This window comes from Mizugakiibacter sp. (assembly GCF_039680435.1).
GTDB lineage: Bacteria > Pseudomonadota > Gammaproteobacteria > Xanthomonadales > Rhodanobacteraceae > Mizugakiibacter.
Map to the genome: position 1 here is coordinate 1 of NZ_JBDKSX010000141.1, position 56,453 is coordinate 56,453.

The 56,453-nt window shown below is 71.5% G+C and carries 51 protein-coding genes and 1 tRNA gene (1 of these 52 running past the window's edge); 25 read left to right on the forward strand and 27 right to left on the reverse strand.

The genetic code is table 11. The annotated features are described in order from the left end of the window. From ABFC67_RS14855 to ABFC67_RS14865, 3 genes are all read right to left on the reverse strand, one after another. Positions 1–685 (reverse strand): AAA family ATPase (locus ABFC67_RS14855; protein WP_346738812.1); only part of this gene is annotated, 685 nt, incomplete at its 3' end. A 157-nt stretch (positions 686–842) separates the two neighbouring features. Then, positions 843–1,433, reverse strand: a complete 591-nt coding sequence (locus ABFC67_RS14860) for a Maf family nucleotide pyrophosphatase (RefSeq protein WP_346738813.1) — start codon at positions 1,431–1,433, stop codon at positions 843–845. Further along, a complete protein-coding gene (locus ABFC67_RS14865; RefSeq protein WP_346738814.1) occupies positions 1,430–1,885 on the reverse strand; it encodes a hypothetical protein in 456 nt (151 codons plus the stop codon). The genes ABFC67_RS14860 and ABFC67_RS14865 overlap by 4 nt, the downstream gene beginning before the upstream one ends. Before the next feature lie 106 nt (positions 1,886–1,991). On the opposite strand from ABFC67_RS14865, the gene ABFC67_RS14870 reads away from it, so the two are divergent. The 16 genes from ABFC67_RS14870 to ABFC67_RS14945 all read left to right on the forward strand — a co-directional run bounded on the left by ABFC67_RS14870 (position 1,992) and on the right by ABFC67_RS14945 (position 16,756). Beyond that, complete coding sequence (locus ABFC67_RS14870) at positions 1,992–2,504, forward strand: YceD family protein (RefSeq protein WP_346738815.1); 513 nt, start codon at positions 1,992–1,994, stop codon at positions 2,502–2,504. Between the two features lie 22 nt (positions 2,505–2,526). Beyond that, positions 2,527–2,721, forward strand: a complete 195-nt coding sequence (gene rpmF / locus ABFC67_RS14875) for a 50S ribosomal protein L32 (RefSeq protein WP_062534259.1) — start codon at positions 2,527–2,529, stop codon at positions 2,719–2,721. A gap of 128 nt (positions 2,722–2,849) precedes the next feature. Next, positions 2,850–3,821, forward strand: a complete 972-nt coding sequence (locus ABFC67_RS14880; protein ID WP_346738902.1) for a beta-ketoacyl-ACP synthase III — start codon at positions 2,850–2,852, stop codon at positions 3,819–3,821. 115 nt (positions 3,822–3,936) lie between these two features. Further along, the gene (fabD, locus tag ABFC67_RS14885) at positions 3,937–4,911 is read left to right on the forward strand and encodes an ACP S-malonyltransferase (protein WP_346738816.1); all 975 of its coding nucleotides are present in this window, start codon (positions 3,937–3,939) and stop codon (positions 4,909–4,911) included. Between the two features lie 102 nt (positions 4,912–5,013). Continuing rightward, complete coding sequence (gene fabG / locus ABFC67_RS14890) at positions 5,014–5,757, forward strand: 3-oxoacyl-ACP reductase FabG (RefSeq protein ID WP_346738817.1); 744 nt, start codon at positions 5,014–5,016, stop codon at positions 5,755–5,757. Positions 5,758–6,015: 258 nt separating this feature from the next. After that, positions 6,016–6,255, forward strand: a complete 240-nt coding sequence (acpP, locus tag ABFC67_RS14895) for an acyl carrier protein (protein ID WP_346738818.1) — start codon at positions 6,016–6,018, stop codon at positions 6,253–6,255. Between the two features lie 154 nt (positions 6,256–6,409). Next, positions 6,410–7,648: a beta-ketoacyl-ACP synthase II gene (fabF, locus tag ABFC67_RS14900; RefSeq protein WP_346738819.1), complete on the forward strand. Its 1,239-nt coding sequence runs from the start codon at positions 6,410–6,412 to the stop codon at positions 7,646–7,648. 16 nt (positions 7,649–7,664) lie between these two features. Next, positions 7,665–9,116, forward strand: coding sequence for an aminodeoxychorismate synthase component I (locus ABFC67_RS14905; protein WP_346738820.1), 1,452 nt, complete (start codon positions 7,665–7,667; stop codon positions 9,114–9,116). Then, positions 9,113–9,940 (forward strand): aminodeoxychorismate lyase, encoded by an 828-nt coding sequence (pabC, locus tag ABFC67_RS14910; protein WP_346738821.1) that lies wholly within the window; start codon positions 9,113–9,115, stop codon positions 9,938–9,940. Before ABFC67_RS14905 ends, pabC begins: the two co-directional genes overlap by 4 nt. Then, a complete protein-coding gene (mltG, locus tag ABFC67_RS14915) occupies positions 9,937–10,977 on the forward strand; it encodes an endolytic transglycosylase MltG (protein ID WP_346738822.1) in 1,041 nt (346 codons plus the stop codon). The genes pabC and mltG overlap by 4 nt, the downstream gene beginning before the upstream one ends. Beyond that, positions 10,974–11,606 carry a dTMP kinase gene (tmk, locus tag ABFC67_RS14920; RefSeq protein WP_346738823.1) on the forward strand — a complete coding sequence of 211 codons (633 nt, stop codon included), beginning with the start codon at positions 10,974–10,976 and terminating at the stop codon, positions 11,604–11,606. The genes mltG and tmk overlap by 4 nt, the downstream gene beginning before the upstream one ends. Beyond that, a complete protein-coding gene (gene holB / locus ABFC67_RS14925) occupies positions 11,603–12,544 on the forward strand; it encodes a DNA polymerase III subunit delta' (protein WP_346738824.1) in 942 nt (313 codons plus the stop codon). Before tmk ends, holB begins: the two co-directional genes overlap by 4 nt. 77 nt (positions 12,545–12,621) lie before the next feature. Next, positions 12,622–13,218 (forward strand): glycosyltransferase family 39 protein, encoded by a 597-nt coding sequence (locus ABFC67_RS14930; RefSeq protein WP_346738825.1) that lies wholly within the window; start codon positions 12,622–12,624, stop codon positions 13,216–13,218. Positions 13,219–14,260: 1,042 nt separating this feature from the next. Beyond that, on the forward strand, positions 14,261–15,217 hold the full coding sequence (locus ABFC67_RS14935) for a PIG-L family deacetylase (RefSeq protein ID WP_346738826.1): 957 nt from the start codon (positions 14,261–14,263) through the stop codon (positions 15,215–15,217). Between the two features lie 204 nt (positions 15,218–15,421). Next, a complete protein-coding gene (locus tag ABFC67_RS14940) occupies positions 15,422–15,787 on the forward strand; it encodes a PilZ domain-containing protein (RefSeq protein ID WP_346738827.1) in 366 nt (121 codons plus the stop codon). Positions 15,788–15,835: 48 nt separating this feature from the next. Continuing rightward, positions 15,836–16,756 (forward strand): ketopantoate reductase family protein, encoded by a 921-nt coding sequence (locus ABFC67_RS14945; protein WP_346738903.1) that lies wholly within the window; start codon positions 15,836–15,838, stop codon positions 16,754–16,756. Between the two features lie 58 nt (positions 16,757–16,814). Here ABFC67_RS14945 and ABFC67_RS14950 read toward each other — a convergent pair. Beyond that, positions 16,815–16,891 (reverse strand) — tRNA-Pro (locus ABFC67_RS14950). 150 nt (positions 16,892–17,041) lie between these two features. Here ABFC67_RS14950 and hisS point away from each other — a divergent pair. From hisS to ABFC67_RS14965, 3 genes are all read left to right on the forward strand, one after another. Beyond that, positions 17,042–18,415: a histidine--tRNA ligase gene (hisS, locus tag ABFC67_RS14955; RefSeq protein ID WP_346738828.1), complete on the forward strand. Its 1,374-nt coding sequence runs from the start codon at positions 17,042–17,044 to the stop codon at positions 18,413–18,415. Positions 18,416–18,548: 133 nt separating this feature from the next. Beyond that, positions 18,549–20,447: an aromatic amino acid lyase gene (locus tag ABFC67_RS14960; RefSeq protein ID WP_346738829.1), complete on the forward strand. Its 1,899-nt coding sequence runs from the start codon at positions 18,549–18,551 to the stop codon at positions 20,445–20,447. 96 nt (positions 20,448–20,543) lie between these two features. Then, positions 20,544–21,467: a glycerophosphodiester phosphodiesterase family protein gene (locus ABFC67_RS14965; RefSeq protein ID WP_346738830.1), complete on the forward strand. Its 924-nt coding sequence runs from the start codon at positions 20,544–20,546 to the stop codon at positions 21,465–21,467. A 13-nt stretch (positions 21,468–21,480) separates the two neighbouring features. Here the strand turns inward: ABFC67_RS14965 and ABFC67_RS14970 are convergent, their stop codons facing one another. From ABFC67_RS14970 to ABFC67_RS14985, 4 genes are all read right to left on the reverse strand, one after another. Further along, positions 21,481–22,446 (reverse strand): C13 family peptidase, encoded by a 966-nt coding sequence (locus tag ABFC67_RS14970; protein WP_346738831.1) that lies wholly within the window; start codon positions 22,444–22,446, stop codon positions 21,481–21,483. Between the two features lie 2 nt (positions 22,447–22,448). Continuing rightward, the gene (gene mtnC / locus ABFC67_RS14975; protein WP_346738832.1) at positions 22,449–23,135 is read right to left on the reverse strand and encodes an acireductone synthase; all 687 of its coding nucleotides are present in this window, start codon (positions 23,133–23,135) and stop codon (positions 22,449–22,451) included. A gap of 88 nt (positions 23,136–23,223) precedes the next feature. Continuing rightward, positions 23,224–23,766: an acireductone dioxygenase gene (locus tag ABFC67_RS14980; RefSeq protein WP_346738833.1), complete on the reverse strand. Its 543-nt coding sequence runs from the start codon at positions 23,764–23,766 to the stop codon at positions 23,224–23,226. Beyond that, entirely contained in the window at positions 23,763–24,404 is a 642-nt protein-coding gene (locus ABFC67_RS14985) for a methylthioribulose 1-phosphate dehydratase (protein ID WP_346738834.1), read from the reverse strand. The genes ABFC67_RS14980 and ABFC67_RS14985 overlap by 4 nt, the downstream gene beginning before the upstream one ends. 179 nt (positions 24,405–24,583) lie before the next feature. Here ABFC67_RS14985 and ABFC67_RS14990 point away from each other — a divergent pair, with 179 nt between their 5' ends. Then, positions 24,584–24,925 (forward strand): high-potential iron-sulfur protein, encoded by a 342-nt coding sequence (locus tag ABFC67_RS14990; RefSeq protein WP_346738835.1) that lies wholly within the window; start codon positions 24,584–24,586, stop codon positions 24,923–24,925. 422 nt (positions 24,926–25,347) lie between these two features. On the opposite strand, the gene ABFC67_RS14995 is transcribed toward ABFC67_RS14990, so the two are convergent. Together ABFC67_RS14995 and ABFC67_RS15000 are read right to left on the reverse strand one after the other, a co-directional pair. Further along, on the reverse strand, positions 25,348–26,784 hold the full coding sequence (locus ABFC67_RS14995) for an amino acid permease (protein ID WP_346738836.1): 1,437 nt from the start codon (positions 26,782–26,784) through the stop codon (positions 25,348–25,350). Between the two features lie 81 nt (positions 26,785–26,865). Further along, entirely contained in the window at positions 26,866–28,308 is a 1,443-nt protein-coding gene (locus tag ABFC67_RS15000; protein ID WP_346738837.1) for an amino acid permease, read from the reverse strand. A 225-nt stretch (positions 28,309–28,533) separates the two neighbouring features. Between ABFC67_RS15000 and ABFC67_RS15005 the strand changes: the two genes are divergently transcribed. Further along, complete coding sequence (locus ABFC67_RS15005; protein ID WP_346738838.1) at positions 28,534–29,076, forward strand: NUDIX hydrolase; 543 nt, start codon at positions 28,534–28,536, stop codon at positions 29,074–29,076. Between the two features lie 114 nt (positions 29,077–29,190). Here the strand turns inward: ABFC67_RS15005 and yeiP are convergent, their stop codons facing one another. The 9 genes from yeiP to ABFC67_RS15050 all read right to left on the reverse strand — a co-directional run bounded on the left by yeiP (position 29,191) and on the right by ABFC67_RS15050 (position 39,959). Beyond that, complete coding sequence (gene yeiP / locus ABFC67_RS15010; RefSeq protein WP_346738839.1) at positions 29,191–29,754, reverse strand: elongation factor P-like protein YeiP; 564 nt, start codon at positions 29,752–29,754, stop codon at positions 29,191–29,193. Between the two features lie 122 nt (positions 29,755–29,876). Beyond that, positions 29,877–30,644, reverse strand: coding sequence for an SDR family NAD(P)-dependent oxidoreductase (locus tag ABFC67_RS15015; protein ID WP_346738840.1), 768 nt, complete (start codon positions 30,642–30,644; stop codon positions 29,877–29,879). A 96-nt stretch (positions 30,645–30,740) separates the two neighbouring features. Further along, on the reverse strand, positions 30,741–31,994 hold the full coding sequence (locus ABFC67_RS15020) for a hypothetical protein (protein ID WP_346738841.1): 1,254 nt from the start codon (positions 31,992–31,994) through the stop codon (positions 30,741–30,743). A 318-nt stretch (positions 31,995–32,312) separates the two neighbouring features. Then, positions 32,313–32,813 (reverse strand): GNAT family N-acetyltransferase, encoded by a 501-nt coding sequence (locus ABFC67_RS15025; protein WP_346738842.1) that lies wholly within the window; start codon positions 32,811–32,813, stop codon positions 32,313–32,315. 74 nt (positions 32,814–32,887) lie between these two features. Then, a complete protein-coding gene (locus tag ABFC67_RS15030) occupies positions 32,888–35,518 on the reverse strand; it encodes an EAL domain-containing protein (RefSeq protein ID WP_346738843.1) in 2,631 nt (876 codons plus the stop codon). 163 nt (positions 35,519–35,681) lie between these two features. Continuing rightward, a complete protein-coding gene (locus ABFC67_RS15035; RefSeq protein WP_346738844.1) occupies positions 35,682–36,581 on the reverse strand; it encodes a hydroxymethylglutaryl-CoA lyase in 900 nt (299 codons plus the stop codon). Between the two features lie 31 nt (positions 36,582–36,612). Next, positions 36,613–38,619, reverse strand: coding sequence for a biotin carboxylase N-terminal domain-containing protein (locus ABFC67_RS15040; protein WP_346738845.1), 2,007 nt, complete (start codon positions 38,617–38,619; stop codon positions 36,613–36,615). Next, positions 38,620–39,144 carry a cupin domain-containing protein gene (locus ABFC67_RS15045; protein ID WP_346738846.1) on the reverse strand — a complete coding sequence of 175 codons (525 nt, stop codon included), beginning with the start codon at positions 39,142–39,144 and terminating at the stop codon, positions 38,620–38,622. Positions 39,145–39,167: 23 nt separating this feature from the next. Further along, positions 39,168–39,959: an enoyl-CoA hydratase-related protein gene (locus tag ABFC67_RS15050; RefSeq protein ID WP_346738847.1), complete on the reverse strand. Its 792-nt coding sequence runs from the start codon at positions 39,957–39,959 to the stop codon at positions 39,168–39,170. Between the two features lie 116 nt (positions 39,960–40,075). Between ABFC67_RS15050 and ABFC67_RS15055 the strand changes: the two genes are divergently transcribed. From ABFC67_RS15055 to ABFC67_RS15065, 3 genes are all read left to right on the forward strand, one after another. Further along, positions 40,076–40,402 (forward strand): cupredoxin domain-containing protein, encoded by a 327-nt coding sequence (locus ABFC67_RS15055; protein WP_346738848.1) that lies wholly within the window; start codon positions 40,076–40,078, stop codon positions 40,400–40,402. Positions 40,403–40,408: 6 nt separating this feature from the next. Further along, positions 40,409–41,260 (forward strand): FTR1 family protein, encoded by an 852-nt coding sequence (locus ABFC67_RS15060; RefSeq protein ID WP_346738849.1) that lies wholly within the window; start codon positions 40,409–40,411, stop codon positions 41,258–41,260. A 197-nt stretch (positions 41,261–41,457) separates the two neighbouring features. After that, positions 41,458–42,174, forward strand: coding sequence for a hypothetical protein (locus ABFC67_RS15065; protein ID WP_346738850.1), 717 nt, complete (start codon positions 41,458–41,460; stop codon positions 42,172–42,174). A gap of 107 nt (positions 42,175–42,281) precedes the next feature. Here the strand turns inward: ABFC67_RS15065 and ABFC67_RS15070 are convergent, their stop codons facing one another. The 5 genes from ABFC67_RS15070 to ABFC67_RS15090 form a co-directional block, all read right to left on the reverse strand. Further along, positions 42,282–43,889 (reverse strand): carboxyl transferase domain-containing protein, encoded by a 1,608-nt coding sequence (locus ABFC67_RS15070; protein WP_346738851.1) that lies wholly within the window; start codon positions 43,887–43,889, stop codon positions 42,282–42,284. Positions 43,890–43,987: 98 nt separating this feature from the next. Further along, positions 43,988–46,075 (reverse strand): FAD-dependent oxidoreductase, encoded by a 2,088-nt coding sequence (locus ABFC67_RS15075; protein WP_346738852.1) that lies wholly within the window; start codon positions 46,073–46,075, stop codon positions 43,988–43,990. A gap of 5 nt (positions 46,076–46,080) precedes the next feature. Next, entirely contained in the window at positions 46,081–47,394 is a 1,314-nt protein-coding gene (locus ABFC67_RS15080) for an amino acid permease (protein WP_346738853.1), read from the reverse strand. 253 nt (positions 47,395–47,647) lie between these two features. Continuing rightward, positions 47,648–48,952 (reverse strand): amidohydrolase family protein, encoded by a 1,305-nt coding sequence (locus ABFC67_RS15085; protein WP_346738854.1) that lies wholly within the window; start codon positions 48,950–48,952, stop codon positions 47,648–47,650. After that, positions 48,949–50,019 carry an SRPBCC family protein gene (locus ABFC67_RS15090; protein ID WP_346738855.1) on the reverse strand — a complete coding sequence of 357 codons (1,071 nt, stop codon included), beginning with the start codon at positions 50,017–50,019 and terminating at the stop codon, positions 48,949–48,951. The genes ABFC67_RS15085 and ABFC67_RS15090 overlap by 4 nt, the downstream gene beginning before the upstream one ends. Before the next feature lie 58 nt (positions 50,020–50,077). On the opposite strand from ABFC67_RS15090, the gene ABFC67_RS15095 reads away from it, so the two are divergent. Beyond that, positions 50,078–51,235 carry a P1 family peptidase gene (locus ABFC67_RS15095; protein ID WP_346738856.1) on the forward strand — a complete coding sequence of 386 codons (1,158 nt, stop codon included), beginning with the start codon at positions 50,078–50,080 and terminating at the stop codon, positions 51,233–51,235. 11 nt (positions 51,236–51,246) lie between these two features. Here the strand turns inward: ABFC67_RS15095 and ABFC67_RS15100 are convergent, their stop codons facing one another. The 3 genes in view from ABFC67_RS15100 to ABFC67_RS15110 are tightly spaced (at most 4 nt apart) and all read right to left on the reverse strand, a layout consistent with a single transcriptional unit that may run on beyond the window. Continuing rightward, positions 51,247–53,292, reverse strand: coding sequence for a S9 family peptidase (locus ABFC67_RS15100; protein ID WP_346738857.1), 2,046 nt, complete (start codon positions 53,290–53,292; stop codon positions 51,247–51,249). Then, positions 53,289–55,835, reverse strand: a complete 2,547-nt coding sequence (locus ABFC67_RS15105) for a CehA/McbA family metallohydrolase (RefSeq protein WP_346738858.1) — start codon at positions 55,833–55,835, stop codon at positions 53,289–53,291. The genes ABFC67_RS15100 and ABFC67_RS15105 overlap by 4 nt, the downstream gene beginning before the upstream one ends. A gap of 4 nt (positions 55,836–55,839) precedes the next feature. Further along, on the reverse strand, positions 55,840–56,453 hold the 3' end of the coding sequence (locus tag ABFC67_RS15110) for an acetyl ornithine aminotransferase family protein (RefSeq protein WP_346738859.1). Its footprint extends 733 nt past the window's final position; the window shows 614 of its 1,347 coding nt (coding positions 734–1,347); its start codon lies off the right edge, out of view — the gene reads right to left on this strand; it ends in the stop codon at positions 55,840–55,842.

The following is a 56,453-nucleotide window of genomic DNA, read 5'->3' on the forward strand; positions in this document are numbered from 1 at the left end:
GGGGGGGGCGGCCCCCCCCCCCCCGCGACTGCTGGCGCAGCGCCTCGGCGTCGGCCGCGGCGAGGCACGGTTTCAGGCGCACGATCAGGTCGCGGCGGTCGTCGCCGGTCAGCAGCGCGCGCTCGGCCTCGGCGCCGGGATAGTCCAGCGACAGCCGCAGCATGAAGCGGTCGAGCTGCGAGTCCGGCAGCGGGAAGGTGCCGGCGAGGTCGAGCGGGTTCTGCGTCGCCACGACGAAGAACGGCTGCGGCAGCGGATGCGTCTGGCCGTCCACCGTCACCTGGTATTCCGCCATCGCTTCCAGCAGCGCGCTCTGCGTCTTCGGCGTGGCGCGGTTGATCTCGTCGGCCAGCAGCAGCTGCGCGAAGATCGGGCCGGGGTGGAAGCGGAAGCTGCCGGCCTCGCGCTCGAACACGCTGACGCCGATGATGTCGGAGGGCAGCAGGTCGCTGGTGAACTGGATGCGCTGGAAGCTGAGGTCGAAGGTGGCCGCGAGCGCGTGCGCCAGCGTGGTCTTGCCGACGCCGGGCACGTCCTCCAGCAGCAGGTGGCCGCCGGCGACCAGGCAGGCGAACGCCAGCTTCACCTGGCGCTGCTTGCCGAGCAGGATGCCGTTGACCTGCGCCAATGCGGCGTCGAGGCGTTGGCGCAGCGCGTCGTCGTGCGCGCGGACGGGGTCGGCCATGAGGTGCGAGGTCTCGAAGGGGCGATGCGGCGAGCGTACCGCAGCCGCGGCGAAGACGGCGTGCGCCGCATCGCCATGCCGCAGGAGCGGCCGGGAACGCGACCGAAACGCCGCGGGTCGCGGCCAGGCCGTTCCTGCAAGCGAAGCCTGGCAGGGATCAGGGCAGCGCGAGGCCGGCCTTGCGCAGGATGCGGCACAGCGCGATCAGCGGCAGGCCGATCAGCGCGGTGGGGTCCTCGCTGTCGATGCGCTCGAACAGGGCGATGCCGAGGCCCTCGCACTTGAAGCTGCCGGCGGCATCCAGCGGCTGCTCGCGGGCCACGTAGCGGGCGATCTCGTCGGCGCCCAGCGCGCGGAAGCGCACGCGGGTGAGGTCGAGCGCCGCGTGCTCGCGAGCCTGCGCGCCGCGCGTGTCGATCACGCACAGCGCGGTGTGGAAGCGCACCTCGCGGCCGGCGCAGGCGGCGAGCTGCGCGCGCGCGTTGGCCTCGCTGCCGGGCTTGCCGAGCGCGGCGCCGTCCAGCTCCGCGACCTGGTCGGAACCGATCACCAGCGCGTCCGCGCAGCGCGCCGCCACCGCGCGCGCCTTGGCGGCGGCGAGCCGTGCCGCGCAGGCCTGCGGCGCCTCGCCGGGCTGGGCGGCCTCCTCGACCCCGGGCGCCCGTTGTTCGAAATCCGGCAGCACGCGCCGCAGCAGTCCGGCGCGATAGCGCGAGGTCGAGGCCAGCACGATTTCCGGCGCGCTCACGCCGTCGGTTCCTGGCCGAGGTGTTCGCGCATGGCGTCGTCCAGCTCGTGCTGCGCGGTGCCGAGCACGATGAGCTGCTTCTGCAACTGCGCGCGCGCCTGCGCCAGCGCGGCGACGGCGCGGTTCAGCTCGGCCTGGCTGGCGGCGGGGGCGCGGTCGCGGATCCACAGGCGGTGCGCCAGCAGCTCGCGCAGCGCGGCATCGACCGCGGCGTGCGCGTCGGCGCGCTGCGGGGCGGGCAGGCTGGGCATCACGGTGACGCTGGCGTGGGCGCGGTCCAGGCGGGTGCGGCACTCCTTCAGGTCCTGCTCCATCCGGTCGGCGTCGTCGAGCAGACGGCGCAGCGCCTGCTCGCGCCGGCTTGCGCGGCGGCTGCGCAGCACGGCGATCGCCGCGATCAGCGCGGCGACCATGGCCAAGCCCAGGCCGGCCAGGGTGATATCGAACTTCACGTCGCTGGATCCCCTTGCAATGCGAACAGTCTGCCGGACCGTACGGCCCGGGTAAACCCGCACCGCGGTTGACTTTGCGCTATGCAGCACCTACCATCGCCCGGCTATGTCCGCGCCCCTGCCAGAGACCGTGGACGCTTGGCGCATGGTCACGGCGCGGCGTACGTTCCACGGAGCGCTTCCGCTCGCCGACCTCAAGCGCCTGGCGCCCAGCCTCGCCGGCGCCGAAGGCTCGGTGGCCTACGATCTGGAGTTCGGGACGGACAAGCTCGGCGTGCCCTTTCTCGCCGTGCGTGTCGATGCGGTCTTGCCGCTCACCTGCCAGCGTACGCTCGAGACCTTCGAGCAGCCTGTGCGGATCGACATGCGCCTGGGACTGTTGGCCGACGAGCGCGACGAGGCGGCGTTGCCGCCGGGTTACGAGCCGCTGCTGGTCGGCCACGAGGCGATGAGCCTCGCCGCGGTGATCGAGGACGAACTGATCCTCGCTTTGCCGCTGGTGCCGACCAAGCCGGGCACGGAGGGGCCGCACGACGCGTGGAGCACCGCGCCGGCGGCAGAACAGGAGCCGGCGCGGGAAAACCCGTTTGCCGCGCTGCAAGCATTGAAGAAAACCTGAAGCTTTCTGTTGGAGACACATCATGGCCGTCCAGAAATCCCGCAAGACGCCCTCGCGCCGCGGCATGCGCCGTTCGCACGACGCGCTGAAGGCGGTCCAGCTCGCCACCGATCCGACCAGCGGCGAGATCCATCGCCGCCATCACGTCACCAAGGACGGCTACTACCGCGGCCGCAAGGTGATCGACACCGCCGCCGCGGTGGTCGACGAGGACTGAGCGCGGCGCAGTAAGCTGCACGCGGCGAAGCGGCGCGTTCATCGCGCCGCTTCGCGTTTGGCGTCCCGGGCCGTACGCCCGCGGATGGGTCGGCCGCCCGGCGCGGCGCTGGACATGAGGGCTTCGCCCTGAAATACGCACGCATCATCGGCACCGGCAGCTACCTGCCCGAGCGCGTCGTCACCAACGCCGACCTCGAAAAGCTGGTCGAGACCAGCGACGAGTGGATCCGCTCGCGTACCGGCATTCGCGAGCGGCGCATGGCGGCCGACGGCGAGACCACCGGCGACCTGTCCTTCTATGCCGCCACGCACGCGCTGGACGCGGCCGGCGTCAAGGCATCCGAGCTCGACATGATCGTGCTCGGCACGACCACGCCGGACATCATCTTCCCCTCCACCGCCTGCCTGCTGCAGCACCGTCTCGGCGCCAACGGCTGCGCGGCGATGGACATCAACGCCGCCTGCTCCGGCTTCGTCTACGCCCTCGGCGTCGCCAACGCGTTCATCCGCAGCGGCCAGGCCAAGCGCGTGCTGGCGGTCGGCGCGGAAACGCTGACGCGCATGCTCGACTGGTCGGACCGTTCCACCTGCGTGCTGTTCGGCGACGGCGCCGGCGCGGTGGTGCTGGAAGCTTCCGACGAGCCCGGCATCCTGACCACCCGGCTGCACGCCGACGGCGGCTACAAGCACCTGCTGTACAACCCGGTCGGCGTGTCCGCCGGCTTCCAGCTGGACGAGAAGAACGCCGGCGTGCGCGTGCTGATGACCGGCAACGAGGTGTTCAAGGTGGCCGTGAAGACGCTCGACCGCATCGTCGGCGAGACGCTCGAAGCGGTCGGCATGCACGAGTCGCAGGTGGACTGGTTGATCCCGCACCAGGCCAACCTGCGCATCATCGAGGCCACCGCCAAGCGCCTCGGCCTGCCGATGGAGCGCGTGATCGTCACCGTCGACCGCCACGGCAACACCTCTTCCGGTTCGGTGCCGCTGGCGCTGGACGAGGCGGTGCGCTCGGGCAAGGTGCAGCGCGGCCAGACGCTGCTGCTGGAAGCGTTCGGCGGCGGCTTCACCTGGGCTTCGGCGCTGATCCGCTACTGAAATCGCGGAAACCGGGACTCGAGGCTCGCGGCTCGAGTTTCGGCGTGTTCGACGTCCTGCTTCGCTTCCGCTTCCGCTTCCGCCACATTCAATCGCACGAGATACGCACAGGCGCATGAACGCATCGAGCCGAGTCCCGAGCCCCGAGTCCCGAGTCCCGAACCTGGCCTTCGTCTTCCCCGGCCAGGGCTCGCAGTCGGTCGGCATGCTCGCCGAGCTGGCCGCGGCGCATCCCGAGGTGAGGCAGACCTTCGACGAGGCCTCGCAGGGGGCGGGCGTCGACCTGTGGGCGCTGTCGCAGCAGGGGCCGGAGGAGTCGCTCAACCGCACCGAGCACACCCAGCCCGCGCTGCTCGCCGCCGGCGTGGCGGTGTGGCGCGTGTGGCGCAAGCGCGGCGGCGCGCTGCCGGCGCGCCTCGCCGGCCACAGCCTCGGCGAGTACACCGCGCTGGTGTGCGCCGAGGCGCTGTCGCTGCACGACGCCGCCGGCCTGGTCGCCGAGCGCGGCCGGCTGATGCAGGCGGCGGTGCCGGCCGGCGTCGGCGCGATGGCGGCGATCCTCGGCGGCGACGACGCGCAGACCGCCAAGGTTTGCGAGGAGGTCGCGCAGGGCCAGGTGGTGGCGCCGGCCAACTACAATTCGCCGGGCCAACTGGTGATCGCCGGCCACGCGGAAGCGGTGGATCGCGCGCTGGCGCGCCTCGCCGAGCTGGGCGTCAAGAAGGCGGTCAAGCTGGCGGTGTCGGTGCCTTCGCACTGCGCGCTGATGCGCGGGGCGGCGGACGTGCTCGGCGCGCGCATGGCGGCGCTGGCGTGGTCCGCGCCGAAAATCCCGGTGATCCAGAACGCCGAGGCGAAGGCGTATGCGGCGCTCGACGACATCCGCGCCGCCTTGCAGCGCCAGCTCTACTTACCGGTGCGCTGGACCGAATGCGTGCAGGCGCTCGCCGCGGCCGGCGTCACGCGCGTCGCCGAGTGCGGTCCGGGCAAGGTGCTGACCGGGCTGATCAAGCGCATCGACAAGACGATCGAAGGGCGTGCGCTCGGTGCGCCTTCGGATCTCGACGCCGCGCTGGCGGCGTGGGTCTGACGTTCGCCGCCGCGATCCCGCCGTCGTGCCCGCTTGTGCAGGCGTGACGACCGGGCAAGTCTTTCCTGAGTCCCGAGTCCCGTTGCTGGAGGAACCCCACGCATGAGCAAGCCACTGCAGGGCGAAATCGCGCTGGTCACCGGCGCCAGCCGCGGCATCGGCGCGGCGATCGCCGACGAGCTGGCGGCGCAGGGCGCGACCGTGATCGGCACCGCCACCAGCGAAGCCGGCGCGGCCGCGATCGACGCGCGCCTCGCGCCGCACGGCGGCGCGGGCCGCGTGCTGAACGTCACCGACGGCGCCGCGGTCGAGGCGCTGATCGACGCCACCATCAAGGAGCGCGGCGGCCTGTCGATCCTGGTCAACAACGCCGGCATCACCCGCGACCAGTTGCTGATGCGCATGAAGGACGAGGACTGGAACGCAATCCTCGACACCAACCTCACCTCGGTCTACCGCACCTCGAAGGCGGTGCTGCGCACGATGATGAAGGCGCGCAAGGGCCGCATCGTCAACATCGCCTCGGTGGTCGGCGTCACCGGCAACCCGGGCCAGACCAACTACGCCGCGGCCAAGGCCGGCATCATCGCGTTCTCGAAGTCGCTGGCGCGCGAGATCGGCTCGCGCGGCATCACCGTCAACGTCGTGGCGCCGGGCTTCATCGACACCGACATGACGCGCGCGCTTGGCGAGGACCAGCGCAAGGCGCTGGAAGGGCAGATCGCGCTGGGTCGGCTCGGCGAGCCGGCCGACATCGCGCGCGCGGTGGCGTTCCTCGCCTCGCCGGCGGCGGCCTACATTACCGGCGAGACGCTGCACGTCAACGGCGGCATGTACATGCCTTGAGCGCCGGCGCGCAGGCTCCGGGAACGGCGCTGCGGACACACGGGGGGTAGCTTCCACGGCCCGTTCCCCGTTGCGCAGGGGATTCGCCTCCTCGACTCGAGGGGCGTGGGGGCAAGCAGTTCGGGGCGTCCTGCGGGCGCTCGTCACAACGTCATCGGGCGGCGGCACGACCGCGCCCGCGGCGCCCGCCCGGCCGGTGGCGGGCCCGCAGCTTCTCCACTACAATGCGCCGGCTTTTACCTGGGAGGTACCCGCACAATGAGCACCATCGAAGAGCGCGTCAAGAAGATCGTCGTCGAACAGCTTGGCGTGAAGGAAGACGAGGTGACCCCGAGCGCTTCGTTCGTGGACGACCTCGGCGCGGATTCGCTGGACACCGTCGAGCTGGTGATGGCGCTCGAAGAGGAGTTCGAGTGCGAGATCCCGGACGAAGAGGCCGAGAAGATCACCACCGTGCAGCAGGCGGTCGACTACATCAAGGCCCACGTCAAGGCCTGATGCGGCGCCCGCTCGCGCCCCGGCGGCGCGACGGAGGCGGTGCATGTGCCTGGAGCGGGACCCCGAAAGCTGCGCCGACCGGCGCAGCTTTCGTTTTGCGGGTCCGTAACCTGCGGCGGCGTATGGTCGCCGCGCGTCAAGACGGATACGAGTTATGAGCAAGCGACGCGTGGTAGTGACCGGTCTCGGCATCGTCTCGCCGGTCGGCAACGACGTGCCGACCGCATGGGCGAATATCACCGCCGGCAACAGCGGCATCGGCCCGATCACCAACTTCGACGCCAGCGCGTTCCCGACCCGCATCGCGGGCGAGGTGCGCAACTTCGATCCTGCGGCGTTCGTCGCGCCGAAGGACGTCAAGAAGATGGACACCTTCATCCACTACGGCGTCGCCGCTTCGCTGATGGCGATGCGCGATGCCGGGCTGGAGGTGCGCGAGGACAACGCCGAGCGCATCGGGGCGCTGATCGGCTCCGGCATCGGCGGCATCGCCGGCATCGAGAAGACCACGGTGGCCTGGCACGAGGGCGGCCCGCGCAAGATCTCGCCGTTCTACGTGCCGTCGACCATCATCAACATGGTGTCCGGCCAGATCTCGATCATGACCGGCATCAAGGGGCCGAACTTTTCCGCGGTGTCGGCCTGCGCCACCTCGAACCACAGCATCGGCATGGCGATGCGCCTGATCCAATACGGCGACGCCGACGCGATGGTCGCCGGCGGCGCCGAGTACGCCACCGTGCCGACCGCGATCGGCGGCTTCTGCAGCATGAAGGCGATGTCCACGCGCAACGACGACCCCACGCGCGCCAGCCGCCCGTGGGACCGCGACCGCGACGGCTTCGTGCTCGCCGACGGCGCCGGCATCCTGATGCTGGAGGAATACGAGTTCGCGAAGAAGCGCGGCGCGCGTATCTACTGCGAACTGGCCGGCGTCGGCGCCAGCAGCGACGCCTTCCACATGACCGCCCCCAGCGAGAACGGCGAAGGCCCGGCGCGCTGCATGGTGGCGGCGCTGCAGGACGCCGGCGTCAGCCCGCAGCAGGTCGAGTACGTCAATGCGCACGGCACCTCGACGCCGCTGGGCGACCTCGCCGAGACGCTGGCGCTGAAGCGCGTGCTGGGCGACCACGCCTACAAGGCGATGGTCAGCTCGACCAAGTCGATGACCGGCCACATGCTCGGCGCGGCCGGCGGCGCCGAGGCGGTCTTCACCATCCTCGCGCTGCACCACGGCGTGATTCCGCCGACCGTCAACCTGGACAACCCGAGCGAGGGCTGCGACCTCGACTACGTGCCGAACGCGGCGCGCGAGAAGCGCATCTCGGTGGCGGTCTCCAACGGTTTCGGCTTCGGCGGCACCAACGGCACGCTGGTGTTCCGTCGCATCTGACGCGGTGCGCGTGGGCGTGATCGCGCGCATCCTGCCCGGCCGGCGCGACCTGCTCGCGCCGGCCGCGGCGCAGCCGCGGCGCTATCCCTGCCTGCTGGAAAGCGCCGCCCGCGGCACCGTGCAGGCACGCTGCGACATCCTGTTCGCGTTCCCGCAGGCGGCGCTGCGCCTGGACGCCGACGGTCGCGTGCGCGACGACGAAGACCGCGTGCTCGGCACGCGCTTCCTCGAGGCGCTCGATCGGGCGTGGCGCGCCGAGCGCGACGGCTCCCCTCTCCCATCGGGAGAGGGATTGGGGGGGCGGATGGACGGGGACGCACTGCTGCGCCCGAACCCTCAGCCGGCCTTCGGCCACCCGCTCCCGGAGGGGGCGGGAAATACCGCGCTGCCGTTCACCGGCGGCTGGGTGCTTTACCTCGGCTACGAACTGGCCGGCGAAATCGAGCCGCGCCTGCGCCTGCCGGCGGCGCCGGAAGCCGGCGTGCCGACCGCGCTGGCGCTGCGCTGCCCGGCGGCGGCGATCGTCGATCATGCGCGCGACCGCACGGTGCTTGTCGCGGAGGCCGGGCATGCGGCGCTGCTCGACGCGATCGAGGCCGACCTGGCCGCGGCTTCCGCGCCCGTGCCGCCGACGCTGCCCGCTGCGGAGATCGAGGAGGACGAGCCGGCGCGCTTCCTCGACGGCGTCGCGCGCATCCACCGCTACCTGCGCGCCGGCGATACTTTCCAGGTCAACCTCTCGCGCGAATGGCGCGCGCGATTCGCCGCCGCGCCGGCGCCGGCGGCGCTGTACGCCGCGCTGCGCCGCGCCAACCCGGCGCCGTTCGCCGGCCTGCTGCAGTGGCGGGATTGGGCCGTCGTCAGCTCCTCGCCCGAACGCCTGGTCGAGGTGCGCGGCGACGTGGTGCAGACGCGGCCGATTGCCGGCACGCGGCCGCGCTTCGCCGGCGACGACGACGCGGCGCGCGTGCGCGAGCTGGTCGGCCATCCGAAGGAGCGCGCCGAGCACGTGATGCTGATCGACCTCGAGCGCAACGACCTCGGCCGCGTCTGCGCGCCCGGATCGGTGCGCGTCGACGAGCTGATGACGGTGGAGAGCTACGCGCACGTGCACCACATCGTCTCCAACGTGCGCGGCACGCTGCGCGCCGGCACCACGCCCGGCGATGTGATCGCGGCGACCTTTCCCGGCGGCACCATCACCGGCTGCCCGAAGGTGCGCTGCATGGAGATCATCGCGGAACTCGAAGGCGTCGGCCGCGGCCCGTATACCGGCGCGCTCGGCTACCTCGACCGCAATGGCGACCTGGATCTCAATATCCTGATCCGCACGCTGCTGCTGCGCGGCGACCGCGCGCGCCTGCGCGCCGGCGCCGGCATCGTCGCCGACTCCGACGCCGCGCGCGAGCTGGAGGAGACGCGCCACAAGGCGCGCGGCCCGCTGCGCGCGCTGGGGGCCGCGGGATGACGCCGCGCGTGCTGGTCGACGGCGCGGCGACGGATCGCGTGTCCGCGCTGGACCGCGGCCTGCTGTACGGCGACGGCCTGTTCGAGACCGTGCGGATCGTGCGCGGCCGCGCGCCGCTGTGGGCGCGGCACATGGCGCGCCTCGCGGCGGGCTGCGCCCGGCTCGGCCTGCCGATGCCGGCGGAGCCGACGCTGTGGTACGAGGCGGCCGACGTGACCGCGGGCATCGAGTGCGCCGTCGCGCGCATCAGCGTGACCCGCGGCGCCGGCGCGCGCGGCTACGCGCCGCCGCCGGTGTCGCAATCTGCGCGCATCGTGACCGGTTTCGCGGCGCCGGCGGTCCCCGCCGATTGGTACGCGCGCGGAATCCGGGTACGCTTCTGCGAGTTGCGCCTCGCCACGCAGCCGCGGCTGGCGGGCCTCAAGCACCTCAACCGCCTGGAGCAGGTGCTGGCGCGCGCCGAGTGGGACGACGCGGAGATCGCCGAAGGTCTGCTGCTGGATGCGGAGGGCCGGGTCGTGTGCGCCACTGCCGCGAACCTGTTCGTCGTGCGCAGTGGTCGGCTGGCGACGCCGGCACTGGATCGCTGCGGCGTGGCCGGCGTGGCGCGCGCGGAGGTGCTGGCGCGCCATGCGCAGGCCGAGGTGCGCGACATCGGCGTGGAGGAACTGATGCGGGCCGACGAGATTTTCCTCAGCTCCAGCGTGCGCGGCATCCTGCCGGTGCGCGCGCTGCCCGGCCGCGAACTCGCGCCCGGCGCATGGGCGCGCGCCCTGCAGGATGCGTGGCGCGCGCTGGGGCTGATCGACGCGGGCGCCGCATGACGCGCCGGCGCAGCGATCGTGGCGGCACGCTGAGCCGCCTGCTGGCGGCGCTGCTGCTGCTCGGCGCCTGCGGCGCCGGCGTCTGGCTGTGGGCCGACTGGTCGCGCTTCGCCGACGCGCCGCTGGCGGTCCGCGCGCAGGGGCAGACCGTCGAGGTCGCGCGCGGCATGAGCCTCAACGGGATCGTGCAGGCGCTGCGCGCGCAGCAGGTCAGCGCCGCGCCGGCGTGGTACTGGCGCGCGCTGGCCGCGCGCATGCGCGTGGCCGGGCGCCTGCACGCGGGCGAATACGCGCTCGATCCCGGCCTGACCCCGCGCGCGCTGCTGGAGCGCATGGCGGCCGGCCGCGTGCTGCAGCGCCGTTTCACCATCGTCGAGGGCTGGACGTTCCGGCAGATGCGCGACGAACTGCACCGCGCCGACAGACTGGCGATCGCGACCGCCGATCTCGACGCTGCCGGGATCATGCGCCGGCTCGGCTTCCCCGGCGAGGCGCCGGAAGGGCGCTTCCTGCCCGAGACCTACGCCTACGTGCTGGGCGACAGCGATCTCGACCTGCTGCAGCGCGCCCACGAGGCCATGGGCAAGTACCTCGCGACACAGTGGGCGCAGCGCGATCCCGCGGTGCCGCTGCAGACACCGTACCAGGCGCTGGTGCTGGCCTCGATCGTGGAGAAGGAAACCGGCCGCGGCGAGGAGCGCGCCGAAATCGCCGGCGTGTTCGAGCGCCGCCTGAAGCTCGGCATGCGCCTGCAGACCGACCCGACCGTGATCTACGGCCTCGGCAGCGCCTACGACGGCAACCTGCGCAAGCGTGATCTCGAAGCCGATACGCCGTTCAACACCTACACCCGCGCCGGCCTGCCGCCGACGCCGATCGCGCTGCCCGGCAAGGCGGCGATCGCCGCGGTGCTGCATCCGGCGCCGGGCGATGCGCTGTACTTCGTCGCGCGCGGCGACGGCACGCACCAGTTCTCGGCGACCATCGAGGAACACAACCGCGCAGTGGCGCGCTACCAGCTCGGAAGGAAAAAGTGAGCGGACGCTTCGTCACCCTGGAAGGCGGCGAGGGCGCCGGCAAGAGCACGCTGCTGGCCGGCCTGCGCGCGCACCTCGAAGCGCACGGCGTCGACCTGCTGCTGACGCGTGAGCCGGGCGGCACCGCGCTCGGCGAGGCGGTGCGCGCGCTGGTGCTCGATCCCGCGCTGCGCGACACCTGCGCCGAGAGCGAGCTGCTGCTGATGTTCGCCGCGCGCGCGCAACTGGTGCGCGCGGTGATCCGACCGGCGCTGGCGGCCGACCGCTGGGTGCTGTGCGACCGCTTCACCGACGCCAGCTACGCCTACCAGGGCGGCGGCCGCGGCCAGCCGGCGGAGCGCATCCGCGAGCTGGAACGCTGGGCCGCGGAGGACCTGCAGCCCGACCTGACCCTGCTGCTCGACCTGCCGGTGGCGGACGGGCGCGCGCGCGCCGCCGGACGCGGCGACGCCGATCGCATCGAGCGCGAGCAGGACGATTTCTTCGAGCGCGTGCGCGCGGCCTATCGCGTGCGCGCCGCAGAGTTCCCGCAGCGCTTCCGCGTGCTGGACGCCTCGCAGCCGCCCGAGCGCGTGCTGGCCGATGCGATCGCCGCGCTGGCGCCGCTGTTTGACGGGAGCATGCGATGACGGCGCCGGCGTGGCACGCCGAACCCTGGTCGATCCTGCGCCAGCGCGCCGAGCGCAACGCGCTGCCGCACGCGCTGTTGCTTGCAGGCCCGACCGGCTTGGGCAAGCGCGAATTCCTCGAACGCTTCGTGCGCGCGCGGCTGTGCCAGCAGCCGGTAGACGGCGAAGCCTGCGGACAGTGCCGCGCCTGCGCGCTGCTCGCCGCCGGCAGCCATCCCGACCGCGTCGCGGTCACGTTCGCCGAGCGCGCCGACGGCAAGGGCCTGCGCAGCGAGATCGTGGTCGACCAGATTCGCGCGCTGGGCCCGCGCCTGGCGATGGCCAGCCAGTTCGGCGGCTGGCAGGTCGCCAGCATCGATCCGGCCGACGCGCTCAACGCCGCCGCCGCCAACGCATTGCTGAAGACGCTGGAGGAGCCGACGCCGGCGACGCTGATCGTGCTGGTCGCCGACGCGCCGTGGCGCTTGCCGGCGACGATCCGCTCGCGCTGCCAGCGCGTCGACTTCCGCCTGCCGTCGCGCGAGGAGGCGCTGGCCTGGCTGCGCGCGCAGGGGCTCGCCGACGCCGCGGCCGCGCTGGATGCCGCCGGCGGCAACCCCGGCCTCGCGCTGGCCTTCGCCCGCGATGGCGCGCTGGCGCGACGCGACGAGGTGGCGCGCGACCTCGCCGCGCTGGCGCAGGGGCGTGCCGACGCGTTCGCGCTGGCCCGTTCCTGGGCAGACGACGCGCCGGTCGATCGCCTGTGGTTCGCCGCCGCGCTCGCCGCCGACGAGGCGCGCGCACAGGCGCAAGGCGCGCGCGGCCCGCTGGGGCTGGCCGCCGCCGACGGCGATGCGCTCGGCGCCTGGTTCGCGCACGCCAACCGCACGCGCGAGCTGCTGCGCGGTCCGCTGCGCGCCGAGCTGGCGCTGCTCGAACTGCTGGCGGCGTGGCGCTGATCCGCGGCTGATCCGCGCAAGCTGGCGGCAAGCGGGCGCCTGCATGCTGTGCGCCTTCCCAAGTCCCGCTGTTTTCCATGGCAACACCGCAACCCTGGACCGCAGGGCGCTCGGAACGCGGGCGCGGCGCGGCCGCATGCGCGCTGCTGGCGCTGATCGTCCTGCGCATACTCTATCTGCGCGGCTATCCGTTCAATTCCGACGAGCCGCAGCACCTGCACGTGGCGTGGGCGTGGACGCAGGGCCTGTTGCCGTACCGCGACGTGTTCGACAACCACGGGCCGCTGTTCGGGCTGCTGCACGCGCCGCTGCTGATGCTGGTCGGCGCGCGGCCCGACGCGCTGATGTGGATGCGGCTGCCGATGCTGGCCTGGTACCTGCTGGCGCTGGCCGCGACCTGGCGGTTGGCGCGCACGCTGTACGGCGACGGCGTGGCGCGCGCGGCGATGCCGCTGGTCGCGCTGTATCCGAGCTTCTTCCTGGTTGCCGGCCAGTTCCGCACCGACAACCTGTGGATGGCGCTGTGGCTGGCGGCGCTGGCGGTGCGGTGGCGCTGGCCGGACCGCCGCGTGCCCTGCGCAGCTTCGCCGCCGGCCTGCTGGCCGGCGCGGCGCTGGCGGTGTCGCAGAAGACCCTGCTGCTGCTCGGCTGCGCCGGCGTCGCCGCCGCGGTGACGTGGAGCGCGCGGCCGCGCATCGGGATGGTGGTGACGGCCGCCCGCCATGCGCTGGCGGCAATCGCGGGCCTGCTGGTGGTGCCGGCCGCATTCGCCGCGTGGTTCGCCGCGCACGGCGCGTGGGACGCCACGGTGTACTGCCTGGTCCGGCACAACATGCTGCCGGGCCTCGGCTACTGGCATCACGAGTCGTGGCGGTTGGCCGCGTTCCTGTCGCTCGCGTTCGCCGCTGCGGCGTTGGCGTGGCGGATGGCGCGCCGCCGCGAACGCGCCGCCGCGCGTCGCGCCGTGCTGTTCCTGCAGGCGATGCTGTACGCGCTGTCGATCTACACATGGTGGCCGCTGGTGACGCGCCAGGACATGCTGCCGGCGCTGCCGCCGCTGATCCTCGTGTTTACCGGCTACGTCGCCACGCGGTGGCGGCCGCTCGTGCCCGCGCAACCGACGATCCTGGTCGGCGTGCTCGCCGCGTCCGAACTGGCCCTGCTGCTGGCCGGCAGCCCGCCGTGGCGCAATCGTCTGGCCCAACACGAGCGCGAAGTCGCGACCGTGCTGCAGCTGACCCGGCCCGGCGAATTCGTGATGGATCCGAAGGGCGCCAGCATTTTCCGTCCGCGCCCGTACTACTACGTGCTGGAAACCATCACCGAACGCCGGCTCGCGCTGGGCCTGCTGCCCGACGCCATTGCCGATGACATGGTGCGCACGCGCACGATGGTCGCGATCGACTGCCGGCTGCCGCCGCGCAGCCGCGCGTTCGTCGAGCGCAACTATCTTCCGGTCGACGGCAACGTGCGCGTGGCCGGGCTGCGCCTGCCGCCTGCGACAGGCGCGCCGCGCCGCTTCACGCTCGAACTGCCCGGCACCTATGCCGCGGTCGACGCGAACGGCGTCGTGGCGGCGCGGGTCGACGGCGCGTCGCCGTCGCGGCGCTGGGCACTGGCCGCCGGAACGCATACCCTGACCACGCCGGCGCAGGGTGCGCTGGCCATCGTATGGGCGCCCGCGCTCGACCGTGGACTGCGATCGGAGACCGGTTGGTGGAGCAAGCCCTGAACGTCGACGACCTGCTGCGCCGGTCGGGTGCGCGCCTGCTGGTGGTGGCGCCGCATCCCGACGACGAGTCGCTTGCCGCCGGCGGCCTGATCCAGCGCGCGCGCGCGCTCGGTGCCGACGTGCGCGTGCTGCTGCTGACCGACGGCGACAACAATCCCTGGCCGCAGCGCTGGCTGGAACGACGCCTGTGCATCGATGCCGCGGCGCGGCGCCGCTGGGGCGAACGTCGCCGCGGCGAGGTGCGCGAGGCGCTGGCCGGGCTGGGCGTGCCGGCGCAGGCGCTGCTGGCGCTGGGTTGGGCCGATCTCGGCGTGACCGCGCGGCTGTGCACCGACTTCGCCGCGGCGCGCGACGCCTTCGCGGCTCGGCTGCGCGCGTGTGCGCCGACCATGATTGCCGCGCCGGCGCTGGACGACCGCCATCCCGACCACAGTGCGGCGCGCGTGCTGCTGGAACTGGCGCTCGCCGACGTCGCGCCGTACCCGCCGCTGCTGGGCTACCTGGTGCACGGCCGGCCCGCGCAGCGCGGCACGCCGGTGGTCATCGCGCTGGATGCGGCGATGCGCGAACGCAAGCGCGCGGCGGTGCTGGCCCACCGCACCCAGGTAGCGCTCAGCCGGGGACGCCTGCTGCGCTGCGTCGGCGATCGCGAGCTGTTCCGCTTCGACGGCCCGACGACGACCCCATGGCGCGACAGCCTGCTGCTGCCGTGGCGGCCGCCGGCGTGGCTGCACGCGCGCCTGGACCTGCTGCTGGCGCATCGCGGCGGGGCGCAGCGCGTGCCGTGGCGGTCGGCGCCGCTGTACCGGACCGACGCCGGCTTCCGCCTGGACGTGCCCGCGGCAGCGCGCGGGGGGCTGCTGTTCGTCAAACTGGAGGCGCGCTTCGATACCGCGTGGATCTTCGACCGCTGGGGCTGGTGGCGCGCGTCGGAGGAATGAGAAAGGAACGCGGGGCAAGCGAAGCCGCGGGGCGATCCCGGTCTCCCTGCGCCACGCATCCCGCGCCCCGTGCCTGGACGCTTGTCCACGGGACCTCCCGAGACCTTCGCCGCAGTGACCGGGTCGCTTGACCGCCCGCGCCGGCTTGGCCCAAGCTGCGCGATGCCCGGTGCCGACGCGGCACCGGCCGAGGGGAGAGTGCAGATGAGCGGACAGACGGGCACGGGCATGCCGCGCCAGGGCATCCTTCCGCTGGTGATCAAGGACAAGGGCGCCCTGTACAACGCCTATATGTCGTTCGTGAAGGGCGGCGGCCTGTTCGTGCCCACCGCCAAGCGCTACAGCCTCGGCGACGAGGTGTTCCTGCTGATCACGCTGATGGACGACAAGGACCGCCTCGGCGTCAGCGGCAAGGTGGTGTGGATCACGCCCGCCGGCGCGCAGGGCAACCGCACCGCCGGCATCGGCATCCAGTTCAGCGAGTCGGCCGACGGCGAAGCGGCACGCACCAAGATCGAATCGATCCTGGCCGGCATCCTCGGCTCCGAGCGCAGCACGCACACGATGTAGCGCAGCACGCACGGCGACTTTCCGCACATGGATTCCCCGCGACTTCCACTGCGCGTGCTGGTGCTCGGCGCCGGCGCGACCGGCGGCTGGTTCGGCGCCCGGCTGATCGAGGCCGGCGCCGACGTCGATTTCCTGGTGCGCCCCGCGCGCGCCGCCGCGCTGGCCGCGAACGGCCTGCGCATCGAGAGCGCGTCGCGCCCGTTCGCCGCGCCGGTGCGTGCGCTCGGCGCGGTGCCCGCCGATGCCCGCTACGACCTGGTGCTGCTGTCCTGCAAGGCCTACGACCTCGCCACGGCGATCGACGCGATCCGCCCCGCGGTGGGCGCGCACACGCGCGTGCTGCCGCTGCTGAACGGGCTGCGCCATCTGGACGCGCTGGACGCCGCGTTCGGCGCACCGCGCGTGCTTGGCGGGTTGTGCCATATCTCGGTGACCCTGACCGCCGACGGCGCGATCCGCCAGTTCGGCGCGCTGGAGCGCCTGACCTGGGGCGCGCGGCGCGCGGACGACCCGGCGCTGCCGGCGCTGCGCGCGACGCTGCAACGCCTGCCGGGCGACGTGCGCGAACCCGCCGACATCCTCGCCGCGATGTGGGAGAAGTTCGCCTTCATCGCCGCGCTGGGCGGCATCACCTGCCTGCTGCGCGCGCCGGTGGGCGTGATCGCGGCGAGCGGCGAGGGCGCCGCGCTGGCGCGCCGCCTGTACGCCGAGTGCGCGGAAGTCGCCGCGCGCGAGGGCCGTCCGATCGACGCCGCGGCGCGCGCCGAGGCCGAACGCATCCTGACCGCGCCCGGTTCGCCGCTGAAGGCCTCGATGCTGCGCGACCTCGAGCGCGGCGGCCGCACCGAGGGCGAGCACATCCTCGGCGACCTGCGCGCCCGTGCCCACCGCGCCGGCCTCGACACGCCGCTGCTGGCTGCGGCGCACGCGCACGTCGCGGCCTACGAACGCCAGCGCGCGGTGGATTGAGGGACCGGGCGCGCAAACGCGAACGCCCGGCGGGGCCGGGCGTTCGCGTGCGAAAAACTGGTCGGGGAGACAGGATTTGAACCTGCGACTTCTACGTCCCGAACGTAGCGCTCTACCAGGCTGAGCTACACCCCGACGGGAGCCGCGCATGATAGCGATGGCATCCCGGCTTGGCAACTTCCGCAGGCGCCGGTCCGGCCGCGCGCGGCTCGCCGCGGGCGGCCCGCGCGGCGGCATCTGCTAGGCTATGCGGCTTCCCGCCGTCCCGAACTTACCGAGGAAACCATGGCGCAGTCGAAGGCCCGCACCATGCCCGGCGTGCTCGAGCTGCTTCCGCTCGAGCAGGTCGCCTTCCAGGGCATGCTGGACACGATCCGGCGCAACTTCGAGCGCTACGGCTTCCTGCCGGTGGAGACGCCGGTGATGGAGTTCGCCGACATCCTGCTGACCAAGGAAGGCGGCGAGACCGAGCGCCAGGTCTACTTCGTGCAATCCACCGGCGACCTGGAAAAGGGCGGGAGGCCGGAGTTGGCGCTGCGCTTCGACCTGACCGTGCCGCTGGCGCGCTACGTGGCCGAGCACGAGCATGAACTGAGCTTCCCGTTCCGCCGCTACCAGATGCAGCGCGTCTACCGCGGCGAACGCCAGCAGCGCGGCCGCTTCCGCGAGTTCTACCAGTGCGACATCGACGTGATCGGCAAGGACGCGCTGTCGATCCGCTACGACGCCGAGCTGCCGGCGGTGATCCATAGCGTGTTCAGCGCGCTGGCGATCGGCCCGTTCGTGATCCAGATGAACAACCGCAAGCTGATGCGCGGCTGGTTCGAGGGCCTCGGCATCGCCGACGCGGAGCGGCAGACACTGGTGCTGCGCGAGGTGGACAAGCTGGACAAACGCGGCGCCGACGCCGTGCGCGCCACGCTGACCGGGCCGGAGTTCGGCCTGTCCGTCGCGACCGCCGACAGGATCATGGCGTTCGTCTCGATCCGCTCGACTTCGCTGGCCGACGCGCACGCGAAGCTGGATGCGCTCGGCGCCGGCAGCGCGACTTTCGAACAGGGCAGGACGGAACTGAAGGAAGTGCTGAACCTGGTCAAGGCGTTCGGCGTGCCGGAAACGCACTTCGCGCTGAACCTGTCGATTGCGCGCGGCCTCGACTACTACACCGGCACCGTCTACGAGACGCACCTGACCGAGCATCCGCAGATCGGCTCGATCTGCTCCGGCGGCCGCTACGAGAACCTCGCCGGCCACTACACGAAGTCGCACCTGCCCGGCGTCGGCATCTCGATCGGCGCCACGCGCCTGTTCTGGCAGCTGCGCGAGGCCGGCCTGCTCGGCCCTGCGGCCAGCACGGTGCAGGCGCTGGTGGCGCTGATGGAGGGCGTGCCGCTGCCGGCCTGCCTGGAACTGGCGGCGCAGTTGCGCGAGGCCGGCATCGCCACCGAGGTGGTGATGGAGCCGGGCAAGCTGTCCAAGCAGTTCAAGTATGCCGACCGTGCCGGCATCCGCTTCGTGCTGGTGCTGGGCCCGGACGAACTGGCCAAGGGCGTGGTCGCGGTCAAGGACATGCGCCGGCAGGAGCAGTTCGAGGTGCCGCGCGCCGATCTGGCCAAGACGCTGCGCGTCGAGCTGGAGCAGACGGCGGCGATGGGGTGAGCGCCATTCGCCGGTCGCGCGTGCGGCGGCGGATGGCCGATGGGATGAACACCGACGTCGAGGTGTCGACGGCCGCGCCGAGGCCGGCGCGCGCGACGGCGACGTCGATCCGATGGAGGCGTGGCGAGGCGACATGGCAACGACTGCAGACACGATCGTTCTGGACGGCAACCGCCTGACCCGCGGGCAGGTAGTGGCGATCGCCCGCGACGGCGCGCGCGTCGCGCTGGATGCGAAGCAGCTCGGGCGCGTGCAGCGCGCCGCGGATTTCCTCGCCGAGAAGGTCGACTGCGGCGAGCCGATCTACGGCGTCACCACCGGCTTCGGCAGCAATGCCGACAAGCTGCTCGGTGCGCACCGCGCACGCGACGAACTGCCCGGCGGCAATCCGGAAGTCACGGACGGCACGCTGCTGGAGGAGTTGCAGCACAACCTGGTGATCACGCACGCGGTGTGCGTGGGCAAGCCGTTCGCGCCCGAGGTGGTGCGCGCCATGCTGGCGATCCGCATCAACACGCTGATGCGCGGCCACTCCGGCATCCGCGCGGCGACGCTGCAGGCGCTGGCCGAGCTGCTCAACCGCGACGTGATCCCGGTGATCCCGGAAAAGGGTTCGGTCGGCGCCAGCGGCGACCTCGCGCCGCTCTCGCATCTGGCGATCGTGCTGCTGGGCGGCGGCGAGGCGTTCCACGCCGGCGAGCGCGTGGCCGGCGCCGAGGCGCTGAAACGCGCCGGTCTCGCGCCGGTGCGGCTCTCGTTCAAGGAAGGCCTGGCGCTGAACAATGGCACCACGCAGATGCTGGCCTGCGCGGTGCTGGCGCTGGACCGTCTGCAGGCGCTGCTCGGCACCGCCGACCTCGCCGCGGCGATGACGCTCGACGCGTTCGCCGGCCGCAGCGGCGCGCTGCGGCCCGAGGTGCACGCGCTGCGTCCGCACCCAGGCCAGGTCGAGACCGCGGCGCGCGTGCGCGGCCTGCTGGAAGGCTCCACCCTGGTCGACATTCCCTACCACCTGGTGCCGCGCTTCCGCACCTGGTCGGCCGAAGCGTGGGCGACGCCCGAGGAGCAGGCGCAGCGCTTCGACATCGCCTGGGAATGGGTGCCCGCGAACCACCGCCACGGCCGCGAGGCGTTCTACAGCCGCTTCCTGCCGTTCCGGGGCGGCAAGAAGCACCAGCCGCAGGATGCCTACTGCCTGCGCTGCATGCCGCAGGTGCACGGCGCGGTGCGCGACGCCTGGGCGCAGGCGTGCCGCGTGATCGACGTCGAGCTGAACGCGGTCACCGACAACCCGCTGGTGTTCCCCGACGCCGAGAACCCGCGCCACATCGAGGACCAGGTGATCTCCGCCGGCCACTTCCACGGCATGCCGCTGGCGCTGGCGATGAGCTACGTGAAGGCGGCGATCCCGGTGCTGGCCTCGATCTCCGAGCGCCGCCTGGCCAAGCTGGTCGACCCCGCCACCAACGACGGCCTGCCGGCGTTCCTCACCGGCAACGAGGACGCCACCGACTCCGGCTTCATGATCGTGCAGTACACCGCGGCGGCGCTGGTCAACGACCTGGCCACGCGCGCGCATCCGGCCTCGGTGTACTCGATCCCGACCAGCGCCAACGCCGAGGACCACGTGTCGATGGGCGCCAACGAGGCGCGCCACGTGCTGGAGATGTGCGAGGACCTCGGCCACGTGCTGGCGCTGGAGCTGTACACCGCCGCGCAGGCGCTGGAGTACCGCCAGGACATGCTCAACGCGGCGCGCCGCCTCGCCGAGCGCGGCGGCTGGACCGCGCTGGCGGCGAAGGTGGTCAACGCGCCCGATCCCACGCATCCGCAGCGCGCGCAGTTCGAGGAGGAGGTGCGCGCGCTGCAGAAGGCGCTGGCCGAGGCCGGCGACTTCCATGCCGGCGCCGCCGTGCGCAAGGCGTTCGCCGCCATCCGCGAGCGCATCGGCTTCATCTCGCGCGACCGCGCGATGGATGGCGACGTGCAGCGCATCTGCGCACTGGTGGCGAGCAGGGCGCTGCTGGCCTGAGCGTTCGCCGGCCGGGCTGCCGGCCGGCGGCCGCGCCATGCTTGGCATGCCGCGCCGCGCGCGGCATGCTGCGCGGGGTTCCGACGGACTTGGCCCATGCATCGCTGGCGCACCCTGGACGGCCGCCCACCGCGCGTGATTGCGCACCGCGGCGCCAGCGGCTACCTGCCCGAACACACGCTGCCCGGATACGCGCTGGCAGCGCAGCAGGGTGCCGACGTGCTCGAACCGGATCTGCTGCCCAGCCGCGACGGCGTGCTGTATGCGCGCCACGACTACGGGCTTGCGCGCAGCACCGACGTGGCAACGCGGCCCGCATTCGCCTCGCGCGCCCGCGAAGTGGACGGCGCGCGCGACTGGTGGATCACCGACTTCGACGCCGCCGAACTGGACACGCTGCGCGCGATGCAGCCGTTCGCCCAGCGCGACCACGCGCACGACGGCCGCCACGCGCTGCCGCGCTTCGCCGCCGTGCTCGACCTCGCCGCGCGCGTCGGTGCCGAGCAGGGCCAGGTGTTGCCGGTCTATCCCGAACTGAAGCATCCGCAGCGCTGCCGCGCGCGCGGCCTCGATCCGGTGGCGCTGCTGGCGGCGGAATTGCTGCCGCGCGGCCTGGCCGGATCGCAGGCGCCGGTCTGGCTGCAGTGCTTCGACCACGACGTGCTGCGCGAGGCGCGGGAGCGCCTCGGCAATCCGTGCTACGCGCTGGTCGAGGCGCTGCCGGCGCAGCCCGACGCGCGCGACGCCAGGCTGCGCGAGCTGGCGACCTGGGCGCGCGGCATCGCGCCGGACAAGCGCCTGCTGTGGGATGGCCGCGGCCGCGACAGCGGCCTGGTCGACGCGGCGCATGCCGCCGGCCTCGAAGTGCACGCCTGGACCTTCCGCGACGACCTCGGCTACGCGCCGTTTGCCGACGTGCGCGCCGAACTGCGTGCGGCGTTCGCGCTGGGCGTGGATGCGCTGTTCTGCGATTTTCCCGCCACCGCCGTGGCCGAACGCGCGGCATTCGCGCGGCGCTGACCGCAACCTTCCTTCAGCGCGTGACCACGATCTGCTGGGTGTCGAACGGCAGCGGCACGCCCGGCTTGAAGGTATGGCGCCAGGTGGCGAGCTGGTCGGCGATGCCCCTGCCGACGTCGATCTGCGGCTCGGACGGCGTCAACTGCTCGCGGTGCTCCCAGCGCGTGACGTCGTCGCGGGCATAGCCGTAGGCCTGGATGAAGTCGGTCGTGCGGTTCAGCGCGTCGGCCAGCAGGGCGCGGCCGAAGAAGGTGATCTCGGCATCGCTGTCGCAGCCGAACGAGCTGCGGTCGCTGCGCGCGGCGGTGATCACCAGGGTGCCGTCGCCGCGCAGCGGCGGGACGAAGCCGCCCGAATAGCAGGCGTTGACCACCACCACCTTCCACTTGAACGGACGCTGCTTGAGGATGTCGCCGAGATCCTCGGCGCCGATCTGGTCCAGCGGCAGCGGGTCGAGACCGACCGTCAGCGTGTGATCCTCGCTGCCGTGCGAGGTGAGGTACAGCAGCAGCACGTCCTGCTGCGGGTCCATCACTTTGGCCAGCGCGTCCAGCGCGGTCTCGAGATTGCTCCAGGTGGCGAGCGGGCGCCGGTCGACGGTGGCCGGATTGTTCTCCAGCACCAGCGTGTGCCCGGCGGCGGCGAAGCGCTGGCCGAGCATGCGCTCGGCGTACTCGGCCTCGTTGCGGAACGCGTCGGTGCTGCCGTCGCCGGCGAAGATCAGCGCGTACAGGTTGACCTGCCCCGGCGTGCGCGGCTTCAGCTGCGCCAGCGCCGCCTGCATGCGGTCGGCCTGCACGTACAGCGCCTGCTCGGGGGTGAGGTCGGTGTCGGCCCAGGCTTCGCTGTCGGCGGCATCGTCCTGATCCGTGGGCGCGGCCGCGGCCGCGGGCTGCGCGGGCGCGGCGTGCTGGCCCAGCGACAGCGCCAGCGCGGCGCCGGTCAGGAAGGCGAACAGGGCAGCGAACAGGGTGCGCATGGTCAGACCGCGATGGCGTCGAAGTCGGCGACGCAGGGATGGCGCGCGTCGGCCGGACAGGCCAGCGGCGGCCGGCACACCCACGTGGTGCCGAAGCCGGCGGCGCGTGCGGCGTCGAGTTCCTCGACCACGTCGGACAGGAAGTGCAGGCGCGCGGGCGGCTCGCCGATCGCGGCGGCGATGCGCGCGTAGGAATCGCGTTCGCGCTTCGGGCCCGTCTCGGTGTCGAAATAGCCGGCGAACAGCGGGGTCAGGTCGCCGGCCTCGCTGTAGCGGAAGAACAACTTCTGCGCCTGCACGGAACCCGACGAGTACACGTAGAGCCGGATGCCCTGGGCGCGCCACGCGCGCAGCTTCGCCGCGACTTCGGGGTAGACGTGGGCGCGGTAGTCGCCGCCGGCGTAGCCGGCTTCCCAGATCATGCCCTGCAGCGCCTTCAGCGGCGTGGCCTTGCGGTCGGTGTCGATCCAGCCGAGCAGCAGGTCGATCACCTCGGTGCGGCTGGCGGTGATCAGGTCGGCCTCCCGTGCCGCCTCGTGCAGCCAATGCCGCACCTCGGGATGGTCCGCGTGGGTTTCGACGAAGGCGGGCAGGCGCTTGCGCGCGTACGGGAACAGCACGTCCTTGACGAAACTGATCGAGCTGGTGGTGCCCTCGATGTCGGTGACGATGGCGCGGGTTTCGGTCATGGCCGGGAGACGGAAGACGGGAGACGGGACGAGCGTACCAAGCCGCGGAGCGGTGTTGTGGCGCCCGCGCGGCTCCGCCTCGCGGTCCTCACTCGTAGCGCGGGAAGCGCGCGGCGATCGGGTCGCCGGTGAAGTTGGCCACCCAGCCGGCCGGATTGGTGAACAGGCGGATCGCGACGAAGTGCGGCGCCGGCCCCATGTCGAACCAGTGGCGGGTGCCGCCGGGCACGCCGATCAGGTCGCCTTGGGTGCACAGGATCTCGTAGACCCGGTCGCCGAGGTGCAGGCTGAACAGGCCGGAGCCGGCGACGAAAAAGCGCACCTCGTCCTCGGCGTGGGTGTGCTCCTCGAGGAATTTCCGGCGCAGCGCTTCCTTGTCCGGATGATTCGCGTGCAGGCTGACCACGTCGGCCGCCCGGTAGCCTTCCTCGGCCATCAGCCGGTCGATGTCGCCGCGATAGGCGGCGATCACCGCGTCCGGGCTGGCGCCCGGCGTGATCGGCTTCGACGTTTGCCAGCGTTCGAAGCGCACCCCGGCCGCGGCCAGTTCGCGGACGATCTCGGCGTGGGCGTCGGTGGCGAGCAGCGGCGAAGCGCCGTCGGTTTCGCTGAAAATGCGCAGGCGGCTCATGCGGACAACCTCCTCAGATCCAGCTCGCAGGCAAGCAGGAATTCGAGCGCTTCGAGATGACGGCGCGTCTCGGCCATGTCGCGGCCCCAAGTGTAGATGCCGTGGCCGTCGATCAGGTACGCATACAGCGGCTTGCCCGCGTCCAGCCAGGCATCGATGCGCGCGGTCAGATCGGGCATGTGCTGGGTGTTGGGGAACACCGGCACCTCGAGCACGCTTTCGTGGGTGGTGTGGCCGGCGATCGCCTTCTGCAGCTCCCAGCCCTGCAGGCGGATCGCGCCGGCCGGCGCGAACAGGCGCGAGGCGACGGTCTGCGTGCGCGAGTGGGTGTGCAGCACCGCGCCTGCTTCCGGGAAGCGCAGGTAGATCTGGACGTGCAGCGCGGTTTCGGCGGAGGGCCGCGCGTCGGTGTCGACCGGCCGGCCGGACATGTCGACGACCATCACGTCGCCCTCGTCGAGCTGCCCCTTGTCGCGCCCCGAAACGGTGATCGCGATGTGGCCGGCGTCGATGCGCGCGGAAAAGTTGCTGCTGGTGGCCGGCGTCCAGCCCTGCGCGGCGAGCGCGCGGCCGGCATCGGCGATGCTGCGCGCGCAGGCGGCGAGACGGGTCCGGTCGTAGCCTGGTGGAGGGGGCATCGACGGTGCGTTCGGATGGCCAGACGTGGCGCGGCACTATAGCACGCGTGCGCGCGGCGCCCGGGTGCGGCTGACTCAAGTCATGCACCGTTGGGCTGCGCGGCGTAGGATATGCGGCAAGGGTACAAACGCGGCCGTGCCGCACTTTCATCCCACCATCCCACGACGGAGGTTTGCCAATGTCGAATGACCAGAACAACGCGTCTCGCCGCCGATTCCTCAAGGTCGCCGCCGGCGCGGCCGGCGCCGCCGCGCTCGCCGCGGTGCTGCCGCGCACGGCCAACGCGCAGGCGCTGCCGCATCTCGCGCCGACCGACCCGGCCGCCAAGGCGCTGGGCTACGTCGAGGACACCACCAAGGTGGACCAGGCGAAGTACGCCAATCACAAGGCGACCGACAATTGCGCCAACTGCAAGTTCTTCCAGGGCAAGCCCGGCGACGCCTATGCGGGCTGCCAGCTGTTCCCGGGCAAGGCGGTGAACGCGAAGGGCTGGTGCTCGGCGCACGCTGCGAAAGCCTGATCGCCCGCTCCAGCGCGATCGAGAGAGCCGGCCGCAAGGCCGGCTTTCGCGTTTCCGGGAAGCGCGAAAACGGCGATCGGCGCAGACGGCCTCGGCGGCGATGCGCGCGGATGGTTCGGAAGGGGGAGGCGAGCATGCGGGCGGGCGCCCGAGACATCGCTGCTCGAGCGCGCCCAGGTCGAGGAGCTGGGTCGCCTGGACGCGCCCGAGCGGCAATCCGAGGGGTCCACTGCCAAGTGACTAACCCGCGGACCACGGATCATAGCGCGGGAGGGCCTCGGCCGGCCAATAGATCGCGCCCATCGCTTATGCTCGTTTACAGCATTTTCGATCTTTCAATGACTTGAGAACTCAACCTCGCTCGGAATCGATCCAATCGCCATCCATACTTTCGGGTATGGATGGCGATTGCCGAGGTGCGGTCAGCGCGCGCGCAGCCGGCTGTGCCGGTAGCCGTAGCCGAAGTACAGCACGAAGCCGAGCGCGGTCCAGGCCACCATCAGCGTCCAGTTGTACCAGCTCATCGTGCCCAGCAGGACGAGGCAGCTGAGGATGCCGCAGGTGCAGATCACGGGCGCCCATGGCACGCGGAACGTGCGCGGCAGGTCGGGCGCGGTGCGGCGCAGCAGCAGCACGCCGCCGCACACGGCGCAGAACGCGATCAGCGTTCCCATCGAGACCAGGTCGCCCAGCACGTTCAGCGGGAACACGGCCGCCATCAGGGCGATGCCGATGCCGGTGATCACCGTGTTGATGTGCGGCGTGCGGTGCTTGGGATGGATGCGCGTGAACACCTTTGGCAACAGGCCGTCGCGACCCATGATCATGAAGATGCGCGGCTGCGCGATGATCATCACCAGCACCACCGAGGACAGGCCGATCAGCGCGCCGACCTCGACCAGCCAGCGCAGCCAGACCAGTTGCGGGTGCGCGCGCACCGCGGTCACCACCGGTTCGTCGGTGCCGAGCTGCGTATACGGCAGCAGGCCGGTCAGCACCGCGGCCATGGCGATGTACAGCACCGTGCAGATCGCCAGCGAGGCCAGCGTGCCGAACGGCATGTCGCGCTGCGGGTTCTTGCACTCCTGGGCGGCGGTCGAGGTGGCCTCGAAACCGATGTAGGCGAAGAACACCATCGCCGCGCCGCGCAGGATCCCGGACCAGCCGTACTTGTCCGGGCCCTGCTGCTCGGGGATGAACGGGTGCCAGTTGGCCGGGTCGACGTAGCGCGCGCCGACCACGATCACGATCAGGATCAGGCTGACCTTCAGGATCACCATCGCCATGTTGGCGCCGGTCGACTCGCGGATGCCGACGTAGCAGACCCAGGTCAGCGCCAGCGTGATCGCCACGGCCGGCAGGTTGAACAGTGCGCCGGTGGCGACCAGGTGGCCGTTGACGTAGTCCAGCGGCGCATTGGTCAGCGCAGGCGGCAGGTGGATGCCGAAGTGGTCGAGCAGGCTGAGGAAGTAGCCGGTCCAGCTCACCGCGACCGCCGAGGCCGAGACGCCGTATTCCAGCACCAGGTTCCAGCCGATGAACCACGCCGCCACCTCGCCCAGCGTGGCGTAGGCGTAGGAGTACGCGCTGCCGGACACCGGGATCATGGTGGCGAACTCGGCGTAGCAGAGCGCGGTGAAGCCGCTGCAGATCGCGGCGAGGACGAACGAGATGATGATCGCCGGGCCGGCGTGGTCGGCGGCCGCCTGGCCGGTGATGACGAAGATGCCGCCGCCGATCACGGCGCCGATGCCGAGCGCGGTCAGGCCCCAGGGGCCGAGCGTGCGGCGCAGGGCCGGCCCTTCGATGTCTTCGGCGATGGCGCGGGGGGACTTCTTGGCAAGCAGTTGGTCGAGCATGGGGAATCCGGTGGCTGCGGCCGAAGCGCCGCGCGACGATGCGAAAAGGCCGGCGGGCGGACCCGCCGGCCTTGCGGCCGCTCAGCGGCGGCGCAGTCGACTGTTGCGGTAGCCGTACAGGAAATAGACGAGCAGGCCGAGCGCGATCCACGCGCTCATCCATTTCCAGTTGTCGATGAACGACCGGCCGAACAGGAACAGGCAGGCCAGCGCGCCGAGCGGGCAGATCACCCACACCGCCGGCACGCGGAAGGGGCGCGCCAGGTCGGGCCGCGAGTAGCGCAGCACCAGCACGCCGACGCAGACGGTGGCGAACGCCAGCAGGGTGCCCATCGACACCAGGTCGCCCAGCACGCCGATCGGGAACAGGCCGGCCAGCGTTGCTGCGACGATGCCGACGATCACCGTGCCGACGTAGGGCGTCTGGAACTTCGGGTGCACCTTGCCGAACAGCTTCGGCAGCAGGCCGTCGCGCGACATCGTGTAGAAGATGCGCGGCTGGCCCATCAGCATCACCAGGATCACCGAGCTGAGTCCGGCGATCGCGCCGATGGCGACGATCTCCTTCAGCCAGCGCAGGCTCGGGTAGGCGTCCAGCGCGGTGGTCACCGGGTGGGCGGTGTTGAGCTGCAGGTAGGGCAGCATGCCGGTGAGCACGCCGGAAACGATGATGTAGAGGATGGTGCAGACCACCAGCGAGCCGAGGATGCCGATCGGCATGTCGCGCTGCGGGTTCTTGCATTCCTGCGCGGCGGTGGAAACCGCGTCGAAGCCGATGTAGGCGAAGAACACCACCGAGGCGCCGCGAAATACGCCGTCCCAGCCGAAGTGGCCGTCGCCCTGCGCGGCGGGGATGAACGGATGCCAGTTGGCCGGATCGACGTAGCGCAGGCTGAAGCCGACGAACATCAGGATCACGACCAGCTTGATCGCCACCACGATCGAGTTGACGAACGCCGACTGGGTGATGCCGACGTAGCACAGGCAGCTGATTGCGGCCACGATCAGCACCGCCGGCAGGTTGATGATCGCGCCGGTGAGCTGGAACGAGCCGCCGACCAGGGTCAGCGGCGCTGACGACAGCGCGGCGGGCAGCGCCAGGTTGTAGTCGACGAGCAGGCTGTTGAGGTAGCCCGACCAGCCGACCGCCACCGTGGACGCGGCGAACAGGTATTCCAGCACCAGCATCCAGCCGATGAACCAGGCGACGAACTCGCCCAGCGTGGCGTATGAATAGGAGTAGGCGCTGCCCGAAACCGGCAGCATCGAGGCGAATTCGGCATAGCACAGGCCGGCGAACGCGCAGGCCACGCCGGCGAACACGAAGCTGAGCACGACGGCGGGGCCGGCGTGCACGGCGGCGGCCTGGCCGGTCAGCACGAAGATGCCGGCGCCGATGACCGCGCCGATGCCGAGCATGATCAGATGTCGCGCGGTCAGCGCGCGGCGCAGCGTGACCTCGCCGGACGCGGCCTCCTCGGCGGCCGACAGCACCGGCTTGGTGACGAACAAATCTCGAAACATGAAACCCCCTCCCGAATGGATCGGCACGGATGCACGGCGCTCTTGTGGTGCTGGCGCGGACGTCGCAGGCGGCCATGCCGAAGCATGGCGGCGCTGTACCTTGCCAAATGCGCCGGTCGGGCACAAGCGCACGAGGTCATGGCTTTGCCCGCGGGGCGCGGATCCTTGCGCCGGCCGGGGCGCTGCGGCACTCTGCAAGGTTCCTTCCGCCGACGAGGTCCGCGCGTGTCGCCCCTGCCCCTGCTGGCGGAACTGGATCGTTACCGGCAACGCTGGCCGCGCGAGGCGGCGGTCGGCGATTTCCTCGACTTTGCGCGCCGCGAGCCGCGCTGCTTCGAGCGCAGCACCGTCGAAGGTCACTTCACCGGCTCGGCGTGGCTGGTCGGCGTCGACGGTGCGCGCGTGCTGCTGACCCACCATCGCAAGCTCGACCGCTGGCTGCAGTTGGGCGGGCACGCCGATGGCGATGCGCATCTGGGGCGGGTCGCCCTGCGCGAGGCCGAGGAGGAATCGGGACTCCGCGCGCTCGCGCTGGAGCCGGGCATCTTCGACCTCGACCGCCACCTGATCCCCGCGCGCGGCGCCGACCCCGCGCATTGGCACTACGACGTGCGCTACGTGGTGCGCGCCACGGCCGACGAGCGGTTCGTCGTCAGCGCGGAATCGCATGCGCTGGCGTGGCGGCGCATCGACGAGCTGGCCGGCGACGCCGGCATCGACGCCTCGCTGCGGCGGATGGCGGGGAAGTGGCTGCAACGCGCGGGGTGAGGCGCGGGCGGCTCGGGGCGATGCGGCCTCGCCTGGAACGATCTTGCCCCGGCCGTGCGGGGCGGACGCGCCGCCCCGACGCGGCCGGGCGGATGCGCGCCGCCTGCGCGCGCGTCAGGCCCTGCCGCTGAACTCGCCCGTGACGGTGCTGACCAGCACGCGCTCGCCGCTGGTGATGTAGTCCGGCACCTGGATCTCGATGCCGGTCTCGAGGCGCGCCGGCTTGGCGCGCTTGGTGGCGGTGGCGCCCTTCAGCTCGGGGGCGGTGTCGACCACGGTCAGCGCCACCGACTGCGGCAACTGCAGGGCGACCGGCTGCTCGTCGATCAACTGCACGTAGCAGCCGTCCAGGCCTTCGGTGATGTAGCCGGCGGCATCGCCGACCAGCTCCGGGCCCAACACGTACTGCGTGTAGTCCTCCGCGTCCATGAACACGAAGGCGTCGCCGTCCATGTACGAATAGGTCGCCTGGCGGCGCGTCAGGTCGACTTCCTTCAGGTCGTCGTCCGCGCGCAGGCTGAGGTCGTACTTCTGCCCGCCGGGCACGCCGTACAGCGTGAAGCGGAAGGTGACGTTGCCGCCGCGCGCGGTCGGCGCGCTGCGCTCCACCTCGCGCACCTGGTACACCTTGCCTTCGTGCTCGACGACGTTGCCGCGCTTGATTTCGGATGCTTTCATGGTTCGCGTGGTGGAAGTTGCGGGGCGGGAGCGGGAAGTAGGAAGTGGGAAGTGGGGCAAGGCGGCGAACGCGACCACTCGCCGCGCTCCACCTACTCCCTACTCCCCATTCCCAACTCCCATCATTTCGGTTGCATCCGGATCGCGCCGTCGATGCGGATGACGCCGCCGTTGAGGTAGCGATTCTGCAGGATGAAGGCGACGGTGTCGGCGAATTCCTCGGGCTTGCCGAGGCGCGACGGGTAGGGCACCTGCGCGCACAGCGACTGGTAGACCTGCTCGGGCATGCCGTCGACCATCGGCGTGTGGAACACGCCGGGCGCGATGGTCATCACGCGCACGCCGATGCGCGCGAACTCGCGCGCCATCGGCAGGGTCATGCCGACCACGCCGCCTTTCGACGCCGAATACGCGGCCTGGCCGATCTGGCCCTCGAAGGCGGCGATGGATGCGGTGTTGACGATCGCGCCGCGCTCGCCGTCCTCGCCCGGCGCGTTGTGCTGCATCAGCGCGGCGGCGGCCTTGGCGACGTTGAAGCTGCCGACCAGGTTGACCATCACCGTGCCGGCGAAGGTCTTCAGCGGCATCGCGCCTTCCTTGCCGAGCACGCGCCCGGCGCCGAGGATGCCGGCGCAGTTGATCGCGGCGTTCAGGCCGCCCATCGCCTGCTGCGCCTGCTGCACGGTGGCGGCGATGCCGTCCTCGGAGGTCACGTCGGCGCGGAAGAAGCGCGCGCTGGCGCCCAGTTCGGCGGCGGCGGCCTGGCCCTTCTCGTCGTTGACGTCGAGCAGCGCGACCTGCGCGCCGTGGCCGACCAGCCGCTTCGCCACCGCGAAGCCGAGGCCGGAGGCGCCGCCGGTGACGACGGCCTTGATCTGTTCGAGCTGCATGGGATTCTCCACGGGTGCGCGAGCCGGCCATTCTAGCCGAAGCGCCCCCGGCGCGGCCCGCGTGCGTGCCGGCGTCCGGTGTCGGGCAAGCGGCGGCTACGTGGTGGTGCCGTCGGTCGCGGCCGTTTCGCCGGCGGGCGCGGCTTCGGCGGCACGAACGCGCTGGCCGGCGTTGCGGACCAGGCGACCCATGATCTGCCACGCGACGGACAGGCCCGGTCGCGGGTCGTCCAGACGGAACACGTGGAAGTGGGCGCGCGCCCACTGGCCGACGATGCGGTAGAGCGGGCCGCGTGCGGACCGCGGCTGCGTGCGCACGGTGATGATGTCGCCGGGCAGATTGACGCAGCCGGCGCCCACGGGATAGGTCCGTGGGGACGCCTCGACCGGCAGCCCGCAGGCGTCCTGCCACGCCATCCGGCACACGTTCACGCCGCAACGCGCGGCGAATTCGACGTACCACCACGCGCGCGTGTTGACCTCGAGGATGCGGAAGCTGCCATCGCGCGCATCGCGCTTGAACTCCGCGCTGAAGATGCCGCGGTAATCCAGGCCCGCGAGCAGCGCGTCCAGGCTGCCGACGGCGTTGCCGACGTCCTCCAGCGGGACGCTGCGGCAATACGAGCTGTTGCCGAAGTCGGCCGGGAAGATGCGCCAGCGGCGGCGCGCGAACAGGCCGGTCAGCGCGCCGCGGCGATCGCGGAAGCCGTCCACGAAGTAGTGGTCGGCGGCGCTGCCGGGCACGTACTCCTGCGCAAGCACTTCGAGCCCGTGCCGTTCGAGCTTGCGCCAGATCGCCTCCAGCTCGGTGCGGTTGCGCGCCCAGATGCCCTTGGTGCCCATGATCCGGCTGAATGCCTGCGAGTTGGCCGGCTTGAGGAACACGCGGTCCAGCTCGCCGAACGGAATGGCGTCGATGTCCCCGCGGCGGCGGATCGGGAACGTGCGCGGGTGCGGAATGCCGCTGCGCGCCAGGTGTTCGCCGAAGCGCGCCTTGTCCTGCAGGATCGCCAGCGTCTGCGGCGAGCTGCTGCTGACGAGGAATCGTCCGCGCAGATCGTGCGGCAGGTCGGCCAGCCATAGCGCGGCGTCGTCCGCGCCGGGGATCAGCACGGCCCGCTCCAGCGGCATGCTGCGCAGCAGCTCGAGCGCGGCCGCATCGCACTTGCCGTCCCACGCGGTCGGCCCCGGTGTCGGCCGGTACCAGCGCGAGCGCGCGGCGAGGTCGCCGGCCGGGCAGGCGATATAGGCTGGAATGCCGGCAAGGCGAAGGCAGCGCAGCGTGCCGAGCCCGGTCTGCCCGAAGCCCACCACGATGGCGGGCACGAAGCGATCCCCATGAGCGTTCATGGCGCCCCCCTGTCCGGGATGCCGGCCTCGCGACCACGTTGGTCGTGGCCCACCCGCGAGGCGGCGTCCTGCCGTATGTCTGTCGCTCCCGTTGCCGTCGGTCGTCGGGCGGCGGCGCGGCATCCAGCCTCTTGCCGCCCGCAACTTATAACGCGACGGCCGGCGCATCAACCCTGCGCTGGGCGCGTGCCGCCCGGACTCTGGAATGGCCGTCTTTCGCCAGGCTGTCGGGAATGGCAGTAGGCGTTTCGCGGGAGAAGGCGAGGCGCGGGGCGGGATCGCCGCGTGGCGGCGCGTCCATCGCGGTGCGCGCGGCGCCTACGGGGCCGGCGACAGATCGCGCAGGTACCAGCGGTCGCAGCCGAAATGGCCGGTGGCGCCCATCGGCGCGCAGATGCGGTGGAAGCCCTGGCTGGCGTAGAGCCCTTGTGCCGCATCCATGCCGGTCAGCGTTTCCAGGTAGCAGCGCCGGTAGCCGAGCGTGCGTGCGGTTTCCAGGCAAAGCCGGATCAGCGCCTTGCCGGCGCCCTGGCCGCGCAGTTCGGGCAGGAAGTACATCTTGCGCAGCTCGCACACGCCGTCCTCGCCGCCTTCCAGCGGCGCGATGCCGCCGCCGCCATGCACGCGGCCGTCGCGCTCGACCACGAAGTAGGCGCAGCCCGGCCGCGCGTACGCGCGCGACATCGCGTCGACCTCGGGATCGTGGATGGCGAAGCCGGGGCCGCCCGCGCCGAACTCGGGCATGACGGCGCGGATCACCCCGGCGACGGCGACGTCGTCGGCGGGCGCGATCGGACGGATCGTGAAGGGCGTGCTCAAGCGGGGGCCTCGTCGTTGCGGCGGCGGGCGCCGATTATCGGCAGGCGCCGGGATGCGGGCATGTGCCGTTCGACTCAGCCGCCGGCTTCGCCCCAGGCCTCGAGGAACGCCGGCACGCGCGCGGCCTCGAGCGGTGGGCTGAACAGGAAGCCCTGGGCGAACGGCGTGCCCAGGCGCAGCAGGAACTCGCGCTGCGCTTCGGTCTCCACCCCCTCGGCGGTGAGCTTCATGCCGAGGCTCTGCGCGATCTGCACGATCGCCTGGCAGATGCTGCTGTCGACCGCATTGGCCGGAATGCCCTGCATGAAGGTGTGGCTGATCTTCAGCCCGTCGATCGGCAGCCGGCGCAGGTAGTTCAGCGACGAGTAGCCCTCGCCGAAGTCGTCGATGGTCAGACTCACGCCCATGCGCCGCAGCGCGCTGAACGTCTCCACGATGTCGCCCGCGTCCTCGATCAGCACGCGCTCGGTCATCTCGATCTCCAGCGCGTTGCCGGGCAGCTCGCATTCGCGCAGCGCCGACTGCACCGCGTCCAGTACCGAGCCGCCGAGCAGCTGGCGGAACGAGACGTTGACGGCGACGTGGCGCAGCCCCAGTCCCGCCTCGCGCCAGGTGCGCAGCGCGCGGCAGGCCTCGCCGATCACCCACGCGCCGATGCGCACGATCTCGCCGGAGTTCTCGGCGTGCGGGATGAAGTGCGACGGCGACACCTCGCCGAGCTGCGGGCTGTTCCAGCGCAGCAGCGCTTCCATGCCGATCACGCTGCTGCGCGCGAGGTCGACCTTGGGCTGGTAGACCAGGCGGAACTCGCCGTTGTCCAGCGCGCGGCGCAGCAGCGATTCCATCAGCAGGCGGTCGCTGAGGTCGCGCGCCAGCTCGTGGTCGAACGGCTGCCAGGTGTTGCGGCCGCGGCGCTTGGCTTCCAGCATCGCGGCCTCGGCGTGGTTGACCAGCTGCTGCACGCTGTCGCCGTCGGTAGGCGCACGCGCGATGCCGATCGACACGGTCAGCAGGAACTCGGAGCCGCCGTGCTGGAACGGGCGATGGAAGGTGGCGGTGATGCGTTCGGCCAGCGCCATCAGCAGCGCGAAGTCGGAGATGTCGCACACCAGCAGCAGGAATTCGTCGCCGCCGAAGCGCGCCACCGTGGCCTGGGCGCCGGCGGCGCAGCGTAGCAGGCGTTCGGCCGACTCTTTCAGCACGTGGTCGCCCTCGACGTGGCCGAGCACGTCGTTGACCAGCTTGAAGCGGTCGATGTCGACGTACAGCACCGCCGGCCCGGCGTCGCTGTCGGCATCGGTGAGCATGCGGCCGAGCTGCGCCAGCGCGGTCTCGCGGTTGGGCAGGCCGGTCACGCGGTCGGTGGACGCCTGGCGCTTCAACTGGTCCTCGACCAGCTTGCGCTCGGTGATGTCCTGCACGGTGCCGGCCACGCCGTAGATGCGCCCGTGGCGCACCAGCGGCTGGCCCATCGCGCGCACCCAGCGGCCGCGGCCGATCGCCGTGGTCAGGCGCAGCTCCAGGTCGAACGGCCGCGCCGCAGTGCGCGCTTCCTGCAGCGCGCGGCGCAGGTGCTTGCGGTCGTCCTCGTCGTAGAACGAGAGCGCGCGCGCCTCGCTGACTGCGCTGCCGGTCGGCAGGTCGTGGATGCGGTACAGCTCGTCGGTCCAGAACAGCAGGCCGCGCAGGTCGTCGAGCTCCCAGCCGCCGATGCCGGCCAGGCGCTGGGTCTTGTCGAACAGGTCGGCCTGGCGCTTCAGCACGGTCACGTCGCTGAAGGTGGAGATCACCTGGAATGGGCGCGACTGTCCGGCCTCGAACTGCGGCACCGCGGTGGCGGACAGCCAGCGGTACAGGTGCAGATGCGGCAGGTACACGCCCAGCAGCGAGCTTTCGACGTTGCGGCCGAGCTTGATCGCGCGGAAGCCGGGCAACTGCCCCAGGTCGATCGCGTCGCCGTGCTCGTCGACGAAGCGCCAGTCGTGCAGGTCCTCGCGGCGCATGGCGAGGATCTCGGCCTCGCTGACGCCGAGGATGCGGCAGGCGGCGGGGTTGACCGAGACGATGCCGCCGCTGGTGTCCTGCACCAGCACGCCCTTGTCCATCGCCTGCAGCAGCAGGCGGTAGCGCGCCTCCGAAGTGCGCAGTTCGGCGTCGATGTTGCGCCGGCCGCTGAGGTCGCGGGCAACGGCGACGATGCGGCGCTGGTTGCCGTCGCGGTAGGCGCTGGAATGCACCTCGACCGGAAAGACGTCGCCGTTGCGGCGGCGGTTGGTGGTCTCGTCGGTGGCGGTGTGGCCCAGCTCGAAGGTCTCCAGCATCCGGCGCATGTGATCGTGCGGCAGGCCGGGATTGAGGTCGTGCACGCTCATGCGGCGCAGTTCGTCGAGCGTGTAGCCGTAGTCGCGGCAGGCGGCGGCGTTGGCGTCGAGGATGCGACCGTCCTCGTCGTGCAGGGTGACGGCGTCGGGCACGGCGTCGAGCAGGATGCGGAAGCGGGTCGCGGAGGCGTCGGCATCGGCGGCGAGGCGCCGGACGTTGTCGATCACCCGGTCGAGGTGGCGGCGCTGGGGCGGATCGGCGCTGCGGCTGCGCAGCGCTTCCAGCGCCGCAAGCATGCCGGAGGCGAGTTGCAACGGCGGTTCGACCGCCGCCGCGTCGGTGGTGATGGCGTTCGGATTGGGCGAGCGCGACTCGTGTCGCATGCCATCCCTCGGCAACGCGGTGTGGCCGGCAATGGTGCCTAGGATACACGCGGCCATGCAGGTTTGGACGGCCGGCCAGGACCGGCGGGGTCTGCGTGGCCCCGCGTTGCGAAGGCCGCGATTCCGATCGCGCGGGCGGCGCGGGACAGCCTCCGGTCGGCGCTCAGGCCGCGGCGCGCGCGCGCGCGACCTTGCTCGACGTTTCGCGGCCGAGCGCGGCGGACAGCCACAGCCCGGTCTCGATCAGCTTCGCCAGGTCGACGCCGGTGCCGACGCCCATGCCCTCCAGCATGTAGACCACGTCCTCGCTGGCGACGTTGCCGGTGGCGCCGCGCGCGTACGGGCAGCCGCCGGTGCCGGACACCGCGCTGTCGATCACCGCCACGCCTTCCTCCAGGCAGGCCAGGATGTTCGCCAGCGCCTGCCCGTAGGTGTCGTGGAAGTGCACGGCCAGCGCCTGCATCGGCACTTCCGCCGCGACCGCGCGCAGCATCGCGCGCGCCTTCGCCGGCGTGCCGACGCCGATGGTGTCGCCCAGCGAGATCTCGTAGCAGCCGAGCGCGTGCAGGCGCTGCGCCACGCGCACCACGTCGGCCAGCGGCACCGCGCCCTGGTAGGGGCAGCCGAGCACGGTGGAGACGTAGCCGCGCACGCGCACGCCGTCGGCGCGGGCGCGCGCCAGCACCGGCACGAAACGCTCGATGGATTCGTCGATCGAGGCGTTGACGTTCTTGCGGTTGAACGCCTCGCTGGCGGCCGTGAACACGGCGATCTCGGCCACGCCGGCCGCGCGCGCGCGCTCGTAGCCTTTCTCGTTCGGCACCAGCACGGGGTAGGCGACGCCCGGACGCTTCGCGATGCCGGCGTAGACCTCGGCCGCATCGGCCAATTGCGGCACCCACTTCGGGCTGACGAAGCTGGTCGCCTCGATGGTTTGCAGGCCGGTGGCGGACAGGCGGTCGATCAGCGCGATCTTGGTCGCCGTCGGCACGACGGCCTTCTCGTTCTGCAGGCCGTCGCGCGGCCCGACCTCGACGATGCGTACGCGGGCGGGAGTGCTCATGGCGGGACTGTGCGATTCTCGCGGCGACGAATCAAGCCTCGGCGAGGCGCACCAGCACCGCGTCCGCCTCGACGAACTCGCCGGGCGCGGCCTGCACGGCCTCGACGGTGCCGCCGCGCGGCGCGCGCAGGGTCAGCTCCATCTTCATCGCCTCCATCACCAGCAGCTCGTCGCCTTCCTGCACGACCACGCCGACTTCGGCCTTGACCAGCACGATGCGTCCCGGCATCGGCGCGACCACGCGGTCGCCGGCGTCGCCGGCGCCGGCCTCGAACGCGAACGCCGGCGCGTGCGCGAAGCCGTGGCGGCGCGTGCCGTCGTGCACCGCCACGCGGTTGCCGTGGCGGGTCGCGCGCCAGCGCCGGCCGACGCCGTCGAAGCGCGCGCTGAGCGCCTCGCCGTCGAGGCGCGCGCCTTCGACCATGCAGGCGATGCCGTCGCTGGCGAGCGCGTAGCGGCCGGCGTGGCCGTGGGCGTCGACGGTGTGGCGGCCGCCGCGACCGTCCAGCGCGATCACGCGCTTGCCGGCGTGGCCGAGGCGCCAGCCGTCGGCGCGCGCCCACGGCGAATGCGGATCGCCGTTGCGCGCGGCCTGCGCCTGCGCTGCGGCTTCCTCGTCCAGCAGGCAGGCGACGGCGGCGGCGAACAGCGCGGCGCGGTCGTCCTCGCCGTCGCCGGGCAGGAATTCGTCGAGGTGGCGGTCGAGGTAGCCGGTGTCGATGCGGCCTTCGGTCACCGCCGGGTGGCGCACCAGCCGTTCGAGGAACTCGACGTTCGACTTCGGCCCGACCACCTCGCACGTTGCCAGCGCCTCGCGCATGCGCTGCAGGGCGAGGTCGCGGTCGGCATCGTGCACGATCAGCTTGGCGATCATCGGGTCGTAGAAGATCGTCACCGTGTCGCCCTCGGCCACACCCGCGTCGACGCGCACCTGCGCCGACGGCGCCGGCAGGCGCAGCCGCTCCAGCCGGCCGGAGCCGGGCAGGAAGCCCTGCTGCGGGTCTTCGGCGTACAGGCGCAGCTCGATGGCGTGGCCGCGCGCGCGGATGTCCTGCTGCGCCAGCGGCAGCGGTTCGCCGGCGGCCACGCGCAACTGCCACTCGACCAGATCGAGGCCGAGCGTCATTTCCGTCACCGGATGCTCGACCTGCAGGCGCGTGTTCATCTCCATGAAGAAGAAGCTGCCGTCCTGGCCGACGATGAACTCGACCGTGCCGGCGCCGACATAGTCCACCGCTTTCGCGGCGGCCACCGCGGCCGCGCCCATCGCGGCGCGGCGCTGCGGGGTCAGGAACGGCGAGGGCGTCTCCTCCAGCACCTTCTGGTAGCGGCGCTGCGCCGAGCATTCGCGTTCGTTGAGGTGGATGACGTGGCCGTGCGCGTCGCCGAACACCTGGAACTCGATGTGGCGCGGGTGCTCGACGTAGCGCTCGAGGATCATGCGGGCGTCGCCGAAGCCGCTCTGCGCCTCGCGTTGCGCGGATGCCAGCGCGTCGGCGAATTCGCGCGCCTCGCGCACGATGCGCATGCCCTTGCCGCCGCCGCCGGCCGCGGCCTTGATCATCAGCGGGAAGCCGGTCGCCTGCGCCCGTTCGGCGAGGAACGCGCCGTCCTGGTCCTCGCCGTGGTAGCCGGGCACCAGCGGCACGCCGTGCTTCTCCATCAGCGCCTTGGCGGCGGCCTTGGAGCCCATCGCCTCGATGCTCTGCGGCCGCGGGCCGATGAAGGCGATGCCGGCCTCGGCGCAGGCGCGCGCGAAGGCGGCGTTCTCGGAGAGGAAGCCGTAGCCCGGGTGGATCGCCTGCGCGCCGCTGGCGCGCGCGGCCTCGAGGATCGCTTCGCCGCGCAGGTAGCTGTCCTGCGGCCGCGGGCCGCCGATGGGGTACGCGCAGTCGGCGAGGCGCACGTGCTGCGCGTCGGCGTCGGCTTCCGAATACACCGCGACGGTGCGGATGCCGAGCCGGCGGCAGGTGCGGATCACGCGGCAGGCGATCTCGCCGCGGTTGGCGATCAGGACGGTATGGAACGGTGCGGCCACTTATTCGCCTTCCCAGTAATCGACGGATTCGCCGTGACGGCCGACCACGCGGAACGCCTGCGGCTTGCCGTCCGGGCCGGACCATTCGGCCAGCACGCCGAACTTGCCGGAGTCGGGGTAGTCGCAGACTTCCGGCGACTGCTTGGTGCTGACGGCGAGATAGCGCAGCTCGCCCGTGCCGGTGTTGGTGATCTGGTGCGCGGTTTCCGGACCGCCGGGCGGGCAGGCGACGATGTCGCCGGCGCGCAGCGGCCAGGTCCTGTCGCCGATGCGGACCTCGCCGCTGCCTTCCAGAACGAAGAACATTTCCTCGTTGACGCGGTGGTTGTGGAACGGGAAGGCGCGCATGCCCGGCGGCACCGCGGTGAGGTTGTAGCCGAGCTTCTGCGCACCGACGCGCGGGCCGATGAAGCCCATGCGCGCGCCGTAGCGCTGCGCGGCCCCGCCCTTGGGCGCGAACGCTGCGGGCAATGGCTGCGGCTCGACGTCGGCGATGTTGAGAACGGGCGACCGGGTGGTGTCCACGAACAGGCTCCTTCGGCGGGGCTTCAGCCGCGCGCCCAGCGCGGCGGGTGTTTGTCGAGGAAGGCGCCCAGTCCTTCCTGGCCTTCGGCGGAGACGCGCAGGCGCGCGATCAGCGCGGCGTTGTCCTCGTCGATGCGCTGCTGCGCTTCCGGCGTCATGCCGGCGGCGCGCAGCGCGAGCCGCTTCGCCTCGCGCTGCGCCTGCGGGCCGCCCTTGGCCAGCCAGTGCAGGGCGCGGTCGATGGCGGCATCCAGTTCGGTGGCCGGCACGACCTGGTGCAGCAGGCCGACGCGCGCTGCTTCGGCGGCGTCGAACACCTCGCCGCTGAGGAACAGGCGACGCGCGTGGCGTGCGCCGACCGCGGCGATCACGTAGGGCGAGATCACCGCCGGCACCAGGCCGAGCTTGACCTCGCTCAGCGCGAACTTGGCGCCCTCGACGCCGATGGCGAGGTCGCAGCAGGCGACCAGCCCGACGCCGCCGCCGTAGGCGGCGCCGTTGACGCGCGCGAGGGTCGGCTTGGAGAGGAAGTTGAGCGTGCGCATCAGCGCGGCGAGGCGCAGCGAATCAGCGCGATTCTCCTCCTCGCCGGCGGCCGCCATGCCGCGCATCCAGTTCAGGTCGGCGCCGGCGGAAAAGCTGGCGCCCGCGCCGGTCAGCACCAGCGCGCGCACCGTGGCGTCGTCGTCCAGGCTGCGCAGTGCGGCGGTCAGCTCGGCGATCAGCGCATCGTCGAAGGCGTTGTGCACCTGCGGGCGCTGCAAGGTGATCTCGGCGACGGCGCCACGGCGGGCGAGGGCGATGCTTGCGGTCATGCGCGGCTCCTGGGCAAGACGCCCATGATAACCGGCCGCGCCGCGCGGCCTCCCTCACGCTTGCGGAGACAAATGAGAACGATTACCATTCGGTCATCGACATCGGAGGCGGTTCCATGAAGCGGCTGTTCCTCGGCGCCCTGCTCGCGCTGGCCACCATTGCCGCGCAGGCGGCGGACGTACCCGAATACAAGCTGGTCATCAAGGACCACAAGTTCCAGCCGGTCGAGCTGAAGGTGCCGGCCGACACCAAGATCAAGCTGGTGGTGAGCAACCAGGATTCGACGCCGTCGGAATTCGAGAGCCACGAGTTCAACCGCGAGAAGATCGTGCTGCCCAACAGCACCGTCACCGTGTTCGTCGGCCCGCTCGGCAAGGGCAGCTACAAGTTCTTCGACGATTTCCATCAGGACACCGGCAACGGTGTGCTGATCGTGGAGTGACCCGTCATGCTCGGCGTCGCGCTGCTGGTATTCCGTGAGGTGCTCGAGGCGGCCCTGGTCGTCTCGATCGTGTGCGCGGCGACGCGCGGCGTGGTTCGCCGCGGCGCGTTCGTCGGCGGCGGCATCACGCTCGGCGTGATCGGCGCGGTGCTGGTTGCGCTGTTCGCCGGCACGATCGCCGACATGGCCAGCGGCGTCGGCCAGGAGCTGTTCAACGCCGGCGTGCTGCTGGCCGCGGTGGCGATGATTGGCTGGCACGTGATCTGGATGTCCAAGCACGGCCGCGAGCTGGCCAAGCACATGCAGCAGGTTGGGCAGGCGGTACGCGCCGGCTCCAGCTCGCTGAGCATGCTGCTGGCGGTGGTCGCGCTGGCGGTGCTGCGCGAAGGCTCCGAAGTGGTGCTGTTCCTGTACGGCATGGCGGCGAGCGGCACGGGCGTCGCCGGCATGGGCACCGGCCTCGCGCTCGGCGTGGTCGGCGGCGTCGCGGTGGGCTTCGCGCTGTACTTCGGCCTGCTGCGCATCCCGCTGAAGTACTTCTTCAGCGCCACCAACGGCCTGCTGGTGCTGCTGGCCGCGGGCTTGGCTTCCACCGCGGCGCGCTACCTGGTGCAGGCCAACCTGCTGCCGGCGCTGCACAACCAGCTTTGGGACAGCTCGTGGCTGCTCTCCAACGGCTCGATCCCCGGGCAGACGCTGCATATCCTGGTCGGCTACGACGCGCAGCCTTCCGGCATGCAGATGCTGTTCTACGCGGCCATCGTGGCGCTGCTGCTGGCCGGCATGCGTCTGTTCGGCAGCGTGCCGCCGCGCGCAGCAGCGCGCGCAACCGTCGAAACCAACCGCAGCACCGCCTGAAGTTTCCACTCGCGTTGCATGGCCTGGTGCCGCCGGCATCGGGCACAGCGCGCGCGTGCCCGAATCCGGGAAAACAGACGTTCCGAACAACACCAACCGAACCGAGAAAGGAACCTGCTGTGACGCGTTTGCCTGCAAATGTTCTTCTTGCGCCCCGCGTGTTGGCCGCCGCGATGGCATTGGGCTCGCTTGTCGGCGTGGCGCAGAGCGCGTACGCCGGTCCCGCTTCCGTCATCTATTCGCCGATCGTGGAATACCGCGAATGGGAGTTCGAGTTGAAGAGCGGCGTGCAGGATTGGGGCAATCGCGACGAGGGCGAGCGCGCCGCCAAGCTCGCGGTGGGCTACGGCGTCGCGCCGCGCTGGGGCGTGGAAGTGGAGGCCGAATATTCGCAGACGCCCGGCCACGTGGCGCACGTCGAGGAATTCGAGTTCGAGAACATCTTCCAGTTGACGGAGCACGGCGAGCACTGGCTGGATGCAGGCATCTTCGCCGAGCTGGAGCACAACCGGCTGGAGAACATGAACACTGCCGTGCTCGGCCCGATGTTCCAGACCGAAACCGGGCACACCCAGACCAACCTCAACATCTATCTCAAGCGGCGCCTGAGTGCGCTGCCGGAGGGCGACGAGGCCGGCGAGGAAGATGGCGGCGCGCGCAACGAGGTCGTCTACCAGGCGCAATGGAAATACAACCTGGACCCGCGCTTCCAGCCCGGCCTGCAGTCATTCGGCTCGCTCGGAGATCCCGCGCACCTGCATTCGCAGGAATTGAAGATCGGCCCCGCCTTGTTCGGTGTCACCAGCCTGGGCAACGGCAGGAACTTGCGCTACAACGCCGCGCTGATGGGCGGGCTGACGCGCGGGACGCCCGACACCACGTTCCGGATGCAGTTGGAGTACGAGTTCTATTGAGGTCGTTCCTGCGACAGCGGAGATGTCGCGCGGGCGTGCCAAATCAAACCGGATTCCGGATCGCGGCTTCGCCGCATCCGGAATGACGGGCGGGCACGAAGCGTCAATCACATCCTGAACACGCCGTAGCGCGTCGGTTCGATCGGCGCGTTCAGCGACGCCGAGATCGCCAGGCCGAGCACGCGGCGGGTGTCGACGGGGTCGATGATGCCGTCGTCCCACAGCCGCGCGCTGGCGTAGTAGGGGTGGCCCTGGCGCTCGTACTGCTCGCGGATCGGCGCCTTGAACGCCTCCTCCTCGTCTTTCGGCCAGTCCTTGCCCGCCGCTTCCAGGCCGTCGCGCTTGACCGTGGCCAGTACCGAGGCGGCCTGTTCGCCGCCCATCACGCTGATGCGCGCGTTCGGCCACATCCACAGGAAGCGCGCGCCGTAGGCGCGGCCGCACATCGCGTAGTTGCCGGCGCCGAAGCTGCCGCCGATGATCACCGTGAACTTCGGCACCGACGCGCACGCCACCGCGGTGACCATCTTGGCGCCGTCCTTGGCGATGCCGGCGTTCTCGTACTTCCGTCCGACCATGAAGCCGGTGATGTTCTGCAGGAACACCAGCGGCACGCCGCGCTGGTTGCACAGCTCGATGAAGTGCGCGCCCTTCAGCGCCGACTCGGAGAAGAGAATCCCGTTGTTGGCGACGATGCCGACCGGATAGCCGTGGAGGTGGGCGAAGCCGGTGACCAGCGTCTTGCCGTAGCGCGCCTTGAACTCGTGGAATTCGGAGCCGTCGACGATGCGCGCGATGATCTCGCGGATGTCGAACGGCCGGCGCGTGTCGCGCGGCACGATGCCGTACAGCTCCTCGGCCGGGTACAGCGGCTCGGCGGGCTCGCGCAGCGCCAGCGGCACGGCCTTGCTGCGGTTCAGGCTGGCGACGATGTCGCGCGCGATCTGCAGCGCGTGCTGGTCGTTCTCGGCGTAGTGGTCGGCGACGCCGGAAACCGCCGTGTGCACGTCGGCGCCGCCCAGTGCCTCGGCGTCGACCACCTCGCCGGTGGCCGCCTTCACCAGCGGCGGGCCGCCGAGGAAGATCGTGCCCTGTTCGCGCACGATGATCGTCTCGTCGCTCATCGCCGGCACGTAGGCGCCGCCGGCGGTGCACGAGCCCATCACCACCGCGATCTGCGGGATGCCCAGGCCCGACATGCGCGCCTGGTTGTAGAAGATGCGGCCGAAGTGCTCCTTGTCCGGGAATACCTCGTCCTGCAGCGGCAGGAAGGCGCCGCCGGAGTCGACCAGGTAGACGCAGGGCAGGCGGTTCTCCAGCGCCACTTCCTGCGCGCGCAGGTGCTTCTTCACCGTGATCGGGAAGTAGGTGCCGCCCTTGACCGTGGCGTCGTTGGCGAGCACCACCACCTCCTGGCCGTGCACGCGGCCGATGCCGGCGATCAGGCCGGCCGCGGGCGCGGCGCCGTCGTACATGCCGTGCGCGGCCAGCGGCGACAGCTCCAGGAACGGCGAGCCCGGGTCGAGCAGGGCGCGCACGCGCTCGCGCGGCAGCAGCTTGCCGCGCGCCGTGTGCTTCGCGCGCGCCTTCTCGCCGCCGCCCTCGGCGTTGCGCGCAAGCTCCCGGCGCAGGTCGTCGACCGATGCGCGCAACTGCGCGTGGTTGGCCTGGAATTCGGGCGAACGGGAATCGACGCGCGACGCGATGACGCTCATGGTGGGGGCTTGCCACAAGGGATCGAGTGCCGATGATAGCGGCGCGCGCGGCCTCCGCCCAAAAAAGTCCGCGCGGTGCCGGCGGCCGCGAGCGTCCGCTACGGCTTCGCGCCATTCAGCAGGTCGTCCGCGCCGGCGCCGTGGAAATGCCGCTTGAACGGCACTTCGCCGGTGGCGGGCTCCTCCAGTTCGCGCGCGTAGCGATGGCCGGCGTAGACCGCGTGCGCGATCAGTCCGGGCGCCTCGGCGTCGCCGATGCAGCGCAGCGAGCGGATGCCGGCGGCGGCCCACTCCGCTTCGCGCCGCAGCAGGTCCTGGTGGAGCGCGTCGTCGGGTACGCGCGCGGTGACGGCGAGCACCGCGTCGCAGGCGAGTTCGCGCCGCCGATGGTCCCAGACGTTCTCCAGCGCCAGCATCGAGCCTTCGAAGCCGGCGATGTCGTGCGAGACGATCGCCTCGATGCCGAGCCCGGCCAGGCGCTTGCGGATGTGGCGGTAGTCCAGCGTGTTCTGGCTCCACGGCGCCAGCACGTCCTCCGGCGTGACGTAGGCGACCTCGCAGCCGTGTTGGCGCAGCGCCTCCGCCGCGACGCTGGCGTAGTAGAAGCCGTCGTCGTCGAACACGACCACGCGGCCTTCGGGCAGGCGGCCGTCCATCAGGTCGTCGGGCGTGAACACGCGCGGGTTGTCCGCGAAGCCGGCGATGCCGAGGCCGTTGCTGCGCCCGAAGCCGTCGCGGCGCCAGCGGCAGCCGGTGGCGAGCACGACGTGCTCGGCGGCGAAGTCCAGCACGTCCTGCGCGCTCATCGCCGAGTCGAGGTAGACGGCCACGTTCGCCAGCTTGCCGATCTGGCCGACGCGCCAGTCGCGCACGCGCGCCCATTCGGCGAGGCCCGGCAGGCGCGCTTCGCGGCTGACGCGGCCGCCGAGGTCCTTGCGCGCCTCGGCCCGGCTCACGTCGGAACCGCGCTGGCCGAGCGCGCGCGCGGCCTCCAGCCCGGCAGGGCCGGCGCCGACCACCAGTACGCGGCTCGCCGAGCGCCTGGGCTGGATGCGTTCCGGGTGCCAGCCCTTGCGCCATTCCTCGCCCATGGTCGGGTTTTGCGTGCAGCGGATCGGCGAGATGGTCATGTCGCCGGAGACGCAGATGTTGCAGCCGATGCACTCGCGGATGTCGTCGGCGCGGCCCTCCTCGATCTTGCGCGGCAGGAACGGGTCGGCGATCGACGGGCGCGCGCAGCCGATCAGGTCCAGCACGCCGCGCTTGATCTGCGACACCATGGTGTCCGGCGAGGTGAAGCGGCCCACGCCCACCACCGGCTTGCTGGTGGTCTTCCTGACGAAGTCAATGAACGGTTCCTGCGCGCCCTCGGCGGCGAAGCGCGAGGGCACCGAATCGTTGTACCAGGCGGCGAGGTTGACGTCCCAGAGGTCCGGCAGCTCGGCCAGCATGGCGACGATGTCCTTCGCCTCGGCCAGCTCGACGCCGCCGGGCCCGAGCAGTTCCTCGGTGGCGAAGCGCAGCGCCACGGCGCAGCGGTCGCCGACCGCATCGCGGGTGTCTTCCAGCACCTCGCGCAGCAGGCGCACGCGGTTCTCCAGCGAGCCGCCGTATTCGTCGCTGCGCTGGTTGCGGCGGCGCTGCAGGAAGTGCATCGGCAGCGACAGGTCGTGCGCGGCGTAGACGTAGACGATGTCCATGCCGGCGCGCTTGCCGCGGATCGCCGCCTCGCGGTGCCAGCGCCGGTACTCGCGGATGTCGTGGCGGGTCATCGCGCGTGCCTGCGACGGATAGCCGTACTTGGTCGGCTGGTGCGAGGGCGCCAGCAGCACTTCGCGCGAATACAGGTTGGACGCGGTCGGGCCGTTGTGCGACAGCTCCAGCGCCGCCAGCGCGCCATGCGCGTGCACCTTGTCGCACATCAGCGCCAGCGCGGGGATGTCGCGGTCGTCCCACAACCGCGCCTCGACGTAGGGGGTGAGGTCGCTGCTCGGGTGGATCTCGCATTCCTCGGTCGAGACCACCGCCCAGCCGCCTTCGGCCTTCATCTCGCGCATCGCCGCGTGCGCCAGCGGCATGGCGTGGCCCATGCCGTTGCAATGCGGCACCTGGTAGAAGCGGTTCTTCGCCGTGACCGGGCCGATCTGCACCGGCGTGAACAGGACGTCGTAGCGCGGGTCTCTCATCGTGCTCAGGCCTTGGCAGGTGCTGCGACCCTGCGGCGCAGGCGCATGAACGCATACAGCGGCAGGCCCGCCGCGCACAGGCCGAGCGCCAGCAGGAACGGTTCGTGGCCGATGCCGACGAAGGCGAAGATCACGTAGGCCATGCCGGCGAACGCGACCGCCAGCGCCGCACGCCCGGTTTGCGGCAGCGCGCCGCGCCGCCACGCCACCGCCAGTGCGAGCGAGCAACAGAGGTAAAGCGGCAGGTTGGCCGCGGTCACCACGCGGGTGATGAAGGTGAACGCGTCGACCAGCGACTTGTTGTAGCTCATCCACACCATCGCCGAGGCGAGCGCGCCGGTGACGACCAGCGCCAGCGCCGGCGCGCCGTGGCGGTTGCCGCGCGCCAGCACCGCCGGCAGCACGCCGTTGTCGGCCATCGTGCGGGTGAGCTGGCCGATCAGCAGGGTCCAGCCGTTGAGGCAGCCGAGCCCGCTGACCACCACGAACAGCGCCAGCCAGCGCCCGAAGCCGGCGCCGCCGAAGCGGTCCATCAGCAGCGCGAACGGCGCGCTCGAGGCGGCGAGTTCCTGCTGGTGGATCAGCAGCAGCGGCACGGCGGAGACGATGATGTAGATGACCGCGGTCAGCACGGTGCCGGTCATCGTCGCGCGCGGGATGGTGCGTCCCGGGTTGTCGACGCGCGCCGCCGGCACGCTGGCCGACTCGATGCCGAGCATGGCGAACAACGCGATGGTCGAGGCCGCCATCACGTCGCGAAACGTGACCGGCGTGGCCGGCGGATGTGCGACGTAGCTTTCCGGCGAGGTCAGCAGCACCCAGCCGCCGAGCAGCGCGATCGCCGCCATCGGCAGCAGCTTCAGCGCGGTAGTGACGATCTGCACGCCGCCGCCGGTGCGCAGGCCGAACAGGTTGACGACCACGAACGTCCACAGCAGGCCCAGCGCGAGCAGGTCCGGGCGGATCGCGCCGGACTGCGGGAACACCGCGGTGAGGTAGCCGACCGCGCCGGTCGCCAGCGCGGCGTTGGTCAGCCACAGCGAGACCCAGTACGCCCACAGCGCCAGGTAGGCCGGCACCTCGCCGAGCGTGCTGCGCACGTAGCCGTACGGGCCGTCGGCCTGCGGCAGCGCGTGGGCGAGATGCGCGAACACGCGCGCCAGCGCCAGGCAACCGGCCAGGGTGATGGTCCAGCCGATCAGTGCGTTGAAGCCGTAGGGTGCGAGCGATGCCGGCAGCAGGAAAATGCCGATGCCGATCACGTTGCCCACCACCAGCGCGGTGCAGGTCCAGAAGCCGATCTTGCTGCCGTCGTTCATGTACGCACTCGCAGGGCTCGTCGTGGTTGGATGTGGACGCGCCGCATCTTGTCCCCTCTCCCCTCGGGGGAGAGGACAGGGTGAGGGGGACGCGCGCAGCGCGGCTTTTGCAGCGATGAGTAGCGGCCGTCCTGCGGACGGCACCCCCTCACCCCGACCCTCTCCCCGCCGGGGAGAGGGGGAAAGCGACAGGCACCGCGCGCGGAGTCGGCACTCCATCGCTTGATCGCAACAGTCGCCTGCAGCGCGGTCATCAATCGAGAGGCACCGGTTGCCCGGCCTTGATCACGCCGCGCACCCGGCGCAGGCATTCGATGTCCTGCAGCGGATCGCAGGCCACCGCGACCAGGTCGGCGGCCTTGTCCGGCGCGATCGATCCCAGTTCCTTTTCCTTGCCGAGCAGGCGCGCGGCGTCGATGGTGGCCGAGCGGATCGCCTGCAGCGGCGTCATGCCCCAGCGCACCATGTAGGCGAACTGACGCGCGTTGTCGCCGTGCGGGTAGACGCCGGCGTCGGTGCCGAAGGCGATGTGCACGCCGGCCTTGACCGCCTTGCGGAAGCCTTCGCGCTGCGCCTCGGTGGTTTCCTCGTTCTTGCGCAGGATCTCCGCCGACCAGCCCTGCTTGCGGCCGACTGCATCGATGTAGTCGCCGTCGTAGATGTCGGCGACCAGCCAGGTGCCGTGCTTCACCATCAGGGCGATGCCTTCGTCGTCGATCAGGGAGCCGTGTTCGATCGAGCGCACACCGGCGCGCACCGCGCGCTTGATGCCCTCGGCGCCGTGCGCGTGCGCGGCGACGAACTTGCCGCGCCTGGCGGCTTCCTCAACGGCGGCGCGGATCTCGGCTTCGCTGTATTCCGGCTGGCCGGGTTCGGTGCCGGCGGTGAGCACGGCGCCGGTGGCGATCACCTTGATCAGGTCGGCGCCGTGGTCGAGGATCAGGTCGACGTGTTTGCGCACGTCGTCGACGCCCTTGGACACGCCGCGACGGAACTCCGGCGGCACCACCGTGCCGGGCGGCACGTCGGTGATCTCGCCGCCGCCGCCGGGCACGGTGGTGTAGGCGCCGGCGACGAACATGCGCGGCCCCGGGATCAATCCGTCGTTGATCGCGTCGCGCAGCGCGATGTCGGCGAAGCCGCGGTACACGCCGACGTCGCGCACGGTGGTGAAGCCGGCCTGCAGGGTCCTGCGCGCGTTCATCGCGCCGATGAAGGCCTGGCGCGCCGGGCCGGTCTTCAGCGGCGCGGCGGCGTCGGCGGTCTCGGCTTCCTCGGCGATGTGGGTGTGCATGTCCATCAGGCCGGGCACCACGGTCCAGGCCGACCAGTCCAGCACCCGCGCGCCCTTGGCGGCGTCGGCGGACCACGGCCGTACCGCGACGACCTTGCCGTTCTCGATCGCCACCGCCTGGTCGGCCAGCATGCGGCCGCTGTCGACGTCGAGCAGGTGGCCGGCGCGGACCATGGTACGCGCGGCGGCGTGGGTGTCCTCGGCAGCATGTGCGGCGGTCAGCGTCACCAGCACCAACGCCAGCAGGGTCGGACGCAGCTTCATGCGTTTTCTCCGGCGGCGCCGGCGTAGGCCGCGCGCAGCAGGTTGTGGAAATGCCAGACGCCGCTCTCGCGCTTCGGGCACAGCCGGCCGGCATCGTAGAAGCCCGACGCCAGCCCCTTCTGCACCGCCTCGCAGATTGCGATGTCCTCGCTTTGCACCTCGTCGCTGAACGAGGCGTCGGCGGCGATGCGCGCCTGTGCCGCATCGTCCTGCGCGTAGTAGTAGTCGAACTCGACGCGGCAGCGCTCCGGCCCCAGCGGCAGGATGCGGTTGGTCTGCAGGCGGCCCGGCATGATGTTGAGCATCACGTTGGGATAGACGAAGTAGTAGTACGCGCGGCCGTCGCCGTAGAGGTCGGCGCTGTTGCGCAGCGGCGAGGACTGCAGCGAGTGCCACGGGAACAGCTCGGTGTCGTAGGCGCGGTAGTCCAGCACCTTGGACAGCCCCGGGTGCACGTGCGGCAGGTGGTAGCCTTCGAGGAAGTTGTCGACGTAGACCTTCCAGTTGCAGGCGATGTCGTAGCTGTCGCGGCGGTGGAAGCGCATCGCCGCCAGGTCGATCGGCGCGATGCGCTCGGCGATGCCGGCGTAGACCTTCTCGAACGCCGGTACATCCTCGTGCAGCGCCACGAACACCAGGCCCTGCCACTCGTGCACGCGCAGCGGCGGCAGGCGGATGTCCTCGACGCGGAAGTCGCAGGCGCCTTCCATTTCCGGTGCGCTGCGCAAGCGGCCTTCCAGCGTGTAGGTCCAACCGTGGTACTTGCAGTGCAGGGCGCGCGCGCCCTTGCCGTTGCACAGCGCCAGCGGGCCGGCGCGGTGGCGGCAGACGTTGGGGAAGGCGCGCAGCGCGCCGTCCTGGCCGCGCACCAGCAGCACCGGCACGCCGGCGATCTGCTCGACCACGTGGTCGCCCGGCTCGGCCAACTGCTCCCGGTGCGCCACCAACTGCCAACTGCGCGCGAACACCGCGCGCCGTTCCATCGCCAGCGCCGTGTCGCCGGCGTAGTAGCGCGCCGGCAGCGCGTGCGCGCGGTCGAGGTCTTCGATCATCGTGTCAGGCGGCATGCTTTGCTCCGGTGAGGGGATAGACTGGCGCGACGAACGGCCGCTTTCCGGAGTATCCATGTTCCGTCTCCGCCTCGCGCTTGCGTTGTTCTTCCTCTGCGGCCTTGCCTCCGCCGCCGAGCCGCGCGCCCGCGACCTCGGCGTGCCGTTCGACGGCACGCCCGGGCCGCTCGACGCGATCACCGACGTCGCCGGCGTCACGGTCGGCCAGGTGACCCTGATCGAAGATCTCCCCAACGGCCACAAGGTGCGCACCGGCGTCACCGCGATCCTGCCACGCGGGCGCGACAGCTACGACCTGCCGGCGTTCGGCGCCTGGTTCGCGCTGAACGGCAACGGCGAGATGACCGGCACCGCCTGGCTGGAGGAATCCGGCCAGCTCGAAGGCCCGGTGATGCTGACCAACACGCACAGCGTCGGCGTGGTGCGCGACGCGGTGATCGCCGAGCGCGTGCGCGCGGGCGGCGCGGACGCTTCCGGCTACTGGTGGTCGCTGCCGGTGGTGGCCGAGACCTGGGACGGCGAGCTCAACGACATCAACGGCTTCCACGTGCGCCCCGAGCATGCCGCGCAGGCCCTGCACGAGGCGAAGGGCGGGCCGGTCGCCGAGGGCAACGTCGGCGGCGGCACCGGCATGATCTGCCACGAGTTCAAGTGCGGCATCGGCACCGCCTCGCGGCGCGTGCGCGTCGGCGACCGCGACTACACGCTCGGCGTGCTGGTGCAGGCCAACTACGGCCTGCGCGACAGCCTGCGCATCGCCGGCGTGCCGGTCGGCAAGTACCTGCGCAACGACCGCATCTACAGCGCGCCGAACCCGGCCGCGGGCGACACCGGCTCGATCATCGTGGTGGTCGCCACCGACGCGCCGCTGCTGCCGCACCAGTTGAAGCGCATCGCCAAGCGCGCCGGCATGGGGCTGGCGCGGATGGGCAGTTACGCGGGCAACGGCTCCGGCGACATCTTCGTCGCGTTCTCCACCGCCAACGCCGGCGCGCTGCGCGACCAGCCGCTGCAGCAGGCGAGCTTCATCGGCAACGACCACCTCGACGGCCTGTTCGAGGCGACCGCGCAGGCGACCGAGGAGTCGATCGTCAACGCGATGGTCGCCGCGCGCGACATGCGGGGCGACGGCGGGCATTACGCCAAGGCGATCTCGCACCCGGAACTGATCAAGCTGCTCAAGCGCTTCGGGCGTTACCAGCCGCCGCGCTGACGCCGCCGCGCTCATGGGTCCGCACCGGCGGCCTTGAGGAAGCGGTCGTACCAGTCGAGGTTGCGCTGCATGCGGTCGCGCAGGTAGCTCGGCACCGTGATGCCGTGGTGCTGGCCGGGATAGACCACCAGCTCGGTCGGCACCTTCAGCGAGCGCAGCGCCTGGTACATCTGCTCGGCGCCGATGCAGGGCACGTTGAAGTCGCGCTCGCCGCACTGGAACAGGGTCGGCGTGGCGATGCGGTCGGCGTGCAGGAACGGGTAGCTGGCGCGGTCCCATGCCTCGCGGTTGCCCCACGGCGTGCCCAGCTCCAGCTCGTACTCGCGCGCGTACTCGTCGTCGCCGTACATGCCGTACATGTTGCCGGTGCCGGCGCCGCTGATGGCCGCCTTGAAGCGCGCATCGCGCGCGATGATCTGGTCGGTGAGGATCGCGCCGTAACTCCAGCCGCCGATGCCGAGGCGAGCGGGATCGGCGATGCCGAGCTGCACCGCGTGGTCGACGCCGGCGAGCACGTCCTGCGCGTCCTTGTTGCCCCAGTCGGCATAGATGGCCCGCGCGAAATCGAAACCGCGGCCGGAGCTGCCGCGCGGATTCACCGCCAGCACCGCGTAGCCGTTCGCGGCATAGACCTGCCAGTCGGGCATGAACTCGCGGCTGAACTGATAGACCGGGCCGCCGTGGACGCGCACGATCGTCGGGTAGCGGCGGCCGGGCACGTAGTCGAGCGGCTTGACCAGCAGCGCGTCCAGCGCGGTGCCGTCGGCGCTGCGGAAGTGCAGCGCCTCGGCGGGCGCCAGGCGCTTGTCGCGCAGCCAGCCGTTGTGGTCGTCGAGCGCGCGCAGGCGATCGCGCTCGACCGCGGCCAGCGCGTAGGGGTGCAGGTCGTCGCCGCCGAGCACGACGATGCGGCCGTTGGCCGCCACGTCGAAATCGACGTCGAAGCGGTCGCCGCCGGTCAGCGCGGCGACCTTGCCGCTGCGCAGGTCGATGCGCGACAGGTGCGTGACCTCGGCCTGCTCGACCAGCGCATAGATGCTCCTGCCGTCCGCCGACCAGCGCGGCTTGGTGAAGCAGCGGTCGATCGGCGCCGGCAGCGTGGCCTTGCCGCTGGCGACGTCGATCACCGCGAGCTGCCATGGCGCGTAGTAGATCCACTTGTCTTCGCCGCTTTGCAGGTAGGCGATGCGCGTGCCGTCGGGGCTCCACGCCGGACGCGTTTCCCAGTACGGATCCAGGTCGGAGCCGGGGAAGGTGGTGAGCTGGCGTTCCTGCGCGCCGGCCTGCGCGGCGATCACGTAGATGTCGTAGTTCAGGTGCCGATCCGGATCGGCGCCGCGCTTGGTCACGTAGGCGATCCACTTGCCGTCAGGCGACCATGCGGGAAGCTGCTCGTCGTGCGCGCCCGGCGTCAGCAGCGTGGCCTTGCCGCTGGCGATATCGGACAGGTACAGATGCTTGTGGCGGCGGTCGAGCCAGCCGCTGGCGTCGTCCTTGAACTGGAAGCGATCGGTGACGATCGGCGGCGGGTTCTTCGGTTTCTTCGCGCCGGGCGGAAACTCGGGATCGAAGGCGATCAGCGCGAGCCGCCTGCCGTCCGGCGACAGCACGAAATCCTCGACGCCGCTCGGGAAGTCGGTGAGCCGGCGCGCCTCGCCGCCGTCGGCGGGCATCAGCCAGACCTGGGTCGTCGCCTCGTCGTCATCCTGCGCGGCGTCGCGCTTGCGGTCGGACAGGAACGCGATCCACTTGCCGTCGGCCGACCACTGCGGCTGCGACTCGCTGCTGTCCGGCGTGTGCGTGAGCTGGGTGCGGCCGCTGCCATCGTAGCGCACGCGCCACAGGTCCGACTGCGGCTGGTCGCGCTCGAGGTTGGCGATGGTGACGGTGTAGGCGACGAAGGTGCCGTCGCGCGACAGCGCCGGCTCGCCGACGTCGGCGAGCCGGCTGATGTCGGCGACGGTGAAGCGCGTGTCGTCCGCGCGCGCCGGCGCATGCACGGCCGCGAGCAGCGGCGGCAGGACCAGCAGGACCAGCAGGCGCCCGAGCCGGTTCATCGGGCACCGTGCGGCGGTTCGGACCCCTGTGCGCCGGTCGCCAGCGCGCGATACGCGTCGCGCGCCCGGCCGAGCTCGTCGAGCGTCGCGCGCTTCTCCTCGGCGGTGTTGTAGTCGTCGCGCGCGGCGGCCGCTTCGATGGTGCGCGTCAGCCAGTCGGCGAACCAGGCCGCATCGGCGCGCGCGCTCGGCGCGCGCACGTGGTCGCCCAGCCAGACCGGGTTGGTGGTGGCGTACGGGTACAGGTCCAGCACCTCGGGATCGGCGCCGTCGTTCCAGGCGCGCAGCAGCACCCAGCCGCCGGCGAGGTCGAGCTCGCCTTCGGCATCGAGGCTGCGGCGGTCGCCGCGCAGCGCGAACGCCTTCACCACCTTGCCGTTGTGCACAAGCTCCAGGTGATCGACCGCCACCGGCGAGCGCAGCGCGACGCGGTAGTGGTGCCGGTCGGCTGCGGCCAGCGTGTCGCCGGGCTTCGCCTCGTCGAGCAGCAGCCCCAGCAGCGGGCCGTTGCTGGCGAAGCCGTGGCCCGCCTTCAGCGCCGCCATCGCCGCGGCCGCATCGCGCTTGCCGCCGGTGTCGAGGAACACGCGGTTCAGGCCGACCGGGCCGCGCAGCGAGGCGTAGTTCGCCATGGCGTCGGTGCCCGCGCCGGTGGGCAGGTGGAAGCCGAGGTTGAGCAGGCGATACCAGACCTGCGCGGTCGACTTGTGGTCGGAGAAGCCGACGATCTCGATGTAGTCCACCTTGCCCTGGATCACGTCCGCGGGCAGTTCGTCGCTGAGCGTCGCATCGTGCGCGGGGTCGGGCAGGGTGTCGAACGGGTGCACGTAGCCGACCAGCGCGCCCTGTGCGTGGGCGAGGTCGGCGACCGCGCCGTTGGTCGGGTACGGGCTCGCCATCGCGGTGTGCCGGTAGGCGGAGAAACCCGGCATCAGCAAGTGGTCGCGCAGGCCGAGCAGGCCGAGATGCCCCCAGAAGCTGGTGTGGTATTCCTGCCCGTGCAGCACCAGGGTCCGCGCGGTGCTGGCCGGATCGGCATCGGTGCGGAACGCGGCGATGTCGGGGAAGCGTTCCTCCTTGTTGACCACGAGGTCGTAGGCGAGATCGAGATCCTCGGCGCGCGCCTGCCGCGCGAGGTTGGCCGGCGTGTTGCGGTAGTGGCCGCCGTAGTTCATGTGGATGTGCAGGTCGGCGCTGATGAAGTCGCCGAACGCAGCGGGCAGCCGCTGCGGCCGCAGCTGCGCGCGCAGCGCCGTTTCGCGGTTGGCGGCGAGGCGGACCGTCTCGCGCCACGGCGCGTAGGCGAAGCCGTGCTGCACCCAGATCGAGGCCTTGCCCGCCGGCACGTCCAGCGCGCAGGGCGGCGCGCAGTGGAAGTAGTGCGTCTCGGCCGACTGCAGCGCGCGGTCGAAGCCGTCGTCGGCGTGCATCCAGGCGGCGTCCGGCGCATAGGCGCGGCCGTCGCCCGCGAGCACCGCCACGCGCGCCGGCGTGCGCTCGCCGCGTTCGTCGACGATGTCGAGCACCAGATGCGCCTGCGGCAGCCGGGTCACGCGCCGCTTCGGCACGACGTCGCGCGTCGCGCCGCCCAGCGCCTCGACCACGCGCAGCGCGGTGTTGCCGTCGCGGTTGTCGATGTAGGCGATGCGGCTGCCGTCGGGCGACCAGCGCGCGTTGCGGCGGTCGAAGTCGCCGAAGGTCAGCGGCAGCGGCGCCGCGCCGTCGGGCGTGGTCAGCCAAAGCTGCTGCCACTGGCGGCCGTGGTAGCTGGCGTAGAGCAGGCGCTTGCCGTCCGGCGCAAGTTCCGGACGCGCGCTCCAGCTGGTTTCCTCACTGAGCACCTTGCGGCGCTGCGTCGGATCGTCCACCGGCACCGACCACAGGTCGCCGGTGCCCCAGGCGATCTCGGGATTGCTGACGTAGTAGAGCGTCCTGCCGTCCGGCGACCACGACGGGTTGATCGCGTGGTCGAACGCGGAATAGTAGTAGCGGTCGAGCGCGCTCTTGCGCTCGCCGAGCAGCATGCGGGCGCCGTGCAGGCCGCTGGCGTCGAGGTCGGCGACGAACAGGTTGAAGTGGCCGCTGCCCTGCGTCGACACCCAGACGATGCGCGTGCCGTCCGGCGACAGCCGCGGTTCGACGTTGACCGCACCGCCCGAAGTCAGCCGCTGCTCGCGGCCGCTGGCGAGATCCAGCCGCCACAGCTCGATCGCGTTGCCGTCGTAGCGCGCGAACACCACGCTGCGGCCGTCGCGCGCGGCGTCCGGCTGGTAGTCGTAGGCGCGCGCGGCGTGGGTCAGCTCGGTGGCGGTGTCGTCGCCGAGGCGCTGCCGCCACAGCGAGCCGCCCATGCTGTAGATGAGCGTGTCGCCATCGGGCAGGAATGTCGCCGACGAGGGCCCGGTGGTGAGCTGCGGCAGGTACAGCTCGCGCCAGTAGTAGCTGTGCGGCAGGTCGACCTGCTTGAGCACGGGCTCGCGCGCGGCCTGCGCCGCGCCCGCGAGGAGGATGAGGGCGAGCAGGGCGGCCAGGCGGCGCGACATGGCGTCAGCTCCCGCTCAGCGCCTGGTCGAGGCTGAGCCGCAACAGTGCGATCGCCTCGTCGACCTCGCCGGTGCTGACGTTCAGCGGCGGCATGAAGCGCACCGTGCTGGTGCCGCAGGAGAGCAGCAGCAGGCCGTTGTGGAAGGCGCGCGTGACCACCGCCTCGCACAGCGCGCGCGCCGGCGTGCGCTCGGCGTCGCGCTCGATCAGCTCCATGCCGATCATCAGGCCCTTGCCGCGCACCTCGCCGATGCAGGGATAGTCGCGCGCCAGCTCGGCGAGGCGCTGCATGAAGTGCGCGCCGACCCGCACGGCGTTGTCGGCGAAGCCGCCGGCGACCAGGTCGAGCGTGGCGTTGGCCGCGGCGCAGGCGAGCGGATTGCCGCCGTAGGTGTTGCCGTGCGCGCCGCGCTTCCACTGCGACATGATCGAGCGCTTCGCCACCACCGCGCCGATCGGCAGGCCGGAACCGAGGCCCTTCGCCAGCGTCATGATGTCGGGCGCCACGCCCCAGTGCTCGCAGGCGAACATCTTGCCGGAGCGGCCGACGCCGGCCTGCACCTCGTCGAAGATCAGCAGGATGCCGTGCTGGTCGCACAGCGCGCGCAGGCCGGCGA

Excerpts from the sequence above, each read along its gene's own strand:
- ABFC67_RS14870 (WP_346738815.1), top strand. The coding sequence starts at position 1,992 with ATGTCCGCGCCCCTGCCAGAGACCGTGGACGCTTGGCGCATGGTCACG.
- rpmF (WP_062534259.1), top strand. The coding sequence starts at position 2,527 with ATGGCCGTCCAGAAATCCCGCAAGACGCCCTCGCGCCGCGGCATGCGC.
- fabD (WP_346738816.1), top strand. The coding sequence starts at position 3,937 with ATGAACGCATCGAGCCGAGTCCCGAGCCCCGAGTCCCGAGTCCCGAAC.
- fabG (WP_346738817.1), top strand. The coding sequence starts at position 5,014 with ATGAGCAAGCCACTGCAGGGCGAAATCGCGCTGGTCACCGGCGCCAGC.
- acpP (WP_346738818.1), top strand. The coding sequence starts at position 6,016 with ATGAGCACCATCGAAGAGCGCGTCAAGAAGATCGTCGTCGAACAGCTT.
- fabF (WP_346738819.1), top strand. The coding sequence starts at position 6,410 with ATGAGCAAGCGACGCGTGGTAGTGACCGGTCTCGGCATCGTCTCGCCG.
- pabC (WP_346738821.1), top strand. The coding sequence starts at position 9,113 with ATGACGCCGCGCGTGCTGGTCGACGGCGCGGCGACGGATCGCGTGTCC.
- mltG (WP_346738822.1), top strand. The coding sequence starts at position 9,937 with ATGACGCGCCGGCGCAGCGATCGTGGCGGCACGCTGAGCCGCCTGCTG.
- holB (WP_346738824.1), top strand. The coding sequence starts at position 11,603 with ATGACGGCGCCGGCGTGGCACGCCGAACCCTGGTCGATCCTGCGCCAG.
- ABFC67_RS14930 (WP_346738825.1), top strand. The coding sequence starts at position 12,622 with ATGGCAACACCGCAACCCTGGACCGCAGGGCGCTCGGAACGCGGGCGC.
- ABFC67_RS14940 (WP_346738827.1), top strand. The coding sequence starts at position 15,422 with ATGAGCGGACAGACGGGCACGGGCATGCCGCGCCAGGGCATCCTTCCG.
- hisS (WP_346738828.1), top strand. The coding sequence starts at position 17,042 with ATGGCGCAGTCGAAGGCCCGCACCATGCCCGGCGTGCTCGAGCTGCTT.
- ABFC67_RS14960 (WP_346738829.1), top strand. The coding sequence starts at position 18,549 with ATGGCAACGACTGCAGACACGATCGTTCTGGACGGCAACCGCCTGACC.
- ABFC67_RS14965 (WP_346738830.1), top strand. The coding sequence starts at position 20,544 with ATGCATCGCTGGCGCACCCTGGACGGCCGCCCACCGCGCGTGATTGCG.
- ABFC67_RS14970 (WP_346738831.1), bottom strand. The coding sequence starts at position 22,446 with ATGCGCACCCTGTTCGCTGCCCTGTTCGCCTTCCTGACCGGCGCCGCG.
- mtnC (WP_346738832.1), bottom strand. The coding sequence starts at position 23,135 with ATGACCGAAACCCGCGCCATCGTCACCGACATCGAGGGCACCACCAGC.
- ABFC67_RS14980 (WP_346738833.1), bottom strand. The coding sequence starts at position 23,766 with ATGAGCCGCCTGCGCATTTTCAGCGAAACCGACGGCGCTTCGCCGCTG.
- ABFC67_RS14985 (WP_346738834.1), bottom strand. The coding sequence starts at position 24,404 with ATGCCCCCTCCACCAGGCTACGACCGGACCCGTCTCGCCGCCTGCGCG.
- ABFC67_RS14990 (WP_346738835.1), top strand. The coding sequence starts at position 24,584 with ATGTCGAATGACCAGAACAACGCGTCTCGCCGCCGATTCCTCAAGGTC.
- ABFC67_RS14995 (WP_346738836.1), bottom strand. The coding sequence starts at position 26,784 with ATGCTCGACCAACTGCTTGCCAAGAAGTCCCCCCGCGCCATCGCCGAA.
- ABFC67_RS15000 (WP_346738837.1), bottom strand. The coding sequence starts at position 28,308 with ATGTTTCGAGATTTGTTCGTCACCAAGCCGGTGCTGTCGGCCGCCGAG.
- yeiP (WP_346738839.1), bottom strand. The coding sequence starts at position 29,754 with ATGAAAGCATCCGAAATCAAGCGCGGCAACGTCGTCGAGCACGAAGGC.
- ABFC67_RS15015 (WP_346738840.1), bottom strand. The coding sequence starts at position 30,644 with ATGCAGCTCGAACAGATCAAGGCCGTCGTCACCGGCGGCGCCTCCGGC.
- ABFC67_RS15020 (WP_346738841.1), bottom strand. The coding sequence starts at position 31,994 with ATGAACGCTCATGGGGATCGCTTCGTGCCCGCCATCGTGGTGGGCTTC.
- ABFC67_RS15030 (WP_346738843.1), bottom strand. The coding sequence starts at position 35,518 with ATGCGACACGAGTCGCGCTCGCCCAATCCGAACGCCATCACCACCGAC.
- ABFC67_RS15035 (WP_346738844.1), bottom strand. The coding sequence starts at position 36,581 with ATGAGCACTCCCGCCCGCGTACGCATCGTCGAGGTCGGGCCGCGCGAC.
- ABFC67_RS15050 (WP_346738847.1), bottom strand. The coding sequence starts at position 39,959 with ATGACCGCAAGCATCGCCCTCGCCCGCCGTGGCGCCGTCGCCGAGATC.
- ABFC67_RS15055 (WP_346738848.1), top strand. The coding sequence starts at position 40,076 with ATGAAGCGGCTGTTCCTCGGCGCCCTGCTCGCGCTGGCCACCATTGCC.
- ABFC67_RS15060 (WP_346738849.1), top strand. The coding sequence starts at position 40,409 with ATGCTCGGCGTCGCGCTGCTGGTATTCCGTGAGGTGCTCGAGGCGGCC.
- ABFC67_RS15070 (WP_346738851.1), bottom strand. The coding sequence starts at position 43,889 with ATGAGCGTCATCGCGTCGCGCGTCGATTCCCGTTCGCCCGAATTCCAG.
- ABFC67_RS15075 (WP_346738852.1), bottom strand. The coding sequence starts at position 46,075 with ATGAGAGACCCGCGCTACGACGTCCTGTTCACGCCGGTGCAGATCGGC.
- ABFC67_RS15080 (WP_346738853.1), bottom strand. The coding sequence starts at position 47,394 with ATGAACGACGGCAGCAAGATCGGCTTCTGGACCTGCACCGCGCTGGTG.
- ABFC67_RS15085 (WP_346738854.1), bottom strand. The coding sequence starts at position 48,952 with ATGAAGCTGCGTCCGACCCTGCTGGCGTTGGTGCTGGTGACGCTGACC.
- ABFC67_RS15090 (WP_346738855.1), bottom strand. The coding sequence starts at position 50,019 with ATGCCGCCTGACACGATGATCGAAGACCTCGACCGCGCGCACGCGCTG.
- ABFC67_RS15095 (WP_346738856.1), top strand. The coding sequence starts at position 50,078 with ATGTTCCGTCTCCGCCTCGCGCTTGCGTTGTTCTTCCTCTGCGGCCTT.
- ABFC67_RS15100 (WP_346738857.1), bottom strand. The coding sequence starts at position 53,292 with ATGAACCGGCTCGGGCGCCTGCTGGTCCTGCTGGTCCTGCCGCCGCTG.
- ABFC67_RS15105 (WP_346738858.1), bottom strand. The coding sequence starts at position 55,835 with ATGTCGCGCCGCCTGGCCGCCCTGCTCGCCCTCATCCTCCTCGCGGGC.